Source organism: Halorussus aquaticus (genome assembly GCF_024218795.1).
Classification (GTDB): domain Archaea; phylum Halobacteriota; class Halobacteria; order Halobacteriales; family Haladaptataceae; genus Halorussus; species Halorussus aquaticus.
Genome location: NZ_CP100400.1, coordinates 493,778 through 548,715, shown reverse-complemented (window position 1 = coordinate 548,715; position 54,938 = coordinate 493,778). Strand labels below are relative to the sequence as shown.

General features: G+C 65.1%; 58 protein-coding genes, 1 tRNA gene and 1 pseudogene (2 of these 60 running past the window's edge). 27 read left to right on the top strand and 33 right to left on the bottom strand.

The annotated features are described in order from the left end of the window. From NGM06_RS02910 to NGM06_RS02900, 3 genes are all read right to left on the bottom strand, one after another. A protein-coding gene (locus NGM06_RS02910) for a DNA replication complex subunit Gins51 (RefSeq protein WP_254268856.1) crosses the window boundary here: on the bottom strand, positions 1-328 show its beginning. Its footprint begins 593 nt before the window's first position; only the first 328 of its 921 coding nucleotides appear in the window; its start codon is at positions 326-328; its stop codon lies beyond the left edge, outside the window. Positions 329-439: 111 nt separating this feature from the next. Then, on the bottom strand, positions 440-1,642 hold the full coding sequence (gene priS, locus NGM06_RS02905; protein ID WP_254268855.1) for a DNA primase small subunit PriS: 1,203 nt from the start codon (positions 1,640-1,642) through the stop codon (positions 440-442). A gap of 158 nt (positions 1,643-1,800) precedes the next feature. Then, positions 1,801-2,292 carry a GNAT family N-acetyltransferase gene (locus tag NGM06_RS02900; RefSeq protein WP_254268854.1) on the bottom strand — a complete coding sequence of 164 codons (492 nt, stop codon included), beginning with the start codon at positions 2,290-2,292 and terminating at the stop codon, positions 1,801-1,803. A gap of 200 nt (positions 2,293-2,492) precedes the next feature. Between NGM06_RS02900 and NGM06_RS02895 the strand changes: the two genes are divergently transcribed. The 5 genes from NGM06_RS02895 (at position 2,493) to NGM06_RS02875 (ending at position 6,564) form a co-directional block, all read left to right on the top strand. Continuing rightward, positions 2,493-2,924, top strand: a complete 432-nt coding sequence (locus NGM06_RS02895) for an archease (RefSeq protein ID WP_254268853.1) — start codon at positions 2,493-2,495, stop codon at positions 2,922-2,924. Between the two features lie 66 nt (positions 2,925-2,990). Next, positions 2,991-4,094 carry a DoxX family protein gene (locus NGM06_RS02890; RefSeq protein ID WP_254268852.1) on the top strand — a complete coding sequence of 368 codons (1,104 nt, stop codon included), beginning with the start codon at positions 2,991-2,993 and terminating at the stop codon, positions 4,092-4,094. A 5-nt stretch (positions 4,095-4,099) separates the two neighbouring features. Continuing rightward, positions 4,100-5,581, top strand: a complete 1,482-nt coding sequence (locus NGM06_RS02885) for an RtcB family protein (protein WP_254268851.1) — start codon at positions 4,100-4,102, stop codon at positions 5,579-5,581. A 421-nt stretch (positions 5,582-6,002) separates the two neighbouring features. Then, complete coding sequence (locus tag NGM06_RS02880; RefSeq protein WP_163520424.1) at positions 6,003-6,197, top strand: DUF8015 family protein; 195 nt, start codon at positions 6,003-6,005, stop codon at positions 6,195-6,197. 184 nt (positions 6,198-6,381) lie between these two features. Then, complete coding sequence (locus NGM06_RS02875) at positions 6,382-6,564, top strand: ribbon-helix-helix protein, CopG family (protein WP_254268850.1); 183 nt, start codon at positions 6,382-6,384, stop codon at positions 6,562-6,564. Positions 6,565-6,596: 32 nt separating this feature from the next. Here NGM06_RS02875 and NGM06_RS02870 read toward each other — a convergent pair whose 3' ends face one another. Next, positions 6,597-6,941, bottom strand: a complete 345-nt coding sequence (locus NGM06_RS02870; RefSeq protein WP_254268849.1) for a DUF7969 family protein — start codon at positions 6,939-6,941, stop codon at positions 6,597-6,599. A 270-nt stretch (positions 6,942-7,211) separates the two neighbouring features. Here NGM06_RS02870 and NGM06_RS02865 point away from each other — a divergent pair, with 270 nt between their 5' ends. Further along, complete coding sequence (locus tag NGM06_RS02865; protein WP_254268848.1) at positions 7,212-8,063, top strand: eIF2B alpha/beta/delta subunit family protein; 852 nt, start codon at positions 7,212-7,214, stop codon at positions 8,061-8,063. A 115-nt stretch (positions 8,064-8,178) separates the two neighbouring features. Further along, positions 8,179-8,634 carry a hypothetical protein gene (locus NGM06_RS02860; RefSeq protein WP_254268847.1) on the top strand — a complete coding sequence of 152 codons (456 nt, stop codon included), beginning with the start codon at positions 8,179-8,181 and terminating at the stop codon, positions 8,632-8,634. Between the two features lie 11 nt (positions 8,635-8,645). On the opposite strand, the gene NGM06_RS02855 is transcribed toward NGM06_RS02860, so the two are convergent. Further along, positions 8,646-9,815 (bottom strand): Gfo/Idh/MocA family protein, encoded by a 1,170-nt coding sequence (locus tag NGM06_RS02855; protein WP_254268846.1) that lies wholly within the window; start codon positions 9,813-9,815, stop codon positions 8,646-8,648. 100 nt (positions 9,816-9,915) lie between these two features. After that, complete coding sequence (locus NGM06_RS02850; RefSeq protein ID WP_254268845.1) at positions 9,916-10,299, bottom strand: DUF7522 family protein; 384 nt, start codon at positions 10,297-10,299, stop codon at positions 9,916-9,918. Positions 10,300-10,420: 121 nt separating this feature from the next. On the opposite strand from NGM06_RS02850, the gene NGM06_RS02845 reads away from it, so the two are divergent. Next, the gene (locus NGM06_RS02845; protein ID WP_254268844.1) at positions 10,421-10,915 is read left to right on the top strand and encodes an NUDIX domain-containing protein; all 495 of its coding nucleotides are present in this window, start codon (positions 10,421-10,423) and stop codon (positions 10,913-10,915) included. An 8-nt stretch (positions 10,916-10,923) separates the two neighbouring features. Here NGM06_RS02845 and NGM06_RS02840 read toward each other — a convergent pair whose 3' ends face one another. The 3 genes from NGM06_RS02840 to NGM06_RS02830 form a co-directional block, all read right to left on the bottom strand. Continuing rightward, entirely contained in the window at positions 10,924-11,112 is a 189-nt protein-coding gene (locus NGM06_RS02840) for a hypothetical protein (RefSeq protein ID WP_254268843.1), read from the bottom strand. A gap of 84 nt (positions 11,113-11,196) precedes the next feature. Further along, positions 11,197-12,165 (bottom strand): sugar phosphate isomerase/epimerase family protein, encoded by a 969-nt coding sequence (locus tag NGM06_RS02835; RefSeq protein WP_254268842.1) that lies wholly within the window; start codon positions 12,163-12,165, stop codon positions 11,197-11,199. Between the two features lie 189 nt (positions 12,166-12,354). Next, positions 12,355-12,855 (bottom strand): helix-turn-helix domain-containing protein, encoded by a 501-nt coding sequence (locus tag NGM06_RS02830; protein ID WP_254268841.1) that lies wholly within the window; start codon positions 12,853-12,855, stop codon positions 12,355-12,357. A 178-nt stretch (positions 12,856-13,033) separates the two neighbouring features. Between NGM06_RS02830 and NGM06_RS02825 the strand changes: the two genes are divergently transcribed. The 5 genes from NGM06_RS02825 to NGM06_RS02805 all read left to right on the top strand — a co-directional run bounded on the left by NGM06_RS02825 (position 13,034) and on the right by NGM06_RS02805 (position 16,040). Next, complete coding sequence (locus NGM06_RS02825) at positions 13,034-13,441, top strand: DUF7344 domain-containing protein (protein ID WP_254268840.1); 408 nt, start codon at positions 13,034-13,036, stop codon at positions 13,439-13,441. Positions 13,442-13,443: 2 nt separating this feature from the next. Next, on the top strand, positions 13,444-14,175 hold the full coding sequence (locus NGM06_RS02820) for a DICT sensory domain-containing protein (protein ID WP_254268839.1): 732 nt from the start codon (positions 13,444-13,446) through the stop codon (positions 14,173-14,175). 190 nt (positions 14,176-14,365) lie between these two features. Further along, on the top strand, positions 14,366-14,767 hold the full coding sequence (locus tag NGM06_RS02815) for an acyl-CoA thioesterase (protein WP_254268838.1): 402 nt from the start codon (positions 14,366-14,368) through the stop codon (positions 14,765-14,767). 114 nt (positions 14,768-14,881) lie between these two features. After that, a complete protein-coding gene (locus NGM06_RS02810; RefSeq protein WP_254268837.1) occupies positions 14,882-15,472 on the top strand; it encodes a PH domain-containing protein in 591 nt (196 codons plus the stop codon). 217 nt (positions 15,473-15,689) lie between these two features. Then, positions 15,690-16,040, top strand: a complete 351-nt coding sequence (locus NGM06_RS02805) for a hypothetical protein (protein ID WP_254268836.1) — start codon at positions 15,690-15,692, stop codon at positions 16,038-16,040. 172 nt (positions 16,041-16,212) lie between these two features. On the opposite strand, the gene NGM06_RS02800 is transcribed toward NGM06_RS02805, so the two are convergent. Then, a tRNA-Leu gene (locus NGM06_RS02800) sits at positions 16,213-16,297 on the bottom strand. Between the two features lie 124 nt (positions 16,298-16,421). Here NGM06_RS02800 and NGM06_RS02795 point away from each other — a divergent pair. Next, positions 16,422-16,979 (top strand): DUF420 domain-containing protein, encoded by a 558-nt coding sequence (locus NGM06_RS02795; RefSeq protein ID WP_254268835.1) that lies wholly within the window; start codon positions 16,422-16,424, stop codon positions 16,977-16,979. 43 nt (positions 16,980-17,022) lie between these two features. Here the strand turns inward: NGM06_RS02795 and NGM06_RS02790 are convergent, their stop codons facing one another. The 8 genes from NGM06_RS02790 to NGM06_RS02755 form a co-directional block, all read right to left on the bottom strand. Then, positions 17,023-17,274 carry a hypothetical protein gene (locus tag NGM06_RS02790; protein ID WP_254268834.1) on the bottom strand — a complete coding sequence of 84 codons (252 nt, stop codon included), beginning with the start codon at positions 17,272-17,274 and terminating at the stop codon, positions 17,023-17,025. A gap of 85 nt (positions 17,275-17,359) precedes the next feature. Further along, positions 17,360-17,767, bottom strand: coding sequence for a hypothetical protein (locus tag NGM06_RS02785; protein WP_254268833.1), 408 nt, complete (start codon positions 17,765-17,767; stop codon positions 17,360-17,362). Between the two features lie 132 nt (positions 17,768-17,899). After that, positions 17,900-19,405, bottom strand: coding sequence for an amidophosphoribosyltransferase (gene purF / locus NGM06_RS02780; protein WP_254268832.1), 1,506 nt, complete (start codon positions 19,403-19,405; stop codon positions 17,900-17,902). A gap of 326 nt (positions 19,406-19,731) precedes the next feature. Next, positions 19,732-19,905: a 50S ribosomal protein L37e gene (locus NGM06_RS02775; protein ID WP_163520405.1), complete on the bottom strand. Its 174-nt coding sequence runs from the start codon at positions 19,903-19,905 to the stop codon at positions 19,732-19,734. Then, positions 19,902-20,093, bottom strand: coding sequence for an LSM domain-containing protein (locus NGM06_RS02770; RefSeq protein ID WP_163520404.1), 192 nt, complete (start codon positions 20,091-20,093; stop codon positions 19,902-19,904). Before NGM06_RS02770 ends, NGM06_RS02775 begins: the two co-directional genes overlap by 4 nt. A 266-nt stretch (positions 20,094-20,359) precedes the next feature. Next, positions 20,360-23,092, bottom strand: a complete 2,733-nt coding sequence (locus tag NGM06_RS02765) for an AAA domain-containing protein (RefSeq protein ID WP_254268831.1) — start codon at positions 23,090-23,092, stop codon at positions 20,360-20,362. A 532-nt stretch (positions 23,093-23,624) separates the two neighbouring features. After that, positions 23,625-23,801 (bottom strand): DUF7501 family protein, encoded by a 177-nt coding sequence (locus NGM06_RS02760; protein WP_254268830.1) that lies wholly within the window; start codon positions 23,799-23,801, stop codon positions 23,625-23,627. A gap of 232 nt (positions 23,802-24,033) precedes the next feature. After that, entirely contained in the window at positions 24,034-25,263 is a 1,230-nt protein-coding gene (locus NGM06_RS02755; protein WP_163520402.1) for a Cdc6/Cdc18 family protein, read from the bottom strand. Between the two features lie 969 nt (positions 25,264-26,232). Here NGM06_RS02755 and NGM06_RS02750 point away from each other — a divergent pair. Then, positions 26,233-27,186 (top strand): zinc-dependent metalloprotease, encoded by a 954-nt coding sequence (locus NGM06_RS02750; protein ID WP_254268829.1) that lies wholly within the window; start codon positions 26,233-26,235, stop codon positions 27,184-27,186. Between the two features lie 120 nt (positions 27,187-27,306). Here the strand turns inward: NGM06_RS02750 and NGM06_RS02745 are convergent, their stop codons facing one another. From NGM06_RS02745 to NGM06_RS02725, 5 genes are all read right to left on the bottom strand, one after another. Beyond that, a complete protein-coding gene (locus NGM06_RS02745) occupies positions 27,307-27,504 on the bottom strand; it encodes a DUF8527 family protein (protein ID WP_254268828.1) in 198 nt (65 codons plus the stop codon). Positions 27,505-27,506: 2 nt separating this feature from the next. After that, the gene (locus tag NGM06_RS02740; protein ID WP_254268827.1) at positions 27,507-27,893 is read right to left on the bottom strand and encodes a nuclear transport factor 2 family protein; all 387 of its coding nucleotides are present in this window, start codon (positions 27,891-27,893) and stop codon (positions 27,507-27,509) included. A gap of 90 nt (positions 27,894-27,983) precedes the next feature. After that, positions 27,984-28,535, bottom strand: a complete 552-nt coding sequence (locus NGM06_RS02735; RefSeq protein ID WP_254268826.1) for a hypothetical protein — start codon at positions 28,533-28,535, stop codon at positions 27,984-27,986. Positions 28,536-28,632: 97 nt separating this feature from the next. Then, positions 28,633-29,166, bottom strand: coding sequence for a cob(I)yrinic acid a,c-diamide adenosyltransferase (locus NGM06_RS02730; protein WP_254268825.1), 534 nt, complete (start codon positions 29,164-29,166; stop codon positions 28,633-28,635). Positions 29,167-29,224: 58 nt separating this feature from the next. Next, positions 29,225-29,464 (bottom strand): glutaredoxin family protein, encoded by a 240-nt coding sequence (locus tag NGM06_RS02725; protein WP_254268824.1) that lies wholly within the window; start codon positions 29,462-29,464, stop codon positions 29,225-29,227. Between the two features lie 150 nt (positions 29,465-29,614). Between NGM06_RS02725 and NGM06_RS02720 the strand changes: the two are divergent. The 3 genes and pseudogenes from NGM06_RS02720 to thrS all read left to right on the top strand — a co-directional run bounded on the left by NGM06_RS02720 (position 29,615) and on the right by thrS (position 34,490). Beyond that, positions 29,615-31,114 (top strand): annotated as a pseudogene (locus NGM06_RS02720) (glutamate-cysteine ligase family protein). Positions 31,115-31,495: 381 nt separating this feature from the next. Beyond that, positions 31,496-31,663 (top strand): DUF7838 family putative zinc beta-ribbon protein, encoded by a 168-nt coding sequence (locus NGM06_RS02715; protein WP_205427193.1) that lies wholly within the window; start codon positions 31,496-31,498, stop codon positions 31,661-31,663. Positions 31,664-32,561: 898 nt separating this feature from the next. Then, positions 32,562-34,490: a threonine--tRNA ligase gene (gene thrS, locus NGM06_RS02710; RefSeq protein WP_254268823.1), complete on the top strand. Its 1,929-nt coding sequence runs from the start codon at positions 32,562-32,564 to the stop codon at positions 34,488-34,490. Between the two features lie 45 nt (positions 34,491-34,535). Here the strand turns inward: thrS and NGM06_RS02705 are convergent, their stop codons facing one another. Beyond that, positions 34,536-35,432, bottom strand: a complete 897-nt coding sequence (locus tag NGM06_RS02705; protein WP_254268822.1) for a class I SAM-dependent methyltransferase — start codon at positions 35,430-35,432, stop codon at positions 34,536-34,538. Positions 35,433-35,591: 159 nt separating this feature from the next. Here NGM06_RS02705 and NGM06_RS02700 point away from each other — a divergent pair, with 159 nt between their 5' ends. Further along, positions 35,592-35,948, top strand: coding sequence for a response regulator (locus tag NGM06_RS02700; protein ID WP_254268821.1), 357 nt, complete (start codon positions 35,592-35,594; stop codon positions 35,946-35,948). A gap of 31 nt (positions 35,949-35,979) precedes the next feature. Here the strand turns inward: NGM06_RS02700 and gcvPB are convergent, their stop codons facing one another. Beyond that, the gene (gene gcvPB, locus NGM06_RS02695; protein ID WP_254268820.1) at positions 35,980-37,455 is read right to left on the bottom strand and encodes an aminomethyl-transferring glycine dehydrogenase subunit GcvPB; all 1,476 of its coding nucleotides are present in this window, start codon (positions 37,453-37,455) and stop codon (positions 35,980-35,982) included. Between the two features lies 1 nt (position 37,456). After that, positions 37,457-38,800 (bottom strand): aminomethyl-transferring glycine dehydrogenase subunit GcvPA, encoded by a 1,344-nt coding sequence (gene gcvPA, locus NGM06_RS02690; protein WP_254268819.1) that lies wholly within the window; start codon positions 38,798-38,800, stop codon positions 37,457-37,459. A 220-nt stretch (positions 38,801-39,020) separates the two neighbouring features. Here gcvPA and NGM06_RS02685 point away from each other — a divergent pair, with 220 nt between their 5' ends. Then, on the top strand, positions 39,021-41,198 hold the full coding sequence (locus tag NGM06_RS02685) for a hypothetical protein (RefSeq protein WP_254268818.1): 2,178 nt from the start codon (positions 39,021-39,023) through the stop codon (positions 41,196-41,198). 413 nt (positions 41,199-41,611) lie between these two features. Next, complete coding sequence (locus NGM06_RS02680; protein WP_254268817.1) at positions 41,612-42,322, top strand: DUF7504 family protein; 711 nt, start codon at positions 41,612-41,614, stop codon at positions 42,320-42,322. 10 nt (positions 42,323-42,332) lie between these two features. Here the strand turns inward: NGM06_RS02680 and gcvH are convergent, their stop codons facing one another. The 3 genes from gcvH to NGM06_RS02665 all read right to left on the bottom strand — a co-directional run bounded on the left by gcvH (position 42,333) and on the right by NGM06_RS02665 (position 44,135). Continuing rightward, the gene (gene gcvH / locus NGM06_RS02675; RefSeq protein WP_254268816.1) at positions 42,333-42,716 is read right to left on the bottom strand and encodes a glycine cleavage system protein GcvH; all 384 of its coding nucleotides are present in this window, start codon (positions 42,714-42,716) and stop codon (positions 42,333-42,335) included. Next, positions 42,713-43,810: a glycine cleavage system aminomethyltransferase GcvT gene (gene gcvT / locus NGM06_RS02670; RefSeq protein ID WP_254268815.1), complete on the bottom strand. Its 1,098-nt coding sequence runs from the start codon at positions 43,808-43,810 to the stop codon at positions 42,713-42,715. The genes gcvH and gcvT overlap by 4 nt, the downstream gene beginning before the upstream one ends. A 145-nt stretch (positions 43,811-43,955) precedes the next feature. After that, the gene (locus NGM06_RS02665) at positions 43,956-44,135 is read right to left on the bottom strand and encodes an AbrB/MazE/SpoVT family DNA-binding domain-containing protein (RefSeq protein ID WP_254268814.1); all 180 of its coding nucleotides are present in this window, start codon (positions 44,133-44,135) and stop codon (positions 43,956-43,958) included. 341 nt (positions 44,136-44,476) lie between these two features. Here NGM06_RS02665 and NGM06_RS02660 point away from each other — a divergent pair, with 341 nt between their 5' ends. Next, the gene (locus NGM06_RS02660; RefSeq protein WP_254268813.1) at positions 44,477-44,941 is read left to right on the top strand and encodes a hypothetical protein; all 465 of its coding nucleotides are present in this window, start codon (positions 44,477-44,479) and stop codon (positions 44,939-44,941) included. Here NGM06_RS02660 and NGM06_RS02655 read toward each other — a convergent pair. The 3 genes from NGM06_RS02655 to NGM06_RS02645 all read right to left on the bottom strand — a co-directional run bounded on the left by NGM06_RS02655 (position 44,917) and on the right by NGM06_RS02645 (position 48,859). Beyond that, entirely contained in the window at positions 44,917-45,174 is a 258-nt protein-coding gene (locus NGM06_RS02655) for a hypothetical protein (protein WP_254268812.1), read from the bottom strand. The genes NGM06_RS02660 and NGM06_RS02655 overlap by 25 nt on opposite strands. Before the next feature lie 251 nt (positions 45,175-45,425). Continuing rightward, positions 45,426-47,156 (bottom strand): cation:proton antiporter, encoded by a 1,731-nt coding sequence (locus NGM06_RS02650; protein ID WP_254268811.1) that lies wholly within the window; start codon positions 47,154-47,156, stop codon positions 45,426-45,428. Between the two features lie 131 nt (positions 47,157-47,287). After that, positions 47,288-48,859 carry a S8 family serine peptidase gene (locus tag NGM06_RS02645; protein ID WP_254268810.1) on the bottom strand — a complete coding sequence of 524 codons (1,572 nt, stop codon included), beginning with the start codon at positions 48,857-48,859 and terminating at the stop codon, positions 47,288-47,290. A gap of 175 nt (positions 48,860-49,034) precedes the next feature. Here NGM06_RS02645 and NGM06_RS02640 point away from each other — a divergent pair, with 175 nt between their 5' ends. Beyond that, complete coding sequence (locus NGM06_RS02640) at positions 49,035-49,532, top strand: NYN domain-containing protein (protein ID WP_254268809.1); 498 nt, start codon at positions 49,035-49,037, stop codon at positions 49,530-49,532. 42 nt (positions 49,533-49,574) lie between these two features. Here the strand turns inward: NGM06_RS02640 and NGM06_RS02635 are convergent, their stop codons facing one another. Further along, the gene (locus NGM06_RS02635; protein ID WP_254268808.1) at positions 49,575-50,042 is read right to left on the bottom strand and encodes a DUF8009 family protein; all 468 of its coding nucleotides are present in this window, start codon (positions 50,040-50,042) and stop codon (positions 49,575-49,577) included. A gap of 245 nt (positions 50,043-50,287) precedes the next feature. On the opposite strand from NGM06_RS02635, the gene NGM06_RS02630 reads away from it, so the two are divergent. The 4 genes from NGM06_RS02630 to hmgB all read left to right on the top strand — a co-directional run. Further along, positions 50,288-51,157, top strand: coding sequence for a TatD family hydrolase (locus NGM06_RS02630; protein WP_254268807.1), 870 nt, complete (start codon positions 50,288-50,290; stop codon positions 51,155-51,157). 49 nt (positions 51,158-51,206) lie between these two features. Next, positions 51,207-51,797: a DUF2150 family protein gene (locus NGM06_RS02625; protein WP_163520377.1), complete on the top strand. Its 591-nt coding sequence runs from the start codon at positions 51,207-51,209 to the stop codon at positions 51,795-51,797. A 49-nt stretch (positions 51,798-51,846) separates the two neighbouring features. Further along, a complete protein-coding gene (locus NGM06_RS02620) occupies positions 51,847-54,303 on the top strand; it encodes an RHS repeat domain-containing protein (RefSeq protein ID WP_254268806.1) in 2,457 nt (818 codons plus the stop codon). 102 nt (positions 54,304-54,405) lie between these two features. Further along, positions 54,406-54,938 carry the 5' end (the start) of a hydroxymethylglutaryl-CoA synthase gene (hmgB, locus tag NGM06_RS02615; RefSeq protein WP_254268805.1) on the top strand. Its footprint extends 805 nt past the window's final position, so only the first 533 of its 1,338 coding nucleotides appear in the window; it begins with the start codon at positions 54,406-54,408; the stop codon falls past the right edge of the window.

Genomic DNA, 54,938 nt, shown 5'->3' with positions numbered 1-54,938 from the left:
CGGTGAACAGTTCCTGTTCCTCGCCGGTCAACCCCTCCTCGTCGGCGGGCATCCCCGCGGCAGCGAGGCTGGCGCGCTTGACGATTTTGCCGACCCGGCGCTCGTAGACGGCCTCCACCACGTCCTCGGCGGTGTGTATCTCGTCGGTCAGTCGGTTGACCTCGGGGTCGTCGAACGGACTGTCCGAGCGGTCGGCCGCCCGGTCTCGCTGGTCCTTGAGGTCGGCGATGTAGTCGGCGACGTCGGCGTAGAACGACTCCCGGAGGTGCTGGAGGCTGTCCTTCGACCGTTCCTTGCTCTGTACGGTGCGGAGTTCGTCCAGATTCATCGTCGTGCTGTCATGGTCGTTCTGTCACGTTCGGTCGTGCCAGTTCGTCGGGGGTAGTCGCCGTTTCGTCGCGCGCTCGGTCGTCGCGTCGGTCGGTTCTCGTACCGTCCGTCATTCCTTCCCCTTCTCGGCGCGGCCGCGCGCCATCAGGAAGACGGCCACGTATTCGGGAAGCGATACGTCACCTGCCGAGAGCCTAAAGCTTTCGCCGCGGAGTTCGACCGGTCCCGGGTCGGTCACCTCGACGGTCACCTCGTGGCCCTCGAACGTCTCGGGCACCGGGTCGCTGAGGGGGTCGAAGTCGGCCAGTTCGTCGCGCGGGATGCGGGTCACTTCGAGTCCGGTCCCGCCGTGAAGGCTTCCCGGCAGGCGGATGAGTCGCCGGAGGTCGGTGGTCACGGGTTCGTCGATGGCCGCCGACTGGTCGGCGACCACCTTCTCGGTCATCACCTTCGTCAGTTCGCGGATGCCCTGTCCGCCGCGCTCGACGTTCCCGCTTTCGAGTTTCTCGTAGTCCTCCGACACCGCACCGAGGATGGTCCGTGCCCGGCCGTCGCCGATTCCGTCGAACTCCTTGAGGCGTTCGAGCGCGTCGTCGTCGTCCATCGCCAGCAGTTCGTCGGCCAGCGAGAGGAGTTCGCGGTGGACCCGGCGACCCCACCCGCCGTCTTTCTTGAGGACGCGCCGGGTCGCGGTGCCGCCCATCTCGACGCGCTGGATGGCGTCGCGTTCGATGCCCTCGCCCCGGATGTAATCGACGATTTCCCGGCGCTCGTCCCGGTCGAGTCCGCGGACGCCCTCGTCGCGGACGTGGACGTGGTACCCCCGTCCGCCCGAGAAGACGACCGTCAGGTCCGAGAAGCCGAAGTCGTTCTCCAGCAGGTCCAGCAGGTTCTGCACCTCCGCCTTGCCCGCCGCGAGCATCTCGCCGTAGGCGTCCCGCTGGGGGTCCACGCCTTCGAGGTGGTCGGCGTCGATGTCGAACACGAGGTCGGAGTCGCGCCACCCCTTCGCTTCCATCTCGTCGGCACCCGGGTCCTCGTAGCGCCCGGCCGAGAAGTAGACGTGACGCGGGCGTTCGCGCTGGAGGAAGTCGCCAAGTTCGCCGAGTTCCAGCAGCGACTGGTGGCGGACCATCGTCGTCGCTCCCGAGGTCCACGGGATGTACCCCCACTCGCGCGCCTCCGGGTCCGGCGGCGGCGTCTCCTCGGACCCGCGTCCTCCGGCGTCGCCGGACGACTCGGGAAGCCACTCTTTCCGGCGGTAGTGGTCGCGGAACCGACCGCGGAGGTACGCTCGGGTGCGCTCTTCCATGCTGTCTGGGCTATGCTCGGGCCGCGTCTTTAAGGCTATCTATCCCCCACGGATTCGACGCCAGCATCCGCTCGGACCGACGACAGCGTGCGCTCGAACTCGACTCTCCAACAGGAACCGCTCGAACTCGCTCTACCGCCTCGCCGGTCTCGCCGCCGTCAGCCGCGCACGAACTCCGAGAGTCGCTCGGTGAAGCCGCCGCCGTCGCCGAGTTTCAGGTAGTAGGCGTCGCCGCCGTCCTCGTAGTAGTTCTCGATGTGACGCTCCACCTCGAATCCCAGATGCTCGTAGAATCCCAGCGCGTTCTCGTTGCTGGCGCGGGCGTGACAGGTGACGCTGTCGTGGTTCTCCGCGACCTGTCCCACGAGGCGTTTACCGACGCCTTCACCGCGGAATTCGGGCGCGACCGCGAGAAATAGAATGTAGCCGTCGCGTCGGACCGCCGCGAACCCCATCAGATTCTCGTCGCCGTCGCCGTCGCGCGTCAGGAGGACGTAGACAGTCGAGCGCCGGTAGGCGTCGGTGAAAAAGCCCTTGCGCTGTTTCAGGACGTCCTCGGCCTGCCGGATGCGCTCTTTGAGTTCCCACGCCGCATCGACGTGACTCTCGTCGCCGGGGCGAGCGATTTCGGTATCGACGTTGACGCTCACTAGGATGGCGTAGGTCCGTGGTCAATATAATTCCACCGCCCCGTCCCGGACGGCCGACTCGTGCACACTTGCGACGGCCGACGCCTCCGCGGCCGGTCTCGGTTTCCGCCACGACGCTCCGAGGACTATTGAGCGCCACCCGTGGCCCGGCCGTCGGCGAGATAGCGAAACCTTTCCCGCGCCGTTCCGTGAGTGGGAGTATGAGCTACGAACTCCGCGACCACACCGCCGACGTGGCGGTGGCGGCGACCGCACCGACGCTCGACGCGGTGTTCGCCGCGGCGGCCGACGGGATGGCCGCGGCGATGTGCGACGAGATTCCCGAGGCGGGCGGCGAGCGCTTCGAGTTCGACGTGCGGGCCGAGGGCCGCGAGGCGCTGCTGTTCGACTATCTGGACGAACTCATCTACCAGCGCGACGTGCGCGCCGTCCTCCCCGTAGATAACGAGGCCGAGGTCCGAGAGGACCGCGGGGCAGACGATGAGGATGCAGAGTGGGCGCTGGAGGGGAGCGCCCGCGGCGTTCCGCTCGCCGACGTCTCGGCCCGCGACCTCAAGGCGGTCACGTACTCCGAGATGGCGCTGGAGGAGACCGACGAGGGCTGGCGGGCCTACGTCGTCTTCGACGTGTGAGCGAGGCCGGGCATCGACCGTGAACGAGACCCGGCTTTTACGGCGGGCGGGGGCGTCGAACGCGATATGAACTGGCGACGTCCGACGCTCTCACTCTCGTTCGCGGTCCTGCTCCTCTCGGTCTCCGGGACAGCAAGCGCGCACGTCCGGTACGTGGTCGATAGCGCGGCCGACGTGAAGGACGCGCTCGGGTTCCTGCTGGACGTGGTCGCCGACCCGTTCAACGCCGCGCTCCTCGGCGGCGGTGCGCTCGCGGTCGTCGCCGCGCTGGTCGCCTACCTCCGGTTCCGCCCGGCCGAGCGCGACTTCGACGTCCTGCGCGAGACGCTCCGGGGCTACGTCGACCTCGTCCCGTGGATGCTCAGACTCTCCATCGGGCTTCCGCTCGTCGGCGCGGGGTTCGCGGGCTACTTCTTCAGTCCGATCGTCCACGCCGAGGCGCGAGTCCTGCAGGTCGGCATCGGCTTCCTCCTGCTGTTCGGACTGGCGACGCGGGTGGTCGCACTGGTCGGCCTACTCGTCTACGTCTCCGGCCTGCTGGCCGCCCCCGCGCTCGTCCTCGCCAGCGAGTACGTCGGCGGGTTCCTCGCGCTCGTCCTCCTCGGGGGCGGCCGACCCAGCGCCGACCAGATGCTCCAGCGAGTCGCCGACGCGGAGGGGACCCTCTACGGTCGCCTCGACCCGGTTCACGGGGCGGCGTCGTGGCTGAACGCCAGAACCGAACCGTACGACGACTACGCCCCGACGCTGGTCCGACTCGCACTCGGGTTCAACTTCTTCTACCTCGGATTCACGCAGAAACTGTTCGCGCCCGGCCCGGCGCTCGCGGTGGTCGAGAAGTACGACCTGACGGCCGTGGTCCCCGTGGACCCCGGTCTCTGGGTCGTCGGCGCGGGACTGACCGAGATGGCCGTCGGATTCGCGCTGTTCGTCGGCCTGTTCACCCGAGCCACCGCGGCGACGGCGTTCACGATGCTGACCCTGACGCTGTTCGGGCTGGCCGACGACCCGGTGTTGGCCCACGTCACCCTCTTCGGGATGGTGTCGATGCTGTTCATCACGGGACCGGGTCCGCTCGCGGTTGACGACTGGCTACGGGAGCGCGCGTCTGTCGATACCCCCCGCAGCGAGACCGATGGCGAAACGTATTCCGGCAGGACGACCAACTGACGAGTATGACCGCGAACGACGACGGAGACACCACCTACGACGCGGGGGAGGTCACCCTCCGCAAGGTCCGCGACTACGTCTGGGAGATTCCGCAGGAAGGCGACATGCGCGCTCCGGCGCGCGTCCTCGCGAGCGAGACCCTGCTCGACCAGATAGCCGACGACAAGACCCTCGAACAGCTCAAAAACTCGACGCATCTGCCGGGCGTCCGGAAGTACAACGTCTGCATGCCCGACGGCCATCAGGGGTACGGCTTCCCGGTCGGCGGCGTGGCCGGAATCGACGCCGAAGAGGGCTGTATCTCGCCGGGAGCGGTCGGCTACGACATCAACTGCGGAGTCAGGATGATGAAGACCGACCTGACCTACGACGACGTGCGCGGCCGCGAGGAGGAACTCGTGGACGCCCTCTTCGCGAATATTCCCTCCGGACTCGGCGGCGGCGGGGTCGTAGAGGGCGACATCGACACCGTGGAGGCCATCCTCGACCGCGGGATGGAGTGGGCGCTCGAAGAAGGGTGGGCCGTCGAGGAGGACTTGGCCCACTGCGAGGACGAGGGCGTGCGCCACGACAGCGACCCCTCGAAGGTGTCCCAGAAGGCCAAGGACCGCGGGAAGAACCAGATCGGGAGCCTCGGGTCGGGCAACCACTTCCTCGAAGTCCAGCGCGTGACCGACACCTACCTCGACGACGTGGCCGACGCCTACGGACTCGAAGAGGGCCAGATCGTCGTCCTCATCCACTGCGGGAGCAGGGGACTGGGCCATCAGGTCTGCACCGACTACCTCCGGGACATCGAGAAGGCTCACGCTGGACTGCTCTCCCAACTCCCCGACAAGGAACTCGCCGCCGCGCCCGCCGGGAGCCAACTCGCCGAGGACTACTACGACGCGATGTGCGCGTCCATCAACTTCGCGTGGGTGAACCGCCAACTCATCATGCACCGCACGCGGCAGGTGTTCGGGAAGGTCTTCGACTCGGACTGGGAGTCGCTGGGCATGGACCTGCTCTACGACGTGGCCCACAACATCGCCAAGAAGGAGACCCACACCGTGGAAGACGGGGAACAACGAGAGCTCTACGTCCACCGGAAGGGCGCGACCCGCGCGTTCCCGGCGGGCCACGAGGAGGTCCCCGGCGCGTACCTCGACGTGGGCCAGCCGATTATCATCCCCGGGAGCATGGGGGCGGGGAGCTACGTCCTCCGCGGCGGCGAGGACTCGATGGACCTCACGTTCGGTTCGACCGCCCACGGCGCGGGCCGGACGATGAGTCGGACGCAGGCCAAACAGGACTACTGGGGCGGCGACGTGCAGGACGACCTCGAACAGGAGCACATCTACGTCAAGGCCCAGAGCGGCGCGACCGTCGCCGAGGAGGCGCCCGGCGTCTACAAGGACGTGGACGAGGTGGTCCGGGTCTCGGACGCGCTCGGCATCGGCGACAAGGTCGCCCGGACGTTCCCGGTCTGTAACATCAAAGGGTAGTCTGACCTCGCGTGACCGTCTTCTCCCTCGCACTTTCTAACGCGGATTACCGAAACTGGTCTCAGTTGCCGCGGCGGCCGTCTTCCTGCACGCCCTAGCAGTCTCAATAGAATTAGCCACATCTATTTACTCATCCGGCTACGGGCGATGCTGTTCCGAATATCGCGCTGGAGAGTACGACTACTGCAGTCCCGACTGTGACGGCACTCGAACAGAACCGCGGGTTCGCCGTGGCATCGTTCGGCCCGTATAGGCCACGCTATCGGCCGCGAGCGACGAAAATCGTTCGACCAGTCACGTTCCGGTTCGACCCTCCGATTCGTATTTTCGCGAGAGCCATAACTTATGCATAACGTACCCCCATCCGCTCCATCTCCAACCCTACAGATTTATATACCCGTGTGGCTTTGTATATAGTACGATGAATTATTACGATCTGATTCTCGGTCTGATCCCGCTCGCACTCCTCGGCCTGACTGCCCTCCTCACCGTCGTCGGATTCGGTCTCACGACCGCGGTCCCGCTCGCTGGCATGGTCTCGGTCGGGATGATCGGTCACGCGATGTTCGTCCGGACGCCGTCCGAGACGCCGGTCGCTCCGGCCGTCCAGCAGTGAACTGAAAACACGCGATTTACGCTACTACCTCTTCGCTCGTTCTTCGTTTGCGGTCTTCCCCGTCTCTGATTTCCCTTCTTCCGACTCTGCCTTCTCGTTTCACTCAGTAGCTCTTCACGTTCGGTCGGCGTCGGCCGTCCGTCTGACGAATTTATTTGTGTCCGTGCTTCGGTGGATTCCCAATATGCATCAGGACCACCTCGACATGGAGACGGTCACACTCGAACTCGACGAGGGGGAACTCGAACGAATCGACGACATCGCGTTCGCGGACCACCGGGAGAACCGGGAAGCCGCCATCCGAGAACTCCTCGACCAGTACCTGAAACGACGTGCTGACGGTGAACCGACCGACGACGAGGACTGAACTCCGCAGACGAAGAGCGCCGAGTACCGCGATTACGGGTCGAAGTCGAATCGCGGCCCGTCCTCCGACTCTCCTATCGAGGGACCGTCCACCGACGGCGGGACGAACGACCGTTCCTTCGGGTCCACTTCCTCGCCGTCCTCGAACTTCACGAAACTCAGGTAGTAGACCTCGCCACAGCCCTCGCCCTCCGTCTCCGCCGCGCCGCAGACGATTTCCACGCCGTCGGCCGCGCTGTCGTCGAAGTCGTCGTACGCGTCGGCGTACTCCCACCCGTCTAACGGGACGGGCGTCACGCACTTGTCCGCGAGGTACCCCTCACGGTCGAGTTCGGCGATGGCCCCGCACCGCGGGCAGTAGTAGCGAACTGCGGTCATGCGCGGTGGTACGCGGGGAGTGCACTTTCCACTGTCGCCTGTGGACCTCGGACCTCGTGCTGGCGGCTATCGTCGCGCGCTATTGGGGTGGGTGATTCGGCCGACCGAGTGGCGGTGGAGACGGAGGTGGCGCGTGCCGCGACGGAATCGACGGTTCGACCGGAGACGGTCCGGGCGTGAATCTCGGAGCGACGACGTGCCGACCCCGCGGACGCCTCGCTCGCGCCCGGAGAAGCAAGACATTTGGCCCGCGGCGGAGTCCGTTCATGTATGATAGACGAGACGGTCGAGGAGATTCGGGAGATGCAGACCCACAGCTCCTCCGTGGTCGCCGTGAAGGCCGCTCGCGCGCTGGAGGACCTCCGCGAGCGCGAGTTCGCCTCGGTCGAGGACTTCGAGCGCGACCTCGAACGCAACTCCTCCGCGCTCCGGCGGGCGAACCCCTCCCACGCCTCGCTGGTGACGACCCAGCGCGCCATCGTCTCGATGGTCGAGGACGCCGACGCCGAGACCGTCGCGGACGCGAAGGACGCGCTCGGCGACGCCGTGGAGGACGTGGTCGAGCAGGTCGAGACCGCCAAGCGCCGCGCGGCCCGGAACGCCGTGGAGTTCGTGGAGGACGGCGCGACGATTCTGACCCACGACTACTCCTCGACCGTGCTGGAGACCATCGAGCAGGCCGTCTCCGAGGGTCGCTACCTCACGGTGTACGTCACGGAGGCCCGGCCGCGCTACCTCGGGCGCAAGACCGCCCGCGTCCTCGCCGAGATGGACCGCGTGGACGCCCACCTCGTGGTGGACGGGGCGTCGGGTCACTTCCTCCCCGAGTGCGACCGCGTGCTGCTGGGGATGGACTGCATCGTCGGGGACACCCTCTACAACCGAATCGGCACGTTCCCGCTGGCCGCGACCGCCGACCGAGTGGACGTTCCCGTTACCGTCGTCGGGTCGTCGGCGAAACTCGTCGGCGAGGGGTTCCGCTTCGAGAACGACTTCCGGTCGGCCAGCGAGGTCCTGCTGGAACCCGCGGAGGGCTTCTCGGTGGAGAATCCGGCCTACGACGCGACCCCCACAGACCTGCTCGACGCCGTCGTCACCGACGAGGGGGTTCAGGAGTTCTGACTGGCGAAGCGGTCCGGAAATTCTGACCGACGCTGGCGTCGGGGAGTTCTGACCGACGGCGGCGTCCCGCGGTCCGCCCAGCAAGCAAAAGGAGTTGCCCGTGGTCATTTCTCCGATGGACGCGAGGAGCCGACTCGCTCACAACCTCACCGCCGAGTCGGAGGCCTACGGCTACACGCTCACCATCTGGGGGTCGGGGGCGATGCTCATCTCGAAGGTCCAGACACCGGGCCTGTTCGACATCCTCCTGCTGGCGTTCGGCGCGATATTCGGCTTCGGGGTTCTCGGAGCGGTGGCGTTTCGAAAGATGGTCAGAGAGCCGGAGTCCGACGAGACACCCCTCGTCGTCACCTCGATGGTCCACGTCGTCTCGACGCTGGGCAACCTCGTCGTCGCCTACCTGCTGGTCCGGTTCGTCGTCTCCCACTCGACGCCTGGGTGGTTCGCCTTCCCGCTCGTGGGGTTTCAGGCCACGGTGCTGTACAACGTGTTCCTCCTGCTGGAGGATTTTCTCTCGGAGCAGTTCGTCGAAGCCACCAGATTCGGTGAGGACCCGGAGGACGTCGAGTGAGTACGGACTCGCTACGCTACTTCGACCCACTCGCCGCGCTCGTCGCTCTCCTGAATCGCCGAGAGGACGCGCTGGACCGCCAGTCCGTCCTCGAAGTTCGGGTGATAGTCGCCCGACCCGTCGGCGGTTTCACCGCCTCCGCGCCCGGTCTCTGACGCCGCGCCGTCCACCGCCGAGAGGAACTCGTAGTTCTCGTGGACGAAGGTGTGCTCCCAACCGAGGACGTGGCCCGGCGGCCACCAGTGTTCGACGTAGGGGTCGTCCGCCTCGGTCACCAGAATCGTCTCGTAGCCGCGGTTGCCCTTCCGGAGGACCTCCAACTCGTTCAGTCGTTCGAGCGAGAACTTCAGGCTCCCCTCGGACCCCTGAATTTCGATGGTGTGGTCGTTCTTGTGACCGGTCGAGAACCGGGAGGCCTCGAAGGTCGCCATCGTGCCGCCCTCCAGTTCGGCCTGCGCGGAGTAGGCGTCGTCCACCGTGACGGGCCGAGTTTCGATTTCACCGCGCTCCGCTCCGTCCTCGTCGCCTTCGACCGGGCGCTCGTCCACGAACGTCCGGAGGTGGCCCGAGACGCGCTCCACGTCGCCGACGAGGAACCGGGCGAGGTCGATGGTGTGGGCACCCAAGTCGCCCAGCGCCCCGCTCCCGGCCATCTCCGCGGAGTTGCGCCACGACCACGGGGCCTCGGGGTCCGCCAGCCAGTCCTGTAGATAGCGCCCTCGGAAGTGTCGGATTTCGCCGAGAGCACCGTCTTCGATGAGATTCTTCGCGTACCGGATGGCCGGGACGAACCGGTAGTTGAACGCGGTGGCGGTCGGCACACCGGCGTCTTCGGCGGCGTCGGCCATACGCTCGGCCCCGTCGAGGTCGTTCGCCAGCGGTTTCTCGCAGAGGACCGGCGTGCCCGCTTTGAGCGCCGCGACGGAGGGTTCGACGTGGACGTGGTTCGGTCCGAGGTTGTAGAACGCGTCCACTTCCTCGACCACGTCTCTCCAGTCGGTCGCCGTGTTCTCGAACCCGAGGCGGTCGGCCGCGTCCGCGAGCGCGTCCTCGTCGCGGCCGACGAGGACGTGGCGCTCGACGTCCGGGGCGTCCGGGAAGAACATCGGCAGTCGCGCCATGGCGTTGGCGTGGGCTTTACCCATGAATCGGTAACCGAGAACGCCGACTCGAACAGTCATGTCGTCGGGGTACTCGCGGGAGACGCTTAATATTTCAGGGAATCGGTCGGTTCGGGTCGTTGGGTGCCGCCCGGTTCGAATCGCCCGCGCGGCGGACTCCTCACTCGGAGACCTCTTCGGCGAGGACGGACTCGACCGCCGAGGCGAGTTCCTTGAACAGGTCCATCTCCATCTCGTCCGTCGTCACGAACGCGCCGTGGTCGCCGACGATGACCCGAGTCAGGTAGCCGCGCTCGAACACGCGGATGTTGAATCGGTAGCCGCCGAGTTCGGTGTCCTGATACACCGCCTGCGTCCGGAAGCCGAGGCGCTCGTTGTCCGCGAACCCCACGAGGTCCGCGCCGGGGTCGAGGTCCTCGCGGAGGTAGAGTTGCTCCTCGGCGTCCTCGGTGAAGTAGGTGATGCTCCGGAGTTCGTCGCCGACGGACGTTCGGCAGGCGCTGACTAACTGGTCCGCGATGTCGTCTGATGCTGCGTCCACCATACTGGGTACTTCCACCTATAGCACAAAAGTGGTAGCGGCGTTTCGGGATGCAGAGACCGGCCCGACCGTCGCCCCGACAGCGACCGTTTGCTTTAGCCATCGTCCCCGACTACGGGACAGCATGACCGAGCGCGCGATTCGAGTCGTCGCAGTCGGCGTCGTCCGCCGCGCAAGGCACACCGGGCGAGCGACCGGCGGCCGTGAGGCCACCGAACAGGAGACCGACGGCGAGACCCCCGAGGAGTTGCTGGTCGAGCGCCACCGCGACCCCGAGTCGGACGAGACGTTCTACCGACCGCTCGGGGGCGGCGTCGAGTTCGGCGAGCGCGGCGAGGAGGCGCTCCGCCGGGAGTTCCGGGAGGAACTGGGCGTCGAACTGGCGGGGGTTTTCCCCGTCGAAACCTACGAGGACGTGTTCACGTTCGACGGCGAGATCCGCCACGAGGTGTGGCGGGTCTACGAGACCGACATCGTGGAAGACTGGCCCTACGAGCGCGAGGAGTTCACGGCCCGCGAACCCGACACGGGCGAGGAAATCGAGTGCGTCTGGAAGTCAGTCGCCGACTTCGAGGACGGCGACACCCTCTATCCAGAGGCGTTGCCGTCCGCACTCTGACTGCAGAGTCACTCGGCGTCTCGACCGGTCGTCTTCGGGACGGCGACGACCGACCCGAGAGCGGTACCGACGATAGCCCCGAGCGCCGCACCACCGACCGCTGCGGGTTCGCCAGCTAGATCGGCACCGAACAGGAAACCGACACCTCCGAGCGCGGTCATCGGAACGAGAATCTCGACGGGTCGCGGACGTGACATCGGGACGACGATTCGCGCTCCCGGACAAAGTACTGGTGGTATTCGAAGAACGGGACCGCCGGGAGGTCGCCGTCGAATCCCGGGTTACGCCCAGTATGCCTCGCCGGGTCGGTCGCGGAACACCGCGCGCTGGAGCATCGCCACCGCCTTCTCCAGTCCCTCGTTGGAACTGGTCAGCGAGTCCTCGTGTTCGATGGAGAGCGCGCCGTCGTAGCCCACCATCCGGAGCGTGCTGACGACGTCCTTCCAGTGGTCCTCCCCGTGGCCGTACCCGACCGACCGGAACAGCCACGAGCGGTCGGCCTCCTCGTCGTAGGGCGTCGTATCGAGGACGCCTTTGGTGCGGGCCTCGGCGTCGTAGACCTTGGTGTCCTTGGCGTGGAAGTGGTGGATGGCGTCGTGTTCGCCGAGGAAGCGGATGGCGTCGGTGATGTCGATGTTCTGCCAGTAGAGGTGAGAGGGGTCGAAGTTCGCGCCGATGCGTTCGTTGGTCGCCTCGCGCAGGCGCAGCATCCCCGATGGCTCGTACACCAGCATGTTCGGATGCATCTCGATTGCCACGTCCACGCCGTGGTCGGCGGCGTGTTCTGCGAGGTCCGACCAGTACGGGACGGCGACTTCCTCCCACTGGTACTCGTGGGCCTCGGCGTGTTCTCCCGGCCACGGTGCGGTGACCCAGTTGGGCGTCTCGTCGTTCGGACTCCCCGCGGGAAGCCCCGAGAAGCACGTGACCGTGTTCACGTCCAACTGGTCGGCGAGTTCGATGGCCTCCCGGAGTTCGGTGTCGGCCTCCTCCGCCGTCTCCTCGTCGGGGTGCAGCGGGTTGTTGTGCGTCGCCAGCGCCGAGATGCGCATCTCGTACTCGTCCAACAGGTCGAAGAGGTGGTCCTGAGCCTCGTCGTCGTCCAGATACTCCTCGCGGGGCAGGTGGGAGTCGCCGGGGTGGCCGCCGCACCCGAGTTCGACAGCGTCCACGCCGATACCGTGGAGGTACGCGAGCGCGTCGTCGAGCGACTGTCCGCCGAGCGGGACTGTGAGAACGCCGATGTCCATGTCAGTTGCACCACGGTCGGCGTAAATAAGATTACGGGAGGGCGGAGCGCGTCGAGAAACGGCGAGAGGCCGATTCGTCGGAGACAGTCGCGCGAGCGTGCGCGAGAGGAAATACTCGCTCGGTGTGGTCACCTTCGTTCTGCGGAGTCACCGTCTGCGAGGCGAAGTCGCCTCCGGTCGGCGAAGCCACTACTCCTCGGCCAGTTGCACGTCGAGGCGGTCTTCGAGCGCCTCGACGAGCGACCCGCCGACGTTGGCCTGATTCGCGCGACCCTGTTCGACCGCGAGCAGGTCGTTCTCCGACACGTCGAGTTCCTCGGCGAGTTCGTCGCGCTGGAGACCCGCGTCGCGTCGCGCCGCTTCGACCGTCTCGCCGTAGCCCGAGACCAGATACGGCAGCGGGTCGTCGTCGTAGTCGGTGCCCTCTTCCTCCCAGTGACTCGAATCGCCGTCGTAGACGCCGCTCGCCTTCGCGGTGTTCTGTGCGGCCTTCCGCTTGCGCTCTCGGTCGTCGTCGGTCGAGGTCTGGGTCTGGGCGTTGTCGTTGTGCGAGGACGCACAGTCCGAGCAGACCTGCAACTGCGCTCCGGCCACGTTGGCCGCGGTCAGCGAGTCGCTCGACTTCCCGCAGAGTTCGCACGAGTCGCCGCTACCGCCGCCGGACGACCCACCAGTCGAGTACTTAGCCATGTGAGACTCAGTTAGGGTACGACGCATTTGAATACCCCGCTTGTCATTCGAACCTGAATACCGTTCGCGCCGACACCTACCGACCGGCTACTCGTCTCTCGTCGTGACTCGGCTAGCTATTCGTCGTCCGTCACGACCCACTAGTTAATGGTCGTTCGTGATTAATTCTCGTGGGAGCATGAACTACGACGCGCCGGACCCCGACGCATCCCCCGAGTTGGACGCCGCGTTCGAGGTTCTCGCGGACGCCCACCGCAGATACGCGCTGTACTACCTTCGGGGCCGCGAGTCGGCGGCGCTCGACGAAGTCGCCACCGTCGTCGCCGGATGGCTCGGCACCCGCGACGACCCCGGCGACATGGTCGCGCCCCGGGACCGCGACAGCGTTCGGACCGCGCTCCACCACGTCCACCTGCCGCGACTCGCGGCCGCCGGGTACGTGAGCTACGACGCCGACTCCGGCGCGGTGACGCCCGAATCGCTCCCCGAGTTCGTCGAGACCGTCCTCGACCGCTCGCTCGCCCAGCAGCGTGACGGGGTCGAGCAGTCGGACGAGTCGGTTTTCGACCGACACACGGGACGGTGACGATGGGACTCCGTCAGTTCCTCGACGCGTTCGCCGACCGCCGGAAGACCGTCACGGTGTTCGCGCCCGAACCCTACGAGGGTCTCGACTCTCACTTCGAGACGCGCAACGTGACTGTCGAACACGAGTACCTCCCGGACGACGGGTCGGGCGGGTTCGTCGTCGTGACCGCCGGCGGAGAGTTCGTCGGAAGCGTCGGCGCGGCCGCGGTCCGCCACCTCGTCTCGCCGCGCGAGTCCGACCTCGAACTCGGCCGGGGCGAGGCGACCCGGACCCACGACGAAGCGACCCGAGCGCTGCTCGACCTGCTCTCGGACACCACGTTCGCCTCGTTCGACAAGCGCCAGATGCTACTGACGACCCGAGAAATCGAGGACCGGGCCTACCGGCGCGGCCGGGGAACGTTGCGGACCGGCTTTCAGTCGCTGTCGGCGCTGAAGGCCCAGCGCGACCTCTACGCCGCGTTAGCGAGCGAGAGTCTCCTCGACGTACACGTCTACGGGGAGCGAGACTGGTCGCCGGACGTGCCGGGCGCGACGGTCCACGAGGACGACGCCGACGAAATCGGCGCGTTCTGGTTCGTCGTCTTCGACGGGGGCGGCGACGACCGTCGGGCCTGCGCGCTCCTCGGCGAGGAGGTCGGAGACGACACCGGAATCTTCCGCGGGTTCTGGACCTACGACCCCGAGACGGTCGCCGACATCGACGCCTACCTCCGGGAGACCTACGGGTGAACGGCGGACGGGTGGCGTACTCGTCGGTTTCGGCAGTCGTTCGCGTCGCTCCGTTACCGGGTCCGCCGAGGTTCTCTAATTCGCCATCGCCGTGCGCCGAGTACGCGCGTTCCGACTGACCCCATTCGCGACGCCGCCCCGACGCCGGAAAGCGATAGACCGAACTACCGGGCACTCGGAGGTGAGACCGATGAGCGATTACTCGTTTACCGTCGACGTGGACGTGAGATTTCAGGACCTCGATACGATGGGTCACGTCAACAACGCGGTCTACGCGACCTACTTCGAGCAGGCCCGCGTGGCCTACTTCGAGGAGGTGCTGGACGTGCCGCTGCACGAGGTGGAGTCCGTACTGGCGAACTTGGAAATCGACTTCCGGCGGCCGGTCCGGTCGGTCGGCGAGGTGACGGTCGGGGTCCGGGTGCCCGAACTCGGGAACACGTCGGTCCCGATGGAGTACGAGGTCCGGGCCGACGGCGAAGTCGCGGCGACCGGCGAGACGGTTCAGGTGGCGGTCGATAGCGAGACCGGGTCCTCTCGGCCGATTCCCGACGCGTGGCGCGAGCAGATACGGGAGTTCGAAGGGCTGTAATCGGCGCTTTCGTACGGTCGAGCGAATCCGATAGCGGGCATCGTTTTATTACTAATGCATGTTTGTTAGAATATACAGTTAACGTTATTGCATTACTGTCTGATAACTTTGCTCATGGGATTATTTGGAAGCGACACGAGTACCGAGACGCTCGACTACGAACCCGAAGGCGACTACGTAACGGCCGAGCGTATCGGCAAGATGGACGACGTTCTCGACGACGACGAAGAGGTGATGTTCGTCATCGAGGGCAAGAACATCCAAGAGAAAGGCGAGGGTCGAGGCGTACTGGGTTCTGACGTGGACGCCAAAAACAGCCTCCTCAGTTCGATTCTCACGGGTGCGACCGACAAGCGACTGGTCTCGAAGATACCCCAGATGACCGGCGACGACGAACAGACCATCCCGTACAGCCGAATCGAGGGCGTGGACCTCGACACCGGACTGGTGACCAAGAAGTTGACCGTCAAGACGAGCGGGAGCGCCTACGAGTTCGGGGTTCAAGATCCCGATGCCGACGAAGTCCGAGAGATGGCCCGGTTCATCCGCGAGAAGATGAAGGAGAGCCAGCAGGCGACCGCGCCAGCGGCCTCCGAACCCGACCCGACCGAGCAACTGAAGAACATCAAGGAGTTGCACGACGATGGCGTTCTCTCCGACGAGGAGTTCGAGGAGAAAAAGAACGACCTCCTCGACCAGATGTAGCCGTCCCGGCGAACCGAGACGCCGCCGTTTTGCGGTCGAATCGACGACCTGCACGAATCGGGTCGGGGGTTCGAGGGACTGTAACCGGCGCTTTCTGAAACGCGTGAACCGTTCGGACCGCGACGGGACCGTTCATCGGTCGCGTTTCGGCCCGGAAATCGGTTCGAGAGTGAACCGTCGTCACGGTTTATTCGCCTCTCGGTGGAACCACCGCGTAGTGAACGACTTCGACCGAAGGCATGCCGCTCGCTCCGCCACCGACCGCGACGCTCCCTCCGAGTGCGAGGCGCTCGCCGACCGCGACGACACCGCCAGCGACACTCTCGCTTCCGGACTCCTGCCGCGCGACTACGCCAGTCGAGGCGCGACGTTCGTCCGGCGTCCAGTTCGCCAGCACGAAGAGACGAGGATGTACCGGGCACTCGCGGTCCGAATCGAAGGCGAACCGACGACGCTTCTCGTCGGCCCACGGGCAGGCGTCTCGCCGACGCAGGCGTACCGCATCGTGGCTATCCGGGGCGTCCGGTCGGGCCGACTGGTGACGGTTCGGTTCCGCCCGACGCAGTGAGGACTCCGAAGGTGCGGTAGTCACGTCGATTACGCAGAAACGGCGACAGCACGTAGCTATCGCTCAAGGTGTAGCGTCCGAAAGGAATTGTGCGTGGGTGCAGTCCCAAGGGACTCCACCTGCATCGTCTCCCGTGGCGAAGCCACGTTGCGCGAGTGTATCGCGCTTGCGATGCGTGGGACCGGATTTGAACCGGCGGACCCCTACGGGACAGCGCCCTCAACGCTGCGCCGTTGGCCTAGCTTGGCTACCCACGCTCGCTCGTTCTCTTGCTGCACTCAGATGTAGACGCTACCCGAATAAAATGCCTTTCGTTTCAACACGGGGACGGCACCGCCACACACGGTAAGGCGTATTTCGTTCCGCTCCCTACGGTCGGCTATGCAGCGACTCGTCGAGCGGCACGTCCCCGCAGTCACCGGACTACTGACAGTCGTCTCGCTCGCGCTGGTGTTCGCGGCCGCGCTCCGCGTCGTGCCCGCTGGCACGCTCCCGCGCGCGCCCGACGCCGTGCTGGCGGCCATTCCGCACGTCAACGCCGTCATCAGCACCGTGGCGTTCGCCGTCGTCGCGGCTTCGTGGCGGTGGATTCGGCAGGGGAAGGTCGCGCGCCACCGCGCGGGTATGCTCGCGGGCGTCGTCCTGTTTGCGGCGTTCCTGACGCTGTACCTCTACCGGGTCGCGCTCCTCGGCCCGACCCACTTCGACGGTCCGGCGGTGGTCGAACAGTTCGTCTACTACCCCATTCTCGGGATTCACGTCCTGCTGGCCGTGGTCTGCATCCCGCTTCTCTACTACGTCCTGCTGCTGGCGCTGACCCGGCCCGTCTCGGAACTCTCGGCGACGAACCACGCGAGGGTCGGCCGAGTCGCGGCCTCGCTGTGGCTGACCTCCTTCGCGCTCGGCGTGGTCGTCTACCTCATGCTCTACCTGTTCTGACTGCGCGGCGCCTCCGCTCCGACACGTCTCCGTACTACCAGACTCACCGCGACAGTTCACCCTCGTAGGTCTCCAGCAGAACCTCCCACGAGTCGTAGCCAACGTGGAAGCGACTGTCGATGACGCGACCGTTGCGCCCGAGTTCGACCGCCTCCCTCGGGTTCCGAATCTGGACCCACCGGAGTTCGGCCTGCGGTCGGGTCTCGGCCGCCGCCTCCGCGTCGGTTCGCGCGCGGTCCTGCTCGCCGTCCTCACGGGGGAATCGCCGGTCGCTCCTGTCGCGGCTACGAGCCATCTTCGTTTTGCACGGTTCCGCGATGATTAACGGTTGTGGCCCGTCAGACCGCCGGATTCGTCTGAGCCGGGTGGCGCGCAGACGACTACTGCGCGTCGCTCTCGCTACCTTCGTCGTCCGTCACGGACTTCCCGCTCTCCACGTCGATGTGGAGCGTCTCGCTCTCGCCGCCCCGGTCGGTCCCGCCACTGCCTCCACTGCCACCGCCCCCGCTGCCGAGGAGTTTCGACCGGAGGTCGTCGGCGACCGACTGGACTTGGTCGCGGAGCGTCTCGACTTCGCGCTCGAACTGTTCGACCGTCCGCTCGACGTGGTAGACCCGGGAAGCGGGGATGCGGCGCACGAGGTCCCGGCCCTCGTCGTCCTCGCCGGTCTTGACCATCCAGTGGTCCTGAAAGTACGCGACGTGTTCGTTCTGGACGTTCTTCTCGACGGTGTCGCCGTCCGGTCCCTCGTAGGTGATAGTCGCCTCTCCGAGGTCTTCTTCGACCATACGGGAACGTCGTCGTCCAGACAAGTAGCAACTGTGGCCGACCGAGTCGAGGCGGTAAGCGGTGCGGCGTGAGAAATCAGTGTATCCCGTACGACCGATGGCGTCCAGACTGCGGACTGTATCGCGCGTCCGCTACAGTTCGGGTCGGGGGTTATCGGCGTGGGCCGGGTCCATCTCCTCGCCGTCGATGTCGTAGGGGTACTCGCCGGTGACGCACCCCATGCAGAGGTCGTCGCGGTCCTCGCCGAGCGCGGCCGCGACCGCGTCGGGCGAGAGGTATCCGAGACTGTCGGCTTCGATTTCGTCGCGAATCTCCTCGGTGGACCTGTCGGCGGCGATGAGTTCCTCGCGGGTCGCCATGTTGATACCCATGTAACAGGGCGCGGCGATGGGCGGTGCGCCGATTCGCATGTGGACCTCCGCCGCGCCGCAGTCCTTGAGCAGTTGGACCAGTTGCGTGGAGGTGGTCCCGCGGACGATGCTGTCGTCCACGAGCGTGACCGTCTTGCCCTCCACGGTGGACTTGATGGGGTTGAGTTTCAGGCGGACCGCGCGCTCGCGCTCGTCCTGCGTCGGCATGATGAACGTCCGGCCGACGTAGCGGTTCTTCATCAGTCCCTCCGCGAACTCGACGCTCGCGCCGTCGTCCTGCGCGGCGTCGGCGTACCCCGAGGCGAAGGCGCGCCCGGAGTCGGGGACCGGCATCACCACGTCGGTGTCGATGCCGCTCTCCGCCCAGAGTTCGCGCCCGAGGTCGCGCCGAACCTCGTAGACGAGTTTGCCGTCGATGACGCTGTCGGGCCGGGCGAAGTAGACGTGTTCGAAGAAGCAGTGGGCGGTGTGTTCGCGCTCGAACAACTGGTAGGAGTCGAACCCCTCGCCGTCGGGTTGGAGGACGACGAGTTCGCCGGGTCGCACGTCGCGGACGAGTTCGCCGTCGAGGGTGTCGATGGCGGCCGACTCGCTGGCGACGACGTAGCCGTCGTCGAGTTCGCCGATGCAGAGCGGCCGGTTCCCCTCGGGGTCCCTGACGCCGAGGACGGTGTCGTCCTGCATGATGGTCAGCGAGTACGACCCGTGGATGCGGCCCATCGTGCGCTTGACCGCGCGGACGAGGTCCTCTTCCAGCAGGTTGCGCGCGAGGTCGTGGGCGATGACCTCGGTGTCGCCGTCCGAGGTGAACGCGTGGCCCTCCGCGGCGAGTTCGTCGCGCACCTCGTCGGCGTTGACGAGGTTCCCGTTGTGGCTCAGGCCGAGGGCGCCGCTCCGGAACGAGACGGTGAACGGTTGGGCGCACGATTTGTCCACGCTCCCGGCGGTGGGGTAGCGAACGTGGCCGATGCCCGCGCTGCCGCGAAGACTCTCGATGTCGTCCTCGGTGAATGCGTCGCCGACGAGTCCCATCTCGACGTGGTCGTGCTGCTGGAACCCGTCGTGGGTGACGATGCCCGCCGACTCCTGCCCGCGGTGCTGGAGGGCGTACAGCGAGTAGTAGAGCGGCCGCGCGGCGTCCCGCTCGGTGAGCGAGACGCCGACGACGCCGCATTTCTCGGTCGGTCCCGAGAGGGCCGTCTCGGAGCGTCCCGAATTAGCGTTCTCGGTCGGACTACTGGGGACCGGGTCCCGGCCGTCTGGCATGGTCGGAGATACTGGGCCACCGTAGTAAAAACTCTCGCTATCGTGCGGGATTTTCCGCCAGAAGCCGGAGAAGTACGCACGACCATGCATACTTCCAGTTGTCGCGACGATAGTTCGCGGTAGCGAGCGCAACACCGGTAGGTCGAGTCGTTCAGTCCGGTACCACCGGGTAATCGAGAGAGTCGGCTACCGACGAACTTCGGAGAACTACACCGAGACGAACCGGTTCACGCCACGGCCGCGACGGGCCGAGAAGAGACACGCTCGCCGCTACTCGGCTGACGATAGAGAGAACGGAGAGCCGCATCTTCGGTGGCAGTCGGCGACTACTCGCCGGACTTGCTCTGCCACTCGTAGTCGCGGCGCTTGGCGGACTTGCCGAAGCCGCAACTCGAACACTCCTTCTTTTTCGCGTGATACGACTTCTCGCCACAGCGACGACACTTCACGTGCGTCGTCGTGTTTTTCTTCCCCTGGCTCGGGGTTCCTGCTCCAGTCATGGGCTTATCGACACGAGGTTATCGCCGCGTATAATGGTTGTGTCTTCCTCCTCGGTGTCTTCCAGCACCAGATTCATGTGCTGGTCGTACCCCGTGAGAACGCCCTCGAACTCTTCGCCGCCTTTCAATCGCACTGTGACCTCTTCGTCGAGAGAGGCTTCCAGCACGTCGAGCGGTCGTCCACTCATATACAATAGCGCCACCCGTCTAAGTCTTAAACGTACCGGAAACGGCTCTTCGTGGAAAGTTTCAATATTTAATCAACGAATTGAAGTGTCGCTCGTTCGGGACCGACGCCGAACCGAACGGTACCGGAGACGGCCGAGGAGCGGTCGGCCGAGAGACACCGTTTCACGCGTTCTGTGGCCGGATTCGTGATTTCGACAGTCACATCCAACGAGGCGATGGCGAGGGGACTCGTCAGTCGTACGTCGCCCGAAGATGTGCGACGTGCTCATTCGGCCCAATCGACCATGCGTGAGTAGAGACCCTCGCTCCGGAGGGCGTTCGCGTCGCCGACCAGCACCAACGCCTTCTTCGCGCGCGTGAGTGCCACGTTCACCCGGCGGGGGTCCTCGAAGATGGGACTCTCGAGGTTCTCGGTGGCGACGAACGAAACGACGATGACCTCCTTGCTCGACCCCTGAAATCGGTCCACCGTGTCCACGGTCACCGAGTCGGGTACTCGCCGACCGATTTCGGCGACCTGCGCGCGGAACGGTGCGATGACGCCGATTTCCTCGGGTTCGACGCCCGCCGCGAGGAACTCGCCGACGACTTCGGCCACGCGTTCGGCCTCCGCGGGATTGGTGTTGCCGTCGGTTCGCCCGTCGGGGTCTACGAAGGAGACGCCGCCTCCGCCCCGCAGGTCCTCGGGAAGGTCGGCGTGAGCGACCTCGGGGAGGTCCGCGAGTCGCTGGGCGGCGACCTCGCCCGACGCGGGGCGCAACTCACCGTCGTAGAACTCGCGGGAGGCGAACGCCTGAATCCGCTGGCTCATCCGGTACTGGCGGTCGAGCATCACGCCCGCCTCCGGGTAGTCCTCGATGAGGCGCTCGAACAGCGAGGTCGAGAGCTCGTTCTCGGTCCGCACGACCGGCGGTAGCTGCTGGTGGTCGCCGACGAGGACGAACCGCTCTGCGAGGTTGACCGCCGCGAGCGTGTTGGGTTCGGTCAACTGGGACGCCTCGTCCACCAACGCCGCGTCGAACGACTGCTCGCGCATGACGCGCGACCCGCAGGTCGCGGTGGTAGCGGCCACGACGCTGGCGTCGCGCAGTTCCGCCACGCGCTCGCCGGGGTCGCCCTCCTGCTCCAGTCGCAGGTCCTGCATGTCCTCGCGGACGCCGCTCTCGGTGCCGACGCGGACGATGTCTTCGAACCCTTGGTCGCGCAGGGCTTCGAGCGCGTTGTCCACCGCGCGATTGGTGAAGGCCGAGAGCAGGACACGCTCGCCGCGCTCGACCATCGCTCGTATCGTCCGCGCGATGGTGTAGGTCTTGCCCGTGCCCGGCGGCCCGTGGACGAGCGCGAAGTCCTCGGCGTTCACCGCGAGGTTGACCGCGTCGTTCTGGGCCTCGTTGTTGTCGATGTACGTCTCGCGAGCGTCGTCGAACTCGGGGTCCGCGCGGCCGAACAGCACGTCCTTCCGGCGCTCGTCGCCCTTCAACAGGAAGTCGTGGAGCGCGGTCAGCATCCGGTCGGCCGAGAGTTCCGAGGGGTAGACGTCGAGTCGGCGGAGTTCGACCGGTTCGTCCGCGGTGACGACGACCTCCCCGTCTCGCGGGTCGCTTCGCTCCCCACTCGGCCGGTCCGAATCGCTTCGCGACTCGCGACCCAGTCGCTCCACCCGCGCCAGTTCGGCGTGGCCGTCCACCGGGTCGCCGTCGCTGGCGAGCACTACGTCGCCTTCCCGGATTTTCGAGACAGCGCCACCCGCGCGCTCGGCCCGCATCTCCCACCGGCCGCCGTCGAGTTGGCGGTGGTCGATGGGTTCGAGACCGATTAGAGCGCGGTCGTCGTCCGCGCGTTCTTCGGCGGTCTGCTCCCAGAGTTTCGCGTACTCGGCGTGGGTCGCTCGACGCTCCTCCTCTATCAGTCGGTAGACGCGGTCGAAGTAGTCGCGCTCTTCTTCGGGAATCGCGTCGCCGATTTGGCCCGCCTTGGACTCCTGGTCGAGTCGGCCGGAGACAACCATACAGGTGTCCTGCTCGAAGCAGTACTCGCACTTGGCGTCGGCCTCGTAGCCGGTGGGAACCCCCGCACCGTCCTCCTCCGAAGTGACCGCGTCGTACTCCATCGCCGCGATTTCGTTGCGCGTGCGCACGACGAAATCGAGGAGACCGTCGCCGATGGTGAACTCCTTGGCTGGCGAGAGGTCGCCGTCCTCCTCGGTCCGGTCGAGCGCGGAGTTCTTCGTGTAGAGGAGAGTTCCGGTATCGGCGGGGACGCCCTTCTCCCGGAGGATGAGGGCGTAGCACACCGCCTGAATCTTGTCCTGAAATCGCGGGTCGCGCTTGAGGTTCTTGCCGGTCTTGAGTTCGACGGGCATCCCGCGTCGGAGCGCGTCGGCCCGACCCTTGATACCGAATCGGTCGCTGATGAGCGTCTGCTCGCTCCGCCAGTCGTCCTCGTCGGTGAGGGCACCCTGCGCCAGCCATCCCTCGATGGCCGCCGCGTTCTGACGGACCTCCTCGGCGACCTCGTCGCGCTCCCGACCGAGCAGACCGAGTTCGAGTCCCGCCTCGGCGACGCGTTCGTCGATGGACTCCTCCAGGTCCCGGCCCCGGAGCAAATCTCCGAAGACTTCGTGCACGATGGTCCCTTTGACCACGGGATAGACCAGCGGGATGCCCGACAGTTTGTTCAGGTAGTACATCCGCGGACACTGGACCCACGACCGGATGTCGGTCACGTCGACGAGGAAGGACGGTTCCACGACGACGTACGACTCCTCGCCGGTGGAGTAGGTCGTTTCGCCCCGATACTCGCCCTCCTCGGCGTCGGTCACGAGTAGTTCCATGCCCGGTTCGAGGAGGTCGGCGCTCTCGGTCCACTTGCCCCACAGCGTGACTCGCTTAGGACCGGTGTCCTCGCGGACCGTGACCTCGGCGAGTTCGCGCTCGCCGTACTGCGTACTGACGGTACGAACTTCCCCGATATCGACGACTTCTCCCCGGACGTTCACGGGAACTCGGTAGCGTCCGGCGGTAGAAAAACCCCTACGGTCGCGGACGAACTCGGTCCCAGAAATTGGGGGTGTTCCAAAAGTCGAGGGCGGTCTCCGGATGCGATACGTCTCGGGTGAACCGGCAGTACGTCGCGATTGGACCGTACCACGTACGGTCCGACCGTACTGTCTCTCGGTCTAATCGTGGTTAGTCGGCACCGTGTGGCGGGACGTGACCGCAGTCCGCACACGAGTCGTAGCCGTGGGCGGCCACGAGTTCACCGCTGCATTGTGGGCATCTCATCGTAGGAGTCGGTAGCCGAGTCTAGAGCTTAAGCCTTCCTATAATATAGGTTAAAATCCTATTACCGTATTAGGCCAGCTGGTCCTGCGTCCTCTCCGCGGTTACTTTCTCGGAGAGTCGCGGAGGTCCGACTGACACCCCGAGTGACACCAGTAAATGGGTTTTCGAGGGGTTCCCTACCGGATTTCGAAGGTGCAGTTCTCGATAGTTCGATTCGTAAAGAAAATCACGCGCGCTCCGGACGGCTTATCCGGACCAACCGCCGCGGATGTCGTCGGCTATCTGACTCCGCCACGTCTGGAACCCCGCCTCGCAGTCCGGATTCTCGTCGATGTGGTCGATGAAGCCTGCACCGGGGTTCTGAAGCTCGCTACCGCAGAACGGGCAGTCGCTCGGGTCACTCCACGTTGCTGTCGTTGACATGGACGTTACCGCGACTTCCTGACGTATAAGTTCTGTCCAGATATATTTAAAACACCTTTATTGCCATAATATGGCCCTAATACGTTCTAGGTGTGACCTCTCGGGGAGTTCGTTCGAACCGTTCGGCGTGGAAAGCCAGTTTTGGAGCGAGACGAGGCTGGAAAAGTGACGTAGAGTATCGAGAGAAAGGAGACGACGCCGGTGGAACGGAGACGACGAGAGCGAGCCGGGGTCAAATACCGAGGTCGGCGATGCGGGAATCCCGATTGAGAACCTTCTTCACGATCTCCGGTTCCTCGAGCAGTCGGTGCTTGGTGTGGACTCCGCGCCCCCGACCCCGACCCTTGGTCTCGGAGTTGATGACGTTGAGGAAGTCCTGTTCCTGTAGAATCTCCTGAACGCGGCGCTCGGACAGCGAGTCCATGTCGAGTTTCCGCGCGATGGTTTGGTACTGCCGGTAGATCTGCTGAGTCGGGAACTGGTCGTGGGGCTTGTTCTCGGTCAGTACGGTGAGCGCGAGCAGAATCGCCTTCGCCTGCGTCGGCGCGCCCTCGATGAGTTCGGCGAACCGGTCGGCCTCGGTCTTCTCCTTCGCGGCGTAGACGTGTTGCTCGGTCACCTTCTCGTCTTCCTCTTTGGTCGCGATTCGCCCGGCGTTCCGGAGGATGTCTATCGCCTTCCGGGCGTCGCCGTGTTCCTGCGCCGCCAACGCGGCGGTGAGGGGGATGGCGTCGTCGGAGAGGACCTCGTCCCGGAACGCGTCGGCCCGGTTCTGGAGGATGTCCACGAGCTGGTGGGCGTCGTACGGTGGGAACACGAGTTCGTCGTGCGCGAAACTCGACTTGACGCGCTCGTTGAGTTCGTCGGGGAAATCTATCTTGTTGGAAATACCGATGATACCGATGGTCGAGTCGGTCACGCGGCGGTTCTCACCGGCGCGCGAGAGTTTTCGGAGTACCTCGTCGTCCTCCAGCATGTCGATTTCGTCGAGGATGATTATCGCCACGTCGCTGCAGGCGTCGATTATCTGCCAGAGTCGGTCGTAGTAGTCGCCGGTACCGAGTCCACGTTGGGGCACCGAGATGCCGGTCTCGCTCCGGTCGTTGAGTTCCCTGCCGACCGTCTTGATGACCGACGCCTCGGTCGTCTGTTCGCCGCAGTCGATGAACGCCGTCTCGACGTCCACGTCCTCGTGGCGGGCCTCGTTCTCGACGCGTTTGGAGACGCTGCGGGAGATGAGCGACTTGCCGGTCCCGGTCTTTCCGAAGATGAAGAGGTGGGTGGGTTCCTGACCGAAGATAGCGGGGTTGAGGGCCTCTGCGACCTTCTGCATGTGTTCGTCGCGACCGACGATCCGGTTCGGACCGGGGAGGTGAGAGATACGAAGGAGGTCCTCGTCGGCAAATATCGGTTCGTCGTACCGGAAGAGCGGGTCGCGGTCTACGTCGTCGTCGGTAGCCATCTGATGGCAGTTGCTTCGCACTTCAGCATATAAATGGAGGGGGTATCGTCGCGGATGTATCTCCCCGTCGAACGATGAAAAGCAAGGGTTTGAAACCAGTTCCCGGGACGGACCGCTCGAAGTACCCTCGCGGATGTTCTCGTCACCGTGACCCCCCTCTGACTGCTCTCACGGATGCTCTGGCGAGTCGCCGGATGGGCCGACACCTCTCGTAGACGGTCTACTCGCCGAGTCCTCTTCCTTCGGTGTGTTTCCCGTTTCACCGAATCTCCTTGCTTTGTCGAGGCTCTCTTTCCCTCGACGCGACTCGTCGGAACAGGACCGCAGAGTAGTTGGAGCAGGTGCCGACTGTCACAGACACCTACCTCGCGGATGTAAGAGGAGGGGGTGGAGGGGTGATCGCGAGATAGTCGCCGACTGGGAAGTAGATGAGGTTGCGAACAGATCCGTGCGACGAATCACCAGAGGGCGAGACGATAACCAAGGAGATCAGAGGTAGGAGAGTCGGACGAACGAAAATCAGACCGAAAGACGAACAGAAATTCGGAGCGCAGGACGGAAAAATAAACGGGCTAGTGAGAGCGTCCGTGAGTAACTCACACACCTCCGTCGCGTCTGTAACGACAAACGCTTTACCTAGTGAGCCACACACCACCCTCTCGAATGTAAATATCCCAATATCGGGGAATTCAGATCCTTACAAACGAATGTAGTTCCTCTAATGTTGCTCTATCTACTACTTCCGGATACATCCGCGGTAGTGGTGTCAGCGGCCGACGAGACCGCCGACGCACCGAACCCACCTCTCCACCCGCTTACAAACGCGACGGTGGTGTGTCCCACCCCGTCGAACGAGGCCGGAGTTCGATTCGCGACGCCCGACGATACCGGTCTACTGCGCCGAGAACGAGGTGAGACCCGCCCAGACCCGGCAGAAAGATTTTGACCGCCCGTCCCCAACTCGAAGCCGTGAGTCTCTATCGCAGCGTCCGGGCTATCGCCGACGCATCGGGCGAAGGACCTATCGACTGGGCCGCCGTCGCCGAGGCCGCGAAGGCGGTGACGCCTCCCGGTTCGCTCGACCTCTCGGAGACCGAACGGGAGGGGTACGCGGCCGACGTTCGCGACGCCCGAAGCAGAGTACGCGAGGTGTCCGGGGCCGACTTCGACGTGCCCGAGACCATCGAGGTGCAGAATCGCCACCACTGGATCGACGCCAACATCGACACCTTCCGACGGGTGATGCAACCCGTCGAGGAACACGGTCCCGCGGTCATGCCCGGCGTCGCCCGGACGATCAACACCGGCACGATGTCGGTGATGCTCACGGTGCTGGCCAAGAACGTCCTCGGTCAGTACGACCCGCTCCTCCTCGCCGAGGGCGACGAACACGCTCTCTACTTCGTCCGGCCGAACATCGAGCGCATCGCCGGGGAACTGGACGTGGACTACGACCGGTTCCGGCGCTGGATAGCCTTCCACGAGGTGACCCACGCCGCGGAGTTCGGCGCGGCCCCGTGGCTCTCGGACCACCTCGAATCCCGGATGGAGTCGGGCATCGACGCGCTGGCGAAGGGACACCTCGACCGCGAGGCGTTCCGCGAGTTGGACGCCGCGATGACCGCCGTCGAGGGGTACGCCGAACTCCTGATGGACGGGGCGTTCGACGACGAGTACGCCGACCTCCGCGAGAAGATGGAGGCCCGCAGGCGCGGCGGCGACCCGGTCTCCCGACTCGTCCGCCGACTGCTCGGTCTCGGCCTGAAACGCAGGCAGTACGAGCGCGGCAAGGCCTTCTTCGACGTGGTCGCGGCCGAGCGCGGCATCGAGGGCGCGAGCGCGGTGTGGGACCGCCCGGAGAATCTCCCGACCGACGCGGAACTGGACGACCCGCAACGCTGGTTAGCGCGCGTGAGTCCCTGACGGAACTGCAGAACTCCGGAGAAATCCTAACGGACTCCCAGAACTCCGGAGAACGACTGCAAGAACTGCGAATTTTCGGGACAGCCGAGCACCGCAAATCCACGAGCAGGAACCGCGTGACTACAGAATGCGAACGACGTAAGCGAGCAGGGCCGCCCCGACTACCGACCCCGCGACGACTGCGACCCCTATCTGCACCAGCGACCCGCCTCCCGACAGCGTGATGAGACCCGCTGAGGCCCCCACCAGTACGACGATGGTGGCCTTGAACCGGGTCATCGCCTCCCGCTTCTCCTCTTCGGATGTCGGACCGACCATCGTCAAATCTCGTGCGGGGCGCTGACGTGCATCTGGACGAACCGCCAGTTCGGTCCCTCGTCGTCGTCTGACTGGCTCGCGAGAACGCCGCTCCATCGCGTATCGAACGACTGGCGGGTCTCCGTCGAATCGGTCCACGCGAGTCCGACGTCGTCCGTAAACCACGCGACGGAGTCGCTGGCGGTAACCCGCAGTCCTCTGCTTTCGACGCTCCAGTTCTCGGTGGTCCGAGTCTGTTCGGCCAGCCCCTCCGCGATGGCGTCGTACCCCGCGAGTCGCTCGCTCACGCCGAACTTCACCGCGTCCGGGCGCTCCGCGAAGTAGGGTGCGAGGGGGTCCTCGCGGCGGAGCGCCGCGTAGTAGTCCTCGACTGTCTCGGTCGGGTTCATGGAGAAGTAGTGTCCGTCAACTCGTTTAAGACTACTCGTCCGGAACCGGACGCCGGGCCAGCGGCCGGTACTCAGTGGGAACCGGACGCTCTACTGGAATCCGCGACCCACGTCGTCCTCCTCGACGAGGTCCTCCAGTTCCTCGTTCAGCAACTCCTCGGCCTCCTCGAACCGCTCGGCGAGTTCCTCGGTGGGGTCCGGACGGTCGTACCTGTCGAAGTCGATGGGACCGAACGCCGGACTGTCGAGCGCGTCCATCACGTCGTCGAAGAAGTCGTCGGGCGTGGTCGGTGCCTCGGCGTGGGCCTCGACGACCGCTTCGAGGTGGCGGGCCTTCTCCTCGGCGTCGTCCTCGCTCTCGGGCGGGTTCTGGACAGCGAACCGACCCTCCGTCTCCTGCTCGGGGAGGAACGACCCGATTTCGTCGTCGAGTTTCCGCGCGACCTGCGCGCCGACGCCGCGGACCTCGTAGGGGTTCTTGGCGTAGGTCTTGAGGTGATAGACGCCACCTCGCGGGTGGCCGAGGTAGAGGTCCTCGCCGACGCCACCGGCGCGCTTGCCGCCGACCGCCCGCCAGTCGTCGGGGTCCACGTCTTTCTCGACCACGTCCTCGACGATGTCCTGCCACTCGCGTATCCGCATGCTTACACGTTACATGCGGCCGAGACAGAATTAACGTGTCGGTCTCTGCATTACTCCAGCGGAAAATCGAAACTCCGTACGTCGGTGACAGTCGAGGTCAGTACGTCGGCGACTCCTCGGGCACGTCCTCGCGTTGGTTGACGACTCGCCCGAGGACGAACAGGGCGTCCGAGAGTCGGTTCAGGTACGTCACCGCGGCGTCGTTGACGTCCTCCTCCGCTTCGAGCGCCACGGCGCGGCGCTCCGCGCGGCGACAGACCGTCCGAGCGTGGTGGAGTCGCGCGCCCGCGTCGCCGCCGCCGGGGAGGATGAACGATTCGAGGGGTTCGAGTTCGTCGTCGTAGCCGTCTATCCACCCTTCCAGTTGCTCGACGTGTTCCTCGCGGACTCGCGGGTCGTCCTCGTCGGGGTCGGGATTGGCGAAGTCCGCCTGCACGACGTGAAGGTGGTTCTGTATCTCCCGTAACTGGTCGTCCACGTCGTCGTGTCCCGTGGGCCGAACCCGTCCGACGAGCGCGTTCACCTCGTCTACCGTGCCGTAGGCCTCGATTCGGGGACTGGCCTTCGAGACTCGCGACATGTCCCGGAGGTCGGTCTGGCCCTCGTCGCCGCGCCCGGTGTAAATCTTCATGCCTTCGACTACCGACCGCCCGCACTTAACTCCCGTCCCGAACTACGACTCTCGTCGGTCAGGCCAGCGTGGTCTCGACGTATTCCACGATCTTCTCGCTCTCGGCCATCGTCACGCCAGCGTCCTCGTCTATCAGGACCGGGACGCCGCGCTGGCCGCTGACCCGTTTCACCTCGTCGCGTTCGGAGTGGAGCGCCTCGACCCATCGCGTCTCGTACTCGACGCCGTTGTCTTCGAGCGCGTCGTGGACCGTCTCGCAGTACGGGCAACCGTCGAGCGCGTAGAGTATCACCGACATGCGCGACAGTTCGTCCTCGCCGGGCAAGTAGCTGATGCCGCAAATTCCGCGTGGTCGATGACGCGGACCCCGAACGGTTGATGCCGCGGGTTCCGGACGACAACCGACTCCGGGAGTAGATTCACGTCGGAATAGGTCGAACGGCCGCACATGAGCGCCGAACTGGTCGATTCGGTGCAGGAAGCACTGACCGTCTCGGAGGACGACTTCGCGGCCACGGTCGAGCGCGAGGCCAAACGGCTCAAAGCGGAAATCCGCGACGGCACGTTCGACAACCCGCAGGCCATCGTCGGTCTCGAATACGAACTGTACGGCGTCGCGGAGAACGACGCCACCCTCGAACGGATGCCGGTCCGCTGCTGGAACTCGTCAACTTCGAGGGCGAACTGGGCCTGCACAACGCCGAGTTCCACACGAACCCGCAACCGTTCAACGCGTTCGGCCTGCGCGCCCAGCAGACCGAGGCGCAGTCGCGACTCGAAGCCGCCCAGACGAGGGCGCGGGCCGAGGAGATAACGCTGGTGAGCGACGGCCTCTGGACCGTTCCGCCCGCTGGCGAGGCGGCCGAGACGTATCTGACCGACAGCGTCGTCCGCGACGGGACGCGCATCACGACGAACATGGCCGACGATACGCGGTATCAGGCGATGGCGAACGCCGACACCTACTCGCCGAAGCGGCGAATCGAGACGCCCCACGTCGAACTCTCGGCGGACGTGGTGATGCCCGAGAGTTTGACTACCTCGATTCAACCGCACTATCAAGTACCCCACGCTCTCGACCTGACCGAGCGATTCCGGTACGCGCTCCGGGTCGCCGGGCCGCTGCTCGCACTCGGGGTCAACTCGCCGTTCTTCCCGCCGGAACTGTACGACACCGACGACCCCCGTGCGGTCCTCGACGACCAGTGGATGGAGAATCGAATTCCGGTCTTCGAGGGCGTGTTCAACCCCGAGGAACGCCGGGACAAGGTTCGATTCCCGGCGGACGTGACGACCGTCGAGCAGGCCATCGACCGCATCGCGACCGACCCGCCGCTGGTGCCGATGCGGGTCGACCCCGATGGACGGTTCGACGACGCCTTCCGCCACTTCGACCACAAACACGGGAGCTTCTGGCGGTGGGTACGACCCGTGTTCGACGGCGCGACCCGGTCGGCCGCCAACGCCCGCATCGAGTTCCGAGCGCTCCCGGCCCAGCCGACAGTTCGCGACAGTCTCGCGTTCGTCGCGGCGTTCGCCGGACTCATGGAGAGCCTCCCGCGGCGCGAACACCCGGTGCTGGGCCTCGACTGGGAGGTCGCCCGGGAGAACTTCGACGCCGCGTCGGGACGGTCTCGACGCCGATATCCGGTGGATAACCCCGAACGGCGAGGACGTCACCGACACCGAGACGATTATCGCCGAACTGCTGGAGTGTGCCCGCGACGGTCTCGCGCTGCGCGGCCTCGCGGCGTCCGAGGCCGACGAGTACCTCGACCTGCTTCGCGTCCGCCTCACCGAGGGCGTCACCCCGGCCGAGTGGAAGCGTCGGGAAGTCCGCCGACGCGTCGAAGAAGGCGAATCGCTCGCGTCGGCGGTCCGAGGGATGCAGACGGCCTACGTCGAACGGCAGTCCGAGACCCTCGTTGACGGGACCTTCCGCGAGTGACTGGACGACTGATCCGTACGAACCGTGACGGAGTAACCGAGTCGAGAGATCGAACTCGGTCTGATGGACCTCACGGCTAGCCATCGCTCGACGGTCTCTTCCGGAACTGTTCGCACCGGAGAACGCGCCGTTTTCAGTCGTCTACGCTCACTGTCCGACCATCGCGGCTCCGGAATATTCATATATCGTTATTTAGTTTATTGCAGTTTCGTCGGCGCGTCCTTGTTCGGCCCACTGGCCGAGACGAGCGGTCAGAGAAGTCCAGACGCTCCGTCGAGCGCAGGCAGACCCCACGCATCGACGCCTAACCCAACTCTCGCGGGGAGTGCGCGCGCGAACCAAACCAGTATCCTGAAATGCGACGGGATTCGACGTTCGAACATGGCTCAGGAACTCGACCACGACTGTCCGCAGTGTGGCACCGAGCGGACGTTCTATCGCACCGCGAGCACGCATCTCCACCTCGGCGAGAAGACCAAGTGGGGATGCCCGGAGTGTGACTACCGGTTCGTCCGCATCGACGGCGACATCGACTCGGCGGAAGCTTGAGCACCGGACTACGTCCGGATTCGAGGTTCTTCACCGACCCGTGCCCTCTTTCTAGAAACTCCTGAGTGTCTCACCACCGTCAGAGAGTCATCGCGAAGAAACCCGTCTTCTGGGCACTAACACTGGCCGAAAGTCCTGTCGAGACTGCAGTTCGTCGGGGTTACGACGAACGGTGTCGACCGTAGCTCGAGTGTCCGAAGCGGCGTCTCGAAGGGACACACCCCGGGCAGACGACCGGAGATTGTACGTCCGGGCCTCGAACCCGTCGCGTCGGCGGCCGACTGATTCCATATCGAACGTGCGAAGGGAGGGGTAGCCGGAAACGATGCCCGCAGAAACCGAGGGTGGCGTTCGCCGCGTCAGCGACACCCCGTATCCGAATCTGAAATCGAACTTCCCGTCGCCGCGTCGATGGGTGGTACGTCGGTCGTTCTCCAGTCGTTCCATTCTTCCTCGGGATGTTACCGACCCGAACCCGCGAAAGCGGTCCGGCCTTTTCACCGTTGACTTCGGGGGCCTTCTTCCGTGGATTTCGACGCGTTCGACGCCGAACAGCGGTCGAGACGCGATACTGGACGAACGAATAAATCCTATTCTGATATACTAAATCGCTCGAATCCGTGGTAGCCTCACCCCACTCGATCGCCCGAACAGAATCGCCCGACGGTGTACCAGAAGGGACCGGAATAGACGAGCGTTCACGACGGTCACGCACTCCGTCTCACCCGTGGGGCGACCGGCAGTGCCGGAAGTGAGTGAACAGCGCGGGCCGAGAGTCGGAACAGTGTCGGCCGAGAGTCGGAGACGAACTGTGCAGCGGCCCGCACGCGACGCGCGTCGGGCGAGGACAACCCTCGTGTAGAAAGGGTTATCAGGTCACCAGAACCGTAAACGAAACATGAGCCAGATTACGGTCGTCCTTCCCGACGGGTCCGAACTCGAACTCGAGGAAGGGGCCACGGTCGAAGACGCCGCGTACGAGATCGGCCCCGGTCTCGGCCGAGACACCGTCGCGGGCGTCATCGACGGCGAACTCGTGGACAAAGCCACCGAACTCCCCGACGGCGCGCGACTGGAGATAGTCACGCCCTCCAGCGACGAGTACCGCGACGTGCTCCGCCACTCGGCGGCCCACGTCTTCGCGCAGGCGCTCCAGCGCCTCCACCCCGAGGCCCGCCTGACCATCGGGCCCTGGACCGACGACGGGTTCTACTACGACATCTACGGCGTCGAACTCGACGAGGAGGACCTCGAAGCCATCGAGGAAGAGGCCTACGACATCATCGAGGAGGACCTCGACATCGAACGGTTCGAGCGCTCCCGCGAGGAGGCGTTCGAGTTCTACGAGGACAACCCGTTCAAGCGCGAGATTCTAGACGAGGAGGCCGCCGACGAGGAGTCGATCTCCTTCTACGAGCAGGGCGAGTTCGAGGACCTCTGTAAGGGACCCCACGTCGAGTCCACCGGCGAAATCGGCGGGTTCGCGCTGCTCTCTATCTCCGGCGCGTACTGGCGGGGCGACGAGGACAACGAGATGCTGACCCGCGTCTACGGGACCGCCTTCGAGAGCGAGGACGAGTTGGAGGAGTTCATCGAGCGCAGAGCGGAGGCCGAAGAGCGCGACCACCGTAAAATCGGCCGCGAGATGGACCTGTTCTCCATTCCCGACCACTCGCCGGGCGCGCCCCACTACCACCCCAACGGGATGACGATTCGGCGCGAGTTGGAGGACTACATCCGGAGCAAGAACGACGAACTGGGTTACGACGAGGTCTGGACGCCCGAACTCAACAAGGCGGAACTCTGGAAACCCACGGGCCACTACGACAACTTCAAGGAAGAGGGCGAGATGTTCGCGTGGGAGCAGGACGACACCGAATACGGCCTGAAACCGATGAACTGCGCGAACCACGCCCACATCTTCGACGACCACCAGTACTCCTACCGGGACCTGCCCGTCCGGTTCTCGGAGTTCGGCACCTGCTACCGCAACGAGCAGTCGGGCGAACTCTCGGGCCTGCTCCGCGTTCGCGGGTTCACGCAGGACGACGGTCACGCCTTCATCCGGGAGGACCAGATTCGCGGCGAGATCCTCTCGGCGCTGAGCGTCATCGACGACATCTACGGCAACTTCGACCTCGACGTCCAGTACAAACTGGAGACCAAGGGCGACAACGCGGTCGGCAGCGACGAAATCTGGTCGGAGGCGACCGACGCGCTGAAGGACGCCCTCGAATCCGAGGGGCTGGAGTACGACGTCGAACACGGCGAAGCAGCCTTCTACGGGCCGAAAATCGGCATCAACGCCGTGGACGCCATCGGTCGCGAGTGGACCATCGGGACGGTCCAACTCGACTTCAACATCCCCGAGCGCCTCGACCTGACCTACGTCGGCGAGGACAACGAGGAGCACCGCCCGGTGATGGTCCACCGCGCGCTGCTGGGTTCCTTCGAGCGGTTCATGGGCGTCATCATCGAACACTTCAAGGGGAACTTCCCGACGTGGCTCGCGCCCGAGCAGGTCCGCATCCTGCCGGTCAGCGACGACAACCTCGGTTACGCGAAACAGCTTCAGAACCGCTATCTCGGCGACTTCCGGGTCGAAATCGAGGACCGGTCGTGGACGGTCGGCAAGAAGATTCAGCAGGCCCACGACGACAACGTCCCCTACATGCTCGTCGTCGGCGACAACGAGGAGGAGGCCGGGACCGTCTCGGTCCGCGACCGCGAGGAGCGCGAGGAGAAGGACGTGAGCGTCGAGGCGTTCCGCGACCACCTCGAAGGTGAGGTCGAGAGCAAGGCGGTCGAACCGAACTTCCTCGACTGACGAGCCACCCGTCGCTGGTTCTCTGTATCGGCCGTTTTCCGCGTTTCAGACCGCTTCCCACCGAATCTCCGAGAGGGGATGGAGCGGGTTACCCCCGACCACGTCGTAGGTCGCGCTGGTAACGTCGATACCGCCGGTCGCGCGGAGCGCGGTCAGCATGTCGTCGTTGTACTCCCGACGGTCGGCGTAGCTTCGGCGGAGTTGCCCGAGCAGCGTGTCCTCGGGGTGGAGTTCGAAGACGTGTTCGAGGTGGACGCCGGTCCGGACTCGGTCGAGGTAGTTCGCGAGCGTCTCGGATATCACGTCGCGGACGCTCGGCAGCGCGGTGAGCGACCCCTGCGTGAACAGGACCACCTCGCCCTCGCCGTCGTCGCCATCCCCGCCGTCGTCTGCGCTCGCACTCCCGTCTGCCAGCACGTCCTCCAGCAGGTCCCACCGGTCGTCGCGGAAGTCGAACTCGCCGACCGTGATGCGGTCGCGGTCACTGAACAGTTCGCGGGCCAGCGCCACGCCGTTCTCGGCGGGGTCGCCGCCGACGAACTCGCAGTCGGGGTAGGCGTCGGCGAGGACGCCGAGTTCGTACCCCCACCCGCAACCCAAGGCCACGACCGTCTCGCCGCCCGAGAGCGTCCCCGCGAACGAGGCCACCAGCGCCTCGTCCTGTAACTCCTGCTTCTCGTCCACGTCCGCGAGGTAGAGGTTCTCGCCCCGCGAAATCGCTACGGGACTCTCCTCGGCGTAGTGGTTGGCCGACCGCTGGACCGCCCGGTAGTCCATCTCGGGGTTCTCGCGGGCGAGCGAGAACAGTTTGCCGTACACCTCGTCGTAGACCGACACGCCGATGCCGCCGAACCCGGCTTGCTCGTCCCAGTCCTCGCGTCCGAGCAGGCGCGCGGGCCACGGCGAGTGCTTCGGCAGGTCGTCGAGCGAGAGTTCGCGCACGGATTTCTCTCCGGCCTTCGGCGAGAAAAAGCGTACCGAATCGTCACCGGTCGCAGGCCCATCGGACAGCGTCGCGTCGGCCGGGTCGAACCGAAACCGAAGCGCGACTTTCGACGGGTTTTATCTTGGTGCCCCTCTCCAACGACGGACAAGTAACGAATGGCTCCAAAATTGGTAATCGTCGACGACAGCGACTTCCAGCGCACGATGGTCCGGCAGGCGGTGCAGGACGACTTCGACGTCGTCGGCGAGGCCGGAAACGGTATCGAGGCGGTCGAACAGTTCGAACAGCACTCGCCCGACGTGGTCACCATGGACATCATGATGCCCGAGATGGACGGCGTCGCTGCGACCGAGCGAATCAAGTCGAGCGACGACCCGCCGGTCGTCGTGATGGTGACGAGCGTGGACCAGCAGGAGAAGATGAAAGAGGCGGTCAAAGCGGGCGCGGACGGTTACGTGACCAAGCCTTTCGAACCCGAGGACGTCCTCTCGGAAATCGCGTCGGTTCTCTGAGGCGGCGACGCTCCCCTTCCTCGCTCGACGGTCACTCCTCGGCTTCCAGCGACTGCCACGACAGTCGGAGGTCGCGCGCGGCGCTGGTCTGGTCGATTCGCCGGGCCGTGGTCCGGTTCGGCGCACTCGCCAGCGTCTCGTCGTCCTCGGCGGCGACGGCGTCGAACGCCTCCGCGAGTTGGTCGAGGGTGTCCTTCCCCTCGATTTCGGTGGGTTCGGTCATCAGCGCCTCCGGGACGATTTCGGGCCACTTGGTCGTGGGCGGGTGGACGCCGTAGTCGAGCATGCGCTTCGCCACGTCGGCGGCGTCTTGGTCGCCCGCGCTGGCGACGAACTCGTGGTGGAACGGGCCGAACGGGATGTCGTAGTCTATCTGGCTGGCGAGGTAGTTGGCATTGAGGACCGCCTTCGCGGAGGCGTCCGTGAGACCCTCGTCGCCGAGTCGCGCGATGTAGGCGTAGGCCTTCAGGAGGACGAGCCAGTTGCCCGCGAAGCCGTGGACCTTGCCGACCGTGTTCTCCGGGTCGAAGCGCTCGTAGACGCCGCCGGTTCCGCGTCCCTCGCCGTCGCGTCTACCGACTTCGCGGACGCGCGGCGCGGGGAGGAACTCCGCGAGGTCCGAGACGACGCCCACCGGGCCCGCGCCCGGACCGCCGCCGCCGTGGGGCGTGGCGAACGTCTTGTGGACGTTGTAGTGCATGATGTCGAAGCCCATGTCGCCCGGCCGGGCCTGCCCGAGCAGGGCGTTGAGGTTCGCGCCGTCGTAGTAGAGCAGTCCCCCGGCGTCGTGGACGATGTCCGCGATCTCTTCGATGTCACGCTCGAAGAGACCCAGCGTGTTGGGGTTGGTGAGCATGAACAGCGCGGTGCGCCTGCTGGCGGCGGCTTCGAGCGCCTCTAAATCGACCCGGCCGTCGTCGCCCGAGGGGAGTTCGACGACTTCGTAGCCCGCGAGCGCGGCGCTGGCGAAGTTCGTGCCGTGGGCACTGTCGGGGACGATGATCTCGTCTCGCTGGTCGCCCTCGCCGTTCTGCTCGTGGAACGCCTTGGCGACCAGAATTCCGGTGAACTCGCCCGCCGCTCCGGCGGGGGGCTGGAGGCTCACGGCGTCCATCCCGCCGATTCTGGCGAGGTAGTCCTGAAGCCCGTGCATCACCGCGAGACTCCCTTGGACGCTCTCCGCCGAGCGGTCGGGGTGGACCGCGGCGCTCGGGAGCGCGGCCACGTCTTCGGTGAACTTGGGGTTGTACTTCATCGTACAGCTTCCGAGGGGGTACGGCCCGCTATCGACGCCGTAGTTCATTTGGGAGAGCCGCGTGTAGTGGCGCGCGAGTTCGGGTTCCGAGAGGTCGGGGAGTTCGAGGTTCTCGCGGGTCAGGTCGTCGGGGAGCGGCGACTCGACGTCGACGGTCTTCGAGTTCTTCTCCGAGAGGAGCAGTTCGTACTGCCCCTCCGCGTCGTCGCCCTCCGCGCCGTCGTTCGTCCAGCGTGCTTGGTCGTATCTCATCTCAGGCCACCTCCTCGAAGGCCGCGACCAGTTCGTCGGCGGCGTGTTCGTTGGCGTCGGTGATGCAGACCTGTACCTCGTGGTCGCCCACGGCGTGGACCGCGAACCCCTCGGCTTCGAGGTCCGACGCGACCGCGTTCGCGGGTTGGTCGGTGTGGGCCACGAACTCCCGGAAGTGGTGGCGGTCGTGGACCGGCGCGCGGAGGCCGTTGACGGCGTCCAACCGCTCGGCGAGGTCTGCGGCCAGTCGAACGCAGTCGTTGGCGAGTTCGACGAGTCCGTCGGGACCGAGGTAGGCCGCGTGGATAGCCGTCCGCAGCGCGACCCACGCCTGATTTGTGCAGATGTTACTCGTGGCGCGCTCCCGGCGGATGTGCTGTTCGCGCGTCTGGAGCGTCAGGGTGTAGGTGCGATTGTCGGCGGCGTCCTCGCTCGCGCCGACGAGGCGGCCCGGCACCTGCCGCACGAAGTCCTCGCGGCAGGCGAACAGGCCCAGACCCATGCCGTACGCGGTTGGCAGTCCGAGCGCGGCGGCGTCGCCGACCACGACGTCCGCCCCGACGCTCTCGGGTTCCTGTAGAATCGAGAGCGCGACCGGGTCCGAACCGAGACAGAACAGCGCGTCGTGGTCGTCGGCGAGTTCGCCGACGGCCTCCACGTTCTCCTCGACGGTTCCGCGCGTGGTCGGGTTCTCGACGTACACCATCACGGCGTCGTCGTCGATGGCGTCGGCGAGAACGTCGGGGTCCACGTTCCCGTCGTCGGTGGCGAACGTCTCCACAGAGAGTCCCGCGCCGTCGGTGTAGTTTTCGAGGACGTCGCGGCGGTTCGCGAGGAGGTAGTCGGGAACCAGCACGCGGTCGCCGTCGGTGGACCGGACGCGAGCCGCGAGCAGGGCCGCCTCTGCGAGGGCGGTCGCGTGGTCGTACATCGAGGCGTTGACGACGTCGAGACCGGTCAACTCGACCAGCATCGACTGGTACTCGAACAGGGCCTGCAGGAACCCCTGCGTGATTTCGGGCTGGTACTGGGTGTAGGAGGTCAGGAACTCCGAGCGCGCCGAGAGGTGGTCCACCAGCGAGGGGACGTAGTGTTCGTAGTGGCCCCGGCCGAGGAACTCGGTCAGGTCGTCGTTGCGCGATAGCAGACCGCTGACGTGGCGCTCGGCGTCCCGTTCGCTCCTGGCCTCGATGCCGAACTCCCCGTCGAACTCGACGGGGTCTGGGATGTCGAACAGTTCCGTCACGTCGTCCGCGCCGACCGCATCGAGCATCGCCGCCGTTTCGTCGGCGGTGTGCGGTGCGTACGGGCTTCCCCGCTCCCCTGACTCGTGTCGTCCGCTCATGTAAACGGAGGTACGGAGTGTATCGTTTTAAGATAGGGGTATTCGATTTCGGTTTCCGGCGACCGTCGTCGCTCTGACGTTGGGGGCAAAGCGCGGGCCACGTTCGACAGCGAGACACTGGTCGCGTCGGGGAAATCAGGGCACGACCTGATGTCATCTCGTCCGAGGGTTTTTAGTTGCGCCCTGCGTCCGGTAGAATACGATACCCGATTCTCGACTCATGACTCTCTACCCGAGATTCGAATCGCCGGACGACGAGACCGGTATCGACGTCGTCGATCCGGTCGAGACCAGACACTTTCTGCTCCTCACGGACGTGTCGGTGGACCCGACGCGTTCGGACACCGACGCGTTCACGTTTCCGGTCGATACGGCCTGCCGAATCTCGGCCGGACGGCTTCGCCTCCCCTACATGATTCCCGCCGACGTGCGGACGCCCGACGGCGACCCGTTGCTGTCGGTCGATAGCCCCACGACCCGCGAACTCTCTGACGACGACTACCTCGTGGAACTCCACTCGCCGATAAAGGTGTATCTGCGCGTCTCGGGACGTGTCCGCATCGACGTGACGCCCGAGCGCGTGACCTTCGAGTTCGACGAGGAGACCACCGTCGAAGTCGGCGCGCGGTCCTACCACAGCGCCCCGGCCGCGACGATTACGGTCCCGGACGACCCCGAAGCGACGATAGAGGCGGTGTCGGCGTTCTCGTCGGCGCTGAAGACCACGTCGCCCGAGCGAGCGTGGCCGACGCTGCGCGGCCATCCGCCCCGCATCGAACGTGGAGACGAACTCTCGATACCCCCGGGTCTCGAAACGCCCGAGACCGGCGTTCAGATAACCGTCCCGTCGGAGTACTGGGCAGTGTACACCGTCGCGCCGCTGGCGTACTACCTCGGTGCGACCGTCGTCCCGGGCGACGGCGCCGCCGTGACGGCGACGGGTGGCCTCACTCACCACCTCGGCGACGAACCGGCGGCGGTCGCCGACGCCACGGCGGCACTGCTCGAACGCGTGTTCTTCCTCGACTGCGTGACGAGAACCGAGGGCCTGTACCCCGACGACCTCCACGAGCGAGAGGTCCTCGAAGCGCACGTCGACCTCGACTTCGCCGACCTCTACGACGCGTCGCCCGCCGAGCGACTCCGGACGTATCTCTCGGTGCCGGACGACGCCATCGAGGCCATCGCGTCACCGTGGCATCGAGTGACGCACGTCCAACCCGACGCCGAAGCGGTCGAGTTCCTGCCCTACCTCGTCAACGACCTCTCGATCGTGCGGCCGAAGACCGAGCGCGAGGTCTCGTCCAACCAGCGGGAAGTCCCCGACCAACTCGACGGGGCGCTGGATTCGTTCCTCCGGCGACCGAGCGGGCGAGAGCAGACCGCGACGGGCGACGATTCCGCCCAGTCAGCGGACGCAGCGCAGCCGTTGCGAAACGACGGTTCCGAGGACGAGACAGACGCGACTCGCGGTGTGCCAACGCTTGAGGAGTACGTGACGCTCCCGGACGTGGACGCGCTCGAACAGGCGTGGGTCGGCGACGGGACGCCCGTTCGCGGGACGAAACTCGTCCGGGAGGCGTTCGACCACGAGACGCCCGAACCGTCGGACGGCACCGTCGACGTCGCGGTGGTCTGCAACGACGACCAGATGCGCGAGGAACTGGACTCCGTGGACGAAATCTACGGCAGTCGAGACGACGTGCCCGTCAACGTGACCGCCCAATCGGGCGTCTCGACCGCCGAACTCCGGGACCTGCTCGTCGAGGACCACGATCTGTTCCACTTTGTCGGCCACATCGACGGCTGCGGGTTCCAGTGTTCCGACGGGGTCCTCGACGCCGCCACACTGGACGAGACGAACGCGACCGTAGCTCTGCTTAACGGATGTCGGTCCCACGACCAAGGTATCGAACTCGTGAAGACCGGTGCGAACGCCGCCATCGTGAGTCTCTCGGACCTCTACAACTCCGGGGCAGTAGAAGTCGGCGAAACGTTGGCGCGATTACTGCACTATGGGTTCGACGTAGGTGGTGCGATGAAAATCGTCCGAGAGTACACTTCGATTGGTAATCGGTACGTGGTCGTCGGTGATCCGGGTATCATCGTTGTTCACTACGAGCGTCTCTTTCCCGCGGTTTACCGAATTTGTGATAAAGACTATAGAAAGCAGACAGTAAATGTGGAGACAAATACATATTCGATTCGTGGGTACGATGTCGGTGCCACGGCTAAACCATTTGGTATGGAGTCCGACGAATACTTTATAATACCGGGTATCTACGAAAAGAAGACACTTGGTCGGGACGAGTTCCAAGACATAATTGGTGACAAATCGGACCCGTTTCTCGTTGAGGGGGAACTAGTTTGGAGTGACGTCTGGTTTGAGCAGTTTTGATCACGGGCCGGTTTTCGGTAGCAGAGCGTGGTTTATTCCAACTTGTGAAAGCACTAGGCCGGTAAACCAAAACACGCTCATCAGTCTCGGGTTTGAAACTAGCAATTTATCGAGATTGAATGTTTGAACCATCACGTTTTCCATTGTATCTGAATCACCTTTTGCTTTTCTCTATGTAATTAATACTATAGATTTAAGAAGAGTACTTATAGCACACTATGACTGAATATTATTAGTAAATGAGTGAATTCTATGATGGAATGGCGCTGAAACCATTATTAATGTACTTGCATTCCATATATCCACAATTCCGAGTGGGGTAATTTTATAACCGATCCCTGAAAATGACAGTCACACGAAAACGAATGTCGTCCCCAGATACCAGCGAACCAGCGCGTGGGTCGGACGAGTCAGTGCCCGACGACGACCTCGCGGACTTCCTCGGGTTACTGAACGAACTGAAGTCCACCGGCTGTAACCTCATGGTCGTGGGCGACGTACCCCGGGAACTTCTCACGCGCGCGAGTTCGCGGATGCTGGGGGACGACGACGTAGTCCGCTATCGCGTCCTCGCGGTCACCGACGCGACGCCCGAGAGTATCGCCGAGCGACTCCCCGACCCGAGCGAGTCGCCGCGTCCGGTCGGTGAGACGACCCACGTCCTCAATCACGTCGGCGCAGTTCGGTCGGTCGCTGCGACGAACGGGACCCCTTCTCGGGACTTGGCGGGCGTCAAGGAGACTCGCATCGCGGACCCGGAACTGACCGGACTGCAGGCCGCGTTGGTCGAAGCCATGGACGATTTCGCGGCCCGGAGCGACGCGCTCCGCCCGGCCGACCTCAGAGTGGGTATCGACTCGCTGGAACCGCTGCTCGATTTCTACGGCGAAGACGTGGTTCGGCGCTGTCTCCGAGTCGTCGGCGGACACGTCCAGAACCACGACGCCATGGCCCACTACACGCTACAGAAGTCGTACGACAGTGAGGTCGTGCAGACGCTCGCGGACGACGCGGACGCCGTCGTAGAAGTTCGGTTGGCCGATTCCACCGATGACGGCCCGGTCGGCGAGCAACGGTGGCACGTCCCGAATCGGAATCTCTCGGTCGGGTGGACGCCGCTGTAACGCGGCGGCGTTACTCTATCTGTTCCCGGTACTCCTCGGCGGAGAGCAGTTCGTCAAGACCGCTCTCCTCGGCGAGTTCGACTTCGAGCATCCAGCCCTCGCCGAAGGGGTCGTCGTTGACGAGTTCGGGTTGGTCCGCGAGCGCGTCGTTGACCGCCGTGACGGTGCCGTTGACGGGCGCGTAGAGGTCCGAGACCGCCTTGATGGACTCCACCACGCCGAACTCCTCGCCCGCGGTGAGGTCCTCGCCCTCGTCGGGGAGTTCGACGAACACCACGTCGCCGAGTTCGTCCTGCGCGAAGTCGGTGATGCCGACTCTGGCCGTGCCGTCGGTCGTCTCGACCCACTCGTGTTCGCTACTGTACGTCCGGTCGTCAGGGACTTCGAAACTCATTGTTGGTCACTCAGAAATGGCGTGTTCGCAATCTTTGCTTTTTTCGGCTGGCCGCGGACCATCACGCGGACGTTCGTCCCGACGTCGGCGTACTCGGTCGGAACGTAGCCCAGCGCGATGGGTTCGTCCAGCGTCGGACTCATCGTGCCGCTGGTCACCTCGCCGACGATGTGGCCGTCGGTGTCTGTCACGTCGTAACCGTGGCGCGGGACACCCCGGTCCACGAGTTTGATGCCGACGAATTTCTCGTCGGTCCCCTCCTCGTCGGCGCGTTCGAGCGCGTCTCGGCCGACGAACTCGCTGTCGAGTTTCACCGTCCACCCGACGCCCGCCTCGTACGGCGTTCGGGGGTTGCTCTCCGCGTCGAAGTCCTGCCCCGACAGCAGGAACCCCATCTCCATCCGGAGGGTGTCTCGGGCACCGAGACCGCAGGACTGGCAGTCGAACAGTTCCCAGACCGCTTCGGCCGCGTCCGCGGGAACGATAACCTCGAAGCCGTCCTCGCCGGTGTAGCCGGTTCGAGCGGTCCAGCAGTCGGCACCCGCGAACGACGCGTACGCGCCCTCGAACTTCGAGAGGTCGGTCACGTCGTCGTCGGTTGCGTCCGCCACGAGGTCCGGGGCGTCCGGACCCTGTACCGCGTACATCGCGTACTCGTCGGTGACGTTCTCGACGCTGGCGTCTAACCCCCACTGGTCGCGGTAGTCGGTCCACCGCCGGTACATCTGTTCGTCGTGGCCCGCGTTGGGGACGAAGAGGAACGTCGCGTCGCGGTCGTCGGGGAGTCGGTAGACCACGGTGTCGTCCAGAATCGTGCCCTCCTCGTCGGTTATCATCGAGTAGTGGGAGTCGCCGTGGCCGAGTTGGGTCACGTCGTTCGAGGTGAGTCGCTGCATGAGTTCCTCGGCGTCCGGCCCTGCCACCTCGATTTGCCCCATGTGGGACACGTCGAAGATGCCCGCCGCCTCGCGGACCGCGGCGTGTTCGACCTTGATGGAGTCGAACTCCACGGGCATGTCCCATCCGCCGAACTCGGTGAACGTCGCTCCTTCGCCGGCGTGAACCTCGCGCAGTGGCGGCTTCCGAAGGGTCATGGTAGGACGGTTGGACGCCCGGCACGTAATGCTTTGTCTTCCGGCCGCTCGACAGGTACTCGCGTCCGAGTTAGCGAGCGTCGAAGCGCGTCCGTCGAACAGTCAGATGGTGTGGGCGAACGCTCGAATCGGCGATGTCGAGACTTCACGCCGGTTCGATGATGATCTGACCGTCACGGAGTTTGTAGACGAGGCGGTCGCCCTCTTCGACGTCGAGACCGTCTTCCGCGAACTCCTCGCGGACTGCCTTTATCAGACTGATACGCCATCGCTGGGTCACTGTCGTCGTGCCGAGTATCTTCTCCTCGGTTTCGTCTGAACTCATCTACGGCCGTCTTTGGTATCGGTGTTGTTCTGGACTCTTAGCTATTTCGACTATATCGGCTAAATGGTGGAACAGGTGATTGTTTTTTGATGAGTTGACTGCACTGATGATGATTTTTCCAGAAGTGACTTTGAAACCGAGCGATTTTCTACTCCGATATCGGTGACGCATTGTTCCGAATTCGCTGCTCCCAACGCGCTAAATCGTCCGTCTCGATTCTCTCCGCGAACTACGACGAGTCGGGAGAGATGGTGCGGCGCTCGTTCTCACCCTACATACATCGACATACTTATGATTGTCGCGTATTTTCGACTAAATAGTCTATAATGTCTACATCCGAGATGGAACAACTGCGATCAGAGCTGGACAAAAGTGGCGCGCAGACCGCACTCGTCCGGGGCACCGACCCACCGCCGCGCCCGCCCGAGACCGTGACGGTCGAACCGGGCGTCGTCGCGTCGGTCGGTCCTTCCGGGAGGTCGGCACCGCTATACGTAACCGCCGAAGCCACGAGCGGACGGACGGTTCGGCGGTACGACGGACGGAACGCCGGAACGGCCGCCGACCGTGCGGCGGAGTTAGCCGCCGAACGCGACCCACGAGCGGTGTGGCTCTGCGAGCGCGGACAGATTCGCTCGTGGTGGGGTGACGGCATCGCCGACCTGCTCGAACGACGCCTCGCCACTGCCGCGCGGCGCGCGGACGCGCGACTGGTCGTCTGGACTGACGGCGGCGACGAATCGGTCGCGGCGGGCGAAGACGACGAGGCGGTCGAGGACCGCTACGACGTAGTGGTCGGTCCGTAGCACACCAGCAGGTCGCTGGCCGCGACGCCAACGTCGGTGCTGTCGCAGGCCGGACACTGAACCGCCAGCGAGCAGTCACGCGACGACGGGAGCGTCACGCGTCCGGCGCGGTCCGGACGACAGTCCGCGAGAGACGCGGCGTCGCGGTCCACGTCGGGACCGCGAACTGCGAGCGCGCATTGGACGAGCAGTACGAACGTACCGGTGTGACCGCAGTTGTGGCAGTGCGTCATAGCTATCGGACCGGCAGGTGCGTTCTGCGCGCCGGTCGGGGCGAACTGGTGCGGTATCGTATTTGAACGTTCGTGCGCAGATTCGCTCTGGTGTCGAACGCCGAAGCGAAGGCAGTCGCTCTCGGGGTGACCGCTGGGAGGAGTTAGCCGTTGCTCCAACTGCGGAGGAAAACCGCTCCACGGCGCCGTCGGCCCGCGGTCCGACGAGTCGGAGAACTCACGGAACGGACGCCCCGGACGGAGTCACGCGGTCAGTCGTCGCTAGCTTCCCGCGCTTCGAGTCGCGTCTCCAGACCCAACTCCGCGGCGCGCGAGCGCCAGAACTCCTCGTAGCGTTCCTCTTCCGGGCGGTCGCTGACGGTACTCTCGCCAGACTGCACGCGGTCGAGTTTGAGGTCAACCTCTTCCATCAGGCGGCGACCCACGTCGTCGCTGACCGTGCCTGTTCGCATCGCGTCCATCAGGGCGCTCTTCTCCCGTTTGAGCACCTGCCGCTCGCCGATGAGCAGTTCCTCCCGACGGAGTTCCGGATTGTCTTCGAGGAGTTCGGAGATGGTCTCGTTCAGGTCGCGCTTCTCGCGCTCGTACTCTCCGCGGAAGTCCTCGTAGACAGACTCCGAGAGGTCGCCCGCGTCGTGGAGGCGCTCGGCCGATTCGAGCGCCGCGTCCACCGCGCGGGCGCGTCCCACGAGCAGTTCGTACAGTTCCTCGGTCTCCGAGCGAGTCACGATGTCGAGCGCGTTCATCACGCGGCCCATCGTGAGTCCCTGCACGACGAGGCTGAACGCGGCGACACCGAACACCATCGCCCGGAGTCGCTCCCGGAACGGGAAGTCCGGCGGAAGGCCGAGCACCAGCGCGATGGGAATCGAGGCGTGAAGCCCGCCCCAGACCATGATGTGCTGATAATCCAGCGGAACCGAATTCGGCACGAACCGATTGACGAGGTTCGTGATGGGGTAGACCACCGCCGCACGCGCGAGCAGGACCAGCGGGATGGCGAGCAGGATGAGTCGGCCGTGCGCGAGCATCTGGTTGATGGGCGTCTTCGCGCCGATGAGCAGGAAGATGAGCGTGTTGACGAGGAAGGCCGCGGTGTCCCACGTGTTGAACACCGAAATCTTGGTCTGGGCGCTCATCGCGTACTCGGCGCCCCGGTTCCCGATGAGGAGTCCGGCCGTGACCGTGGCGATGACGCCGCTGAAGTAGTAGTCGCCGATGACGCCGCTGAGGGTGTGTTCGGCGAGGAGGAAGCTCCCGTAGGCAAGTACCAGCGTCAGCACGATTTCGGTCGTGTGTTCGTCGAGGCGGTACATGACCTGATACACCGCGAGTCCGGCGACCAGTCCGACGACCGCACCGCCGAGACTGGCGACCGCGATGTCAGTCGAGGCGGCCGCGATGGTGTTGGCGGTGACGAGGTCAGCGAGGTCGGTCCCGGCCGCGGTGGAGTCGAGCACCAGCGCGAACAGCGTCGAGAAGATGACGACCCCCACGCCGTCGTTGACGAGGCTCTCGCCCTCGACCAGCACCGACAGGCGCTCGGGCGCGCCCAGTTCCTCGAACAGCGCCAGCACCGACACGGGGTCGGTCGGCAGAATCATCGCAGCGAACAGCAACGAGACCAGCAGGGGGAAGCCGAAGGCGAAGTGGCCGACCACCCCGAGGAGGAGAATCGCGGTTATCAACCCCACGACGGCGAGGACGAGGACGTGCGAGAGGTTCTCCCGGAAGTGTTCGAGGTCGGTAGTCGCCGCGCCCTCGAACAGTAGCGGCGGGAGGAACACGAGCAGGATGAGGTCGTGGGAGAGTTCGATGTCGATGGTGATACCCAGAACCGACACTGCGAGTCCCGCGAGCAGGAGCGCTATCGTGTATGGAAACCGGCCGATTTTGGCGACGAAGACGCCGACGCCCGCCGCGATGACGAACACCGAGAGCAGGTCGATGAGTTCGGCCGCGATTCCGGTTTCGGCAACCATGCCGGTGGCTACCTCTGCAAAACGTAAAAGCCCAATTACCGAATCGTACTGCGAGCACTCGACCGCGAGCGGGGTCGGATGTCTGTCGGCACGTCGCGCGAAAAAGAACGGAGTCGCGGTGGTTCGCCGAGTTACTGCTTCTCGGTGATGGTCAGGTCGTAGCTGCCGGAGCCGCTGTAGGAATCGACGTCGATCTGCATGTCCGTCGAGTCGTCCGGGTTGTCGATGGTGATGGACTCCTGACTGTTCGTGGTGTACGAGCGGTAGTCGTAACTGCTGGGGGTCGGCGCCGCCGTGGTGCCGGTGTTGACGTAGAGGTCGAAGTCGGCGTCCGACGGGCCGGAGAGTTCCACGACGACTTGGCTCGGACCGCTGTACTGCCACGCGTAGGAGTAGTCGTCGTAGTCCGAGGAACTGCTGAGCGAACCGGACTGCGTGGTGGTCGAGGAGTCACCGCCGCCACCGCCGCCACCGCCACCGTCGCCGGGCTGGGTCGTGACCGCGTTGTAGGCGTTGACCTGACCCGCGCCCTGCTTGTCCGAGGAGAGACCGATGTCCTTCGCGGTGGCCTTGAGGTGATTGCGGAGTCCGGCGGTGTCGAGGTCCCACTTGGCGAGGGTCAGACCGGCGACGCCGGACGTGACGGGGGTCGCCATCGAGGTCCCGCTGAACTTCGCGTAGCTGTCGGTCGGAATCGTCGAGAGGACGTCCACGCCGGGCGCGGCGAGGTCCACGTCGCCGTACTGGGAGAAGGAAGCGAGGTTCTCGTTGGAGTTCACCGCAGAGATGGCCATACACTCGCTGTAAGCCGCGGGGTAGGAGACGGAACTGGAGCCGTTGTTACCGGCCGCACAGATGGGGAGCGCGCCGTTGCTGACCGCGTACTGGACGGCGTTCTTCATCGTGGAGGTGTAGCCGCCGCCACCGAGGGACATGTTGATGATGTCCGCGCCTTGGTCGGTCGCCCACTCCACGGCGTCCGCGATGTCGGCCGTCGAACCGCCGTTCGGTCCGAGCGCCCGACCGTTGATGAGCGAGGAGTTACCCTGTCCGGCGACGCCCGTGCCGTCGTCGACGACCGCGGCGGCACAGCCGGAGACGTGCGTGGCGTGTTGTTCGCTCGACGGGTCCGGCGGATACGGGTCCGAGTCGTCGTCCACGAAGTCCTTCCCGGGGTTGGACTCGTAGTTCGCGTCGAGGTCGGGGTGGTTGTACTGGGCACCCGTGTCCACGACGGCGATGGTGACGCCGGAGTCTCCGAAGCCGCTGACCTCGTCCCACGCGGCGGGAGACTCGACCTGCTGGGGCGCGTACTGGTCGCCGAACCGCGGGTCGTTCGGCGTAGCGAGCGCCTTGTGAGTCTTGTTCCGCTCGGCGTACTTGATGCCGTCTTTCTTCGTGATGGCGTCGATGAAGTTCTGTTTGGCCTTGTCGGGGACCTGACTGGGGAACTTCACCGCGGCGTACCGGAGGTTGTCGTTCGTGTGAACGACCTCCGCGTTGCCGGGAACGTGCGTGGTGACTGCCGCTTCGACGTCACCGTTTCCTGCGGAGACGCCGACGAGAATCTCGTCCTTCTTGGGACCGGGTTCGCGCCCGGGGGTCGCTGCTGTGACACCGCTCACTGCGGCGGCTGCACCGGCCGCGCCGGTGGCCTTGAGAAACGTACGGCGATTGAATCGCTGCGTGCTGTCGTCTGACATGCTACATTCTACCCCATGTGGAGGTATTATTTAAATCTTCATTTCGACCTGTAATAAATTGTAATATCGTTATAGTAACCTGAATCACAAACTATTGAACCGTTTGGAACCGTGGAACTTTCAGAATGCGCTCCGGACCGGCACGGCTAAACCGGAACGGCCGCTACGGCAGGACATGCAACCGTTGCGCTCGCTCCTCGACGGGGAGACGACCGTCGCGCTGTTCGTGGACGGTCCCAACGTGCTGCGCGAGGAGTTCGACGTGGACTTAGACGACGTACGCTCTGTGGCCGAGAACCTCGGCCAACTCTCGGTGACGCGGCTCTACCTCGACGAACACGCCACTCCCGCGCTGATTCAGGCCGCCGAGGCCCGGGGCTTCGAGGTCACTATCACCAGCGGAGACGTGGACGTGAAACTCGCCGTGGACGCGACGGAGTTCGCGCTGACCGACGGACTGGACGTACTGGCGGTCGCCTCGCGAGACACCGATTTCAAGCCCGTGTTGGAGAAAGCCGCGCGGAACGGCGTCCGGACCGTCGCCATCGCGCCGGGCGAACACGGCCGGTCGGACGCGCTCCGGAACGCGGCCCACGAGGCATTCGTGGTGGAAGAGAGCGGGACGGAGACGGGGAGCGCGGCGGAGACGGAGAACGGAACGGAGACGGAGTGACCCACCGCTCGGCGACCGGACGGCTCTCGGACGAACGTACGACTACACGGACGAATCGCCGAGCGTCTTGACCGCCACGCCGTGACTCCCCTCCCCGAGTCGGAGTTCCAGCGACGACACGATGGCCTCGCCGACGGCCGTACGCCACGCTTCGACCGCCTCGACGTGGCGCTCGCGGTGACGCTCGACGGAGAACTCGGCGTCGGGGTCCGAACGGAGCGCGTCCTCCGTGTCGTCGGGCGTCGGATACTGCGGGACAACCTCCTCGGTGAGGAACCGCGCTGGCGGGACGTGGAGCGCCCCCGTCTCGGTATCCCGGTCGTCGTCCTCGGTCGCCGACTGTACGGCAGGTCCGGGGTCGTGGAGTCGCGCGCGCATCCGGCCCGAGAACGGCGGCGTCACTCTGAGAACCGGTCTGCGTTCGCTCCGCCGTCGCGCCTCGTAGGCCGCCACGACGTCGCCGACCGCGACGGCGAGCGACCGGACGGTCCGCGGGTCGTCCTCCGGCATGGCGGAGCCTCGGGTCCGAGCGACCTTCAAGCCCGCGCCGGTCGAACGCTCTCTCGACATCGTTCACCGATTCCATTTCGTTTTGTCTCCCGCACGGGCGGAGTACGCGGACGCGCAGCGCGAGGCGGGACGCAGAATCGACGTGCTTGCCGGTTCCGCGACCGCACGACTCGCGCGGTCCGCCAGCGACCGCCGACCGGCGGCGAACCGCCGACGTTTTTTCGCTCTCGCGCGAAGCAACGACCATGAGCGAGGACCTCGGAACGCCGGTACTCGACAATCACCTGCATCTGGACCCCGACCACGGCCGGGGAATCGAGGCCGTGAAGGACTTCGCCCGGAGCGGCGGCACCCACCTGCTCGTGGTCAACAAACCCTCGTGGCTGCTCGGCGTCGAACCCGAGACCGGCGAGGAGTTCCGGCCGGTCTTCGAGACGACCCTCGACGTGGTCTCGCGGGCGAACGAGGTGTTGGACGGCCGGGCGTGGCCCGTACTCGGGGTCCACCCCGGCCTGATATCGAAACTGGTGGACGACCGGGGCTACGCGCCCGAGGAGGCCCGCGACCTGATGCGGGCCGGACTGGACCTCGCGGCGGAGTACGTCGCGGACGGCGAGCGCGTCGAACCGGGCGAGGCGCTCGCGCTCAAGACCGGTCGCCCGCACTACGACACGACCGACGCGGTCCGAGAGGCCTCGAACGAAGTCCTCCGACACGGACTGGGGCTGGGCGCGGACAACGACTGCGCGGTCCAACTCCACACCGAGGCCAGCGACGACCTGACGGACATCGCGCGGTGGGCCGAGGACGCCGGACTCGACCCCGAGCGAGTCGTCAAGCACTACGCGGGTGGGGAACTCGCGGGACCGACACCGAGCGTGATGAGCGAGAAGGACCGCCTCGAAGTCGCCGTCGAGCGCGGCGACCCGTTCCTGATGGAGACCGACTTCGTGGACGACCCCGACCGGCCCGGCACGGTCATGGGACCCCGGACCGTCCCCAGACGGGTCAGGTGGATGCAGGAGGAAGGGTACGACGACGCCGTCCGAAACGTCCACGTCGAAACGCCGAAGCGGGTGTACGGCGTTAACACTCAAGAAACGTTCGACAGTTAGCGCGGCCAAAGCAGAAAGGCATATGAAGCGCGCAACACTCGGAAAAGATATGAGCGCGCCTCCGGAGGAATTCTACTCCGACGAACGCTGGCAGAACTGGCTCGACCGAATTCGGGAGGAGGAAATCGACCCCGAGGACGAGGACTCCGCACGTCTTCTCCTCAACCTCCAAGACGACGTGGCTATCGCCGTCGCGAAGATAGTCATCGCGTACGACGACGGCGACATCGACGAAGAGGAGGCGCTCGACGAACTCACGGACATCCGCGAGGTCGTCCTCGACGAAGTGGAGTTCGAGAGCGACGAGAAAGCGATGCTCATCGACGGCGTCCAGACCAGTCTCGTCTGCGTCTTCTACGCGGCCGAGCAGTACGTCGCCGACGGTCCCGCCGACGAGGGCACCGTCGAGGAGTACGTCGTGGAGGCGGGCCGCGCCGAGGAGGGCGAGGACCTCGACTCCGCGCTCGGACTGGTCGCGGCGGCCGGGACGCGCATCATCGACGGCGAGGAACTCGACATGTCGGTCACCGAGGAACTCGAATACGGACTCGTCACCGAGTGGGTCAACGGTCTCGACAGCCTCCAGAGCGCCATGAGCGACCCCGAAGTCGTCGAAGAGGAAGACGAGGAAGACGAGTAGGACCGCGCAGGCGCTATTTTTATCTGTCCACCCTGAAACCAACCGAGTAGTGCGACTGCGAATCGACGACCGCGGTGTCACGGTCCAAATCGGGACGGTGCTGCTGTTCGCGGTACTCATCGTCCTGCTCTCGACGTATCAGGCCTCGGTCGTCCCTCAGCAGAACGAACAGGTGGAGTTCAATCACAATCAGCAGGTTCAGAGCCAGTTACAGGACCTCAGGGACGAACTCCTCCGGACCGCCGCTACGGGAAGCGGCGGGTCGGCGTCGGTCGCCCTCGGCACGCAGTACCCCGTCCGGGCGTTCTTCGTCAACCCCGCCCCTCCGTCGGGGACGCTGGCCACGACGCCGGAAGCGAACTTCACGATTCAGAACGCGACGGCAGTCGGTGAAACCGGCGACTACTGGACCGGTGAAAGTCGAAACTTCTCGACCAAGGGGCTGACCTACGACCCGCTGTACCACGTCTACCAGAATCCCCCGACGACGGTGTACGGGAACGGTGTCCTCTACAACCGTTTCCCCGACGCGAACAGAACGCTGTCGAACCAGCGACTCGTCCGTGGCAACCAGATTTCGCTCGTGGCGCTGAACGGTACTCTCTCGAAGTCGAGCAGCGGAACCGCGACGATCGACCTCCGAGCGGTCAGCACCGCGACCCGGACAGTGACGATCAGAAACGAGACGGCCAACCTCTCGGTGATCGTCCCGACTCGACTGCCGGAAGGTCGGGCGGTCGGTCTCTGGCGACAACTGCTCGCCGACGAGCGCAGCCGCTCGCCCGGCGACGACCGTCGCGTGCTGGCGGTCGAAGAGGGACCGAGCGATAGTATCGACGACGTGCGAATCGTCCTCGAACCCGGCACGTACGAACTCGAACTGGCGAAGGTGGGCGTCGGCAGCGACGCGACGGGTGTCGAACCGCACTACGTCACTGACGTTCGCGGCGACAACGCCAGCGTCCCTCCGGGCGGGCGGCAGAAAGTCGTCGTGGAGGTTCGGGACCGGTTCAACAATCCGGTCTCCGGGACGACGGTGAACGTCACGGGCGTCTCGGACGGTTCCGTGACTCCCTCGCCGCCCGGACGAGTCGAGACCGGTTCGGACGGTCGGGCGACGTTCGTCTACGAGGCACCGTCGGACCCTGACGTCGATACCGTGAGCGTCGAGGTGGAAATCGGCGACGGCTCGGAACCCCGGGAACGGGCGAACGTGAGGCTTCAAATCGACCAAAGTGGTACCGACGAGAGCGACGAATACGACGTGAATTGGGACGACTGGGGAGACGAACTGGACTGCAGTTACACTCCTTGTCGGGCGACAGTCACCGAAAAGACGACTATTCCGCTTACCGCGACCGTAACTGCGGAAACCGGCCTCGTCTCGAACGCGACTCTCGACTACGCAGTGAACGACACTAGCGTCGGATGGACCTCGCTCACGAGCGGTGTGACAGACGGAAACGGGCGGAACACGACGACGCTCACCGTCCGTCCGACTAACGACACCGTGACCGTGTACGCCGCGAGCGGTGACGACGTGGAACCCCTCGACGTTCGGGTCGTGAACCCCGACGGCGACGGCGGCGAACCCTCGCTCTCCTCGTCCGTCGTCGATCAGGGCCAAACCGGCTCTGAAGCCCGGTACGAGGTCTCCTACGAGATTCGTAACACCGAGAACTTCGACCACGTCGAGGTCACGTTCGACAATCTCGACTCCAGCGGTGCAGACCAGACGTACACGAGCGAGGACCCGCGGACGAACATCGACGACTACGGATGGGCCGACTCGTACGGTGGGACCGGTGGCGACACCTACAACATCACTATCGAGGTGTACGACACGGCCGGAAACGTGGTCGATTCCCGAAGGGTCACCGACGACGCGGACGGTACCGACCCGAGCGGAAACACCGACCTGTCCGAGTTCGACAGTCCGACGCTCGAATCCACCTCCTTGAGCGACACGACCCAGTTCGACAACGCGAACTACGAACTGACGTACGAGGTGAGCGACCCCGCCGGGAAGTTCACCGAGACCGAGGTGCTGTTCCGTAACGAGGACGCAGCGTGGGCCACGGGACAGAAGACTGGAACCGCTCGCTCCCAGACAGTGTCGTACTCTGCGGGCGGTACCGGAGGCGACCGGTACACCATCATCGTGCAGGTACAGGACGACGACGGAATCGTCGTGGACCGGAAGGTCATCACGGACGTCGCGGACGGGAGTTCCGATTCTCCGGGGTCGAGCGCGGACCTGCAGATAACGAGGACCGCGCGAGGACCGGGTAACTCGGGCGACACCTACGAGTTCGACGCGTCCGGTTCGACCGGCGACGTCGCGGAGTATCGCTGGGACTTCGACAACGACGGTACTATCGACCGCACGACCTCGAACCCGGTCGTCTCGACCGAGCAGAAACCGAATCGAGTGGACCGTGGTCGAGTCGTCGTGGTCAGACCGGACGGTAGCACTGACGAAGCGACGGCGAGTTACCCCAACTGACGCGACTCCGTACGGCCAGACCGCATCCGAACTATCCGCAGTTCGACGCGCGTCGAAACGGGCATCGACAAAATCATATAGCCGGTCACCGGAGAACGAGACATGACAGCCGTCGGTATCGACGCCATCGAAATCTGGACGGGGAAGCTCAAACTCGACCTCGCGGAGACGTTCGCGCCCGAGAAGGGCGAGGACCCCGAGAAGTACACCAAGGGACTCGGTCTGCACGCGAGTTCGTTCCCGGACGCCCACGAGGACATCGTGACGATGGGCGCGAACGCCGCCCATCGCCTGATGGACCGCAAGGGGCTGACCCCCGACGACATCGGCCGCATCGACGTGGCGACCGAGTCGGCGTTCGACAACTCCAAGCCGGTATCGACGTACATCGCGGGGTGCCTCGAACAAGTCTACGACGAGGACTTCCACCACGCCAACAAGGGCGAGCGCAAGTTCGCCTGCATCGCGGGGACCCAGAGTCTGGACGACGCCTACAACTGGATCAAGGCGGGTCGGAACCGCGGCCGGGCCGCGCTGGTCGTCGCCACCGACACCGCGCTCTACGCTCGGGGCGACCCCGGCGAGGCCACGCAGGGCGCGGGAGCGGTCGCGATGCTCATCACCGAGGACCCCAG

Bases quoted from the DNA above. Each gene is read 5' to 3' on its own strand.
- NGM06_RS02835 (WP_254268842.1), bottom strand. From the start codon at position 12,165: ATGGACATCGGCGTTCTCACAGTCCCGCTCGGCGGACAGTCGCTCGAC.
- NGM06_RS02790 (WP_254268834.1), bottom strand. From the start codon at position 17,274: ATGGCTCGTAGCCGCGACAGGAGCGACCGGCGATTCCCCCGTGAGGAC.
- NGM06_RS02830 (WP_254268841.1), bottom strand. From the start codon at position 12,855: ATGGCTAAGTACTCGACTGGTGGGTCGTCCGGCGGCGGTAGCGGCGAC.
- NGM06_RS02890 (WP_254268852.1), top strand. From the start codon at position 2,991: ATGAACTGGCGACGTCCGACGCTCTCACTCTCGTTCGCGGTCCTGCTC.
- NGM06_RS02820 (WP_254268839.1), top strand. From the start codon at position 13,444: ATGGGACTCCGTCAGTTCCTCGACGCGTTCGCCGACCGCCGGAAGACC.
- NGM06_RS02870 (WP_254268849.1), bottom strand. From the start codon at position 6,941: ATGACCGCAGTTCGCTACTACTGCCCGCGGTGCGGGGCCATCGCCGAA.
- NGM06_RS02855 (WP_254268846.1), bottom strand. From the start codon at position 9,815: ATGACTGTTCGAGTCGGCGTTCTCGGTTACCGATTCATGGGTAAAGCC.
- NGM06_RS02865 (WP_254268848.1), top strand. From the start codon at position 7,212: ATGATAGACGAGACGGTCGAGGAGATTCGGGAGATGCAGACCCACAGC.
- NGM06_RS02840 (WP_254268843.1), bottom strand. From the start codon at position 11,112: ATGTCACGTCCGCGACCCGTCGAGATTCTCGTTCCGATGACCGCGCTC.
- NGM06_RS02725 (WP_254268824.1), bottom strand. From the start codon at position 29,464: ATGTCGGTGATACTCTACGCGCTCGACGGTTGCCCGTACTGCGAGACG.
- NGM06_RS02860 (WP_254268847.1), top strand. From the start codon at position 8,179: ATGGACGCGAGGAGCCGACTCGCTCACAACCTCACCGCCGAGTCGGAG.
- NGM06_RS02850 (WP_254268845.1), bottom strand. From the start codon at position 10,299: ATGGTGGACGCAGCATCAGACGACATCGCGGACCAGTTAGTCAGCGCC.
- thrS (WP_254268823.1), top strand. From the start codon at position 32,562: ATGAGCCAGATTACGGTCGTCCTTCCCGACGGGTCCGAACTCGAACTC.
- NGM06_RS02740 (WP_254268827.1), bottom strand. From the start codon at position 27,893: ATGAACCCGACCGAGACAGTCGAGGACTACTACGCGGCGCTCCGCCGC.
- NGM06_RS02655 (WP_254268812.1), bottom strand. From the start codon at position 45,174: ATGACGCACTGCCACAACTGCGGTCACACCGGTACGTTCGTACTGCTC.
- gcvPB (WP_254268820.1), bottom strand. From the start codon at position 37,455: ATGAGATACGACCAAGCACGCTGGACGAACGACGGCGCGGAGGGCGAC.
- NGM06_RS02885 (WP_254268851.1), top strand. From the start codon at position 4,100: ATGACCGCGAACGACGACGGAGACACCACCTACGACGCGGGGGAGGTC.
- gcvT (WP_254268815.1), bottom strand. From the start codon at position 43,810: ATGACCCTTCGGAAGCCGCCACTGCGCGAGGTTCACGCCGGCGAAGGA.
- NGM06_RS02660 (WP_254268813.1), top strand. From the start codon at position 44,477: ATGGAACAACTGCGATCAGAGCTGGACAAAAGTGGCGCGCAGACCGCA.
- NGM06_RS02730 (WP_254268825.1), bottom strand. From the start codon at position 29,166: ATGAAGATTTACACCGGGCGCGGCGACGAGGGCCAGACCGACCTCCGG.
- NGM06_RS02815 (WP_254268838.1), top strand. From the start codon at position 14,366: ATGAGCGATTACTCGTTTACCGTCGACGTGGACGTGAGATTTCAGGAC.
- NGM06_RS02880 (WP_163520424.1), top strand. From the start codon at position 6,003: ATGAATTATTACGATCTGATTCTCGGTCTGATCCCGCTCGCACTCCTC.
- NGM06_RS02665 (WP_254268814.1), bottom strand. From the start codon at position 44,135: ATGAGTTCAGACGAAACCGAGGAGAAGATACTCGGCACGACGACAGTG.
- priS (WP_254268855.1), bottom strand. From the start codon at position 1,642: ATGGAAGAGCGCACCCGAGCGTACCTCCGCGGTCGGTTCCGCGACCAC.
- NGM06_RS02745 (WP_254268828.1), bottom strand. From the start codon at position 27,504: ATGGTCGGTCCGACATCCGAAGAGGAGAAGCGGGAGGCGATGACCCGG.
- NGM06_RS02625 (WP_163520377.1), top strand. From the start codon at position 51,207: ATGAGCGCGCCTCCGGAGGAATTCTACTCCGACGAACGCTGGCAGAAC.
- NGM06_RS02760 (WP_254268830.1), bottom strand. From the start codon at position 23,801: ATGTCAACGACAGCAACGTGGAGTGACCCGAGCGACTGCCCGTTCTGC.
- NGM06_RS02630 (WP_254268807.1), top strand. From the start codon at position 50,288: ATGAGCGAGGACCTCGGAACGCCGGTACTCGACAATCACCTGCATCTG.
- NGM06_RS02795 (WP_254268835.1), top strand. From the start codon at position 16,422: ATGCAGCGACTCGTCGAGCGGCACGTCCCCGCAGTCACCGGACTACTG.
- NGM06_RS02685 (WP_254268818.1), top strand. From the start codon at position 39,021: ATGACTCTCTACCCGAGATTCGAATCGCCGGACGACGAGACCGGTATC.
- NGM06_RS02775 (WP_163520405.1), bottom strand. From the start codon at position 19,905: ATGACTGGAGCAGGAACCCCGAGCCAGGGGAAGAAAAACACGACGACG.
- NGM06_RS02700 (WP_254268821.1), top strand. From the start codon at position 35,592: ATGGCTCCAAAATTGGTAATCGTCGACGACAGCGACTTCCAGCGCACG.
- gcvH (WP_254268816.1), bottom strand. From the start codon at position 42,716: ATGAGTTTCGAAGTCCCTGACGACCGGACGTACAGTAGCGAACACGAG.
- NGM06_RS02875 (WP_254268850.1), top strand. From the start codon at position 6,382: ATGCATCAGGACCACCTCGACATGGAGACGGTCACACTCGAACTCGAC.
- NGM06_RS02645 (WP_254268810.1), bottom strand. From the start codon at position 48,859: ATGTCAGACGACAGCACGCAGCGATTCAATCGCCGTACGTTTCTCAAG.
- NGM06_RS02640 (WP_254268809.1), top strand. From the start codon at position 49,035: ATGCAACCGTTGCGCTCGCTCCTCGACGGGGAGACGACCGTCGCGCTG.
- NGM06_RS02715 (WP_205427193.1), top strand. From the start codon at position 31,496: ATGGCTCAGGAACTCGACCACGACTGTCCGCAGTGTGGCACCGAGCGG.
- NGM06_RS02895 (WP_254268853.1), top strand. From the start codon at position 2,493: ATGAGCTACGAACTCCGCGACCACACCGCCGACGTGGCGGTGGCGGCG.
- NGM06_RS02635 (WP_254268808.1), bottom strand. From the start codon at position 50,042: ATGCCGGAGGACGACCCGCGGACCGTCCGGTCGCTCGCCGTCGCGGTC.
- NGM06_RS02650 (WP_254268811.1), bottom strand. From the start codon at position 47,156: ATGGTTGCCGAAACCGGAATCGCGGCCGAACTCATCGACCTGCTCTCG.
- gcvPA (WP_254268819.1), bottom strand. From the start codon at position 38,800: ATGAGCGGACGACACGAGTCAGGGGAGCGGGGAAGCCCGTACGCACCG.
- NGM06_RS02770 (WP_163520404.1), bottom strand. From the start codon at position 20,093: ATGAGTGGACGACCGCTCGACGTGCTGGAAGCCTCTCTCGACGAAGAG.
- NGM06_RS02810 (WP_254268837.1), top strand. From the start codon at position 14,882: ATGGGATTATTTGGAAGCGACACGAGTACCGAGACGCTCGACTACGAA.
- NGM06_RS02825 (WP_254268840.1), top strand. From the start codon at position 13,034: ATGAACTACGACGCGCCGGACCCCGACGCATCCCCCGAGTTGGACGCC.
- NGM06_RS02735 (WP_254268826.1), bottom strand. From the start codon at position 28,535: ATGCGGATACGCGAGTGGCAGGACATCGTCGAGGACGTGGTCGAGAAA.
- NGM06_RS02845 (WP_254268844.1), top strand. From the start codon at position 10,421: ATGACCGAGCGCGCGATTCGAGTCGTCGCAGTCGGCGTCGTCCGCCGC.
- NGM06_RS02755 (WP_163520402.1), bottom strand. From the start codon at position 25,263: ATGGCTACCGACGACGACGTAGACCGCGACCCGCTCTTCCGGTACGAC.
- NGM06_RS02785 (WP_254268833.1), bottom strand. From the start codon at position 17,767: ATGGTCGAAGAAGACCTCGGAGAGGCGACTATCACCTACGAGGGACCG.
- purF (WP_254268832.1), bottom strand. From the start codon at position 19,405: ATGCCAGACGGCCGGGACCCGGTCCCCAGTAGTCCGACCGAGAACGCT.